The following is a 57,671-nucleotide window of genomic DNA, read 5'->3' on the forward strand; positions in this document are numbered from 1 at the left end:
CCGGCAACGCCGGTATCGCAGAGGTGGCCGAACTGCACCCGGTCGACGCACTCGACGGCGACGCCGTCGCGCGCCTCGCCACCGAGCTGGGTGCCGAGCTGGTGGTCGTCGGCCCGGAGGCACCGCTTGTCGCCGGTGTCGCCGACGCCGTCCGCGCCGTCGGCATCCCCTGCTTCGGCCCCTCGCGTGAGGCGGCTCAGCTGGAGGGCTCCAAGGCGTTCGCCAAGGACGTCATGGCAGGTGCCAACGTCCCGACCGCCCGCAGCTACGTCTGCACGACGCCCGCCGAGATCGACGCGGCGCTGGACGCCTTCGGAGCCCCGTACGTCGTGAAGGACGACGGTCTCGCGGCCGGAAAGGGCGTCGTCGTCACCGACGACGTCGAGGCCGCGCGTGCCCATGCCCTGGCCTGCGACCGGGTGGTCATCGAGGAGTTCCTCGACGGCCCCGAGGTGAGCCTCTTCGCGATCACCGACGGCACCACGGTGCTGCCCCTCCAGCCCGCCCAGGACTTCAAACGCGCCCTGGACGGCGACGAAGGCCCCAACACCGGTGGCATGGGCGCCTACTCCCCGCTCCCGTGGGCGGATCCGAAGCTGGTCGAGGAGGTCATGCAGACCGTCCTGCAGCCGACCGTCGACGAGCTGCGCCGCCGCGGCACCCCGTTCTCCGGGCTGCTGTACGCGGGCCTCGCGATCACCTCGCGCGGTGTACGGGTCATCGAGTTCAACGCCCGCTTCGGCGACCCCGAGACGCAGGTGGTCCTGGCCCGGCTGAAGACGCCGCTCGCCGGCATCCTGCTCGGTTCCGCCAACGGCACCCTGGACCTCGTACCAGCGCTGAACTGGCGCGACGACGCGGCCGTCACCGTGGTCGTCGCCTCGCACAACTACCCGGGCACGCCCCGCACGGGCGACCCGATCGAGGGCCTCGCCGATGTCGTGGAGCAGGATGCGCCGGAGGCGTTCGTCCTGCACGCCGGCACCCGGCAGGACGGCGACAAGGTCGTCAGCGCGGGAGGCCGCGTCCTCTCCGTCACCGCGACGGGCAAGGACCTCACGCAGGCCCGTGAGCGCGCCTACGCCGCTGTCGGCCGGATCCGGCTCGACGGCTCCCAGCACCGTACGGACATCGCCCGCAAGGCCGCCGCGGAGGCCTGAGGCCCGCCCGCCGCCGCAGCCCCTGCGGTCCTGCCGCGTCACCTGTGCCCGGCCCTCCACGGAGGCGCCGGGCACAGGCGTGTACGGGGCCACGGCGGCGCCGGACCCAGACGTGTGCGGGGCGCGGCGGCGCCGGACCCAGACGTGTGCGGGGCGCCTCGGCGCCTCGTCGGCCCACGAGCGCGTCCGGACCCCGGCCCGTGTCCGGACCCCGGCCCGTGTCCGAACCCGCGGCCCGAACCCGCACCCGGCCTGAACCCGCACCCGCACCCGGACCGCACCCGGCCAAGAGGCCCGCACCCGCCTTGAACCCGCGCCCGGACCGCCCCGCACGTGCCTTGAACCCGCGCCCGGACCGCCCTGGGCCCCCGACCCCGGGCCCCCGCTCGGGGCCCGGAAGCCCGGCCCGGACCCAGCCCCCGTGCCCGCGCCTGCCCCGGCCCCAGGCGAAACCAGCCCCACCCCCGCCCGAAACCAGCCCCAGCCCCGCCCAGCCCCGCCCGGCCCCCTCCCGGACCCACTCCCGCCCCCGCCCGGACCCGCCCGGACCTGCTCCGCCCCACCTCCACCACCCCCCGCCCCGCGCATCCCGGACCAGGGGCGCCGTATCGCCGAACGGCCGGGCACCGGCCCGTCAGCAGCTTTACCCAAAGCCATTCCATCGGGTGACGACTCGGCCATCCGGATGACGCCTGCGGAGGCCCCAACTAGGGTGCGGCGCAGGCGTTCCGGCACTTGGCCCACCGGCATTGCGATGTCGGTGGCGGGTGCCACAGTGGGGGAGTGACCCAACCGTCGCGGGGGCAGAGGGGGTGAGGTACACCGTGACCGGTACCGGTTCGGTTGAGGAGCTGGGTGCGCACGCGGCACGGGCCAGGGCTCTGGCCCTGCTGCGCATCCGGAGCAGAGCCACGGGCCTGGCGATCCTGCCCGCGGCCGCGGCGGTCGTGCTGCTCGTCGCGGTCGCCCAGGGGCACATCGGCCCCGGGGTGTGGACCACGGTCAGCTGGGTGGTGGCGGCCTGCGCCGTCGTGGTGCTGCTGGTCGCCGCAGGGGTAGCCGCCGCCGTGGCGCGGGCCCGTCCGGCGGTCAGCCCGACCGTCCCCCTCACCGAGGCAGCGGCCCCCGATCTCTACCGGCTGGTCCGGGACCTCGCCGACCGCCTCGACGTACCGGCGCCGTCGGCCATAGCGCTGACCCCGGACTGCGACAGCTGGCTGGAGGACCGCACCCACCCCGCCGCCCAGCCCAGGGCGAAGGGCCTCGGGGAGCAGGCCGGGACGCGGCGGGGCCGACGGGTGCCGGCCGCGCCCGTGCTGGTGATCGGCTCCCCGTTCCTGTGGTGGATGAGGGTGGCCGAGCTGAGGGCGGTCCTCGCCCCGGTCGTGGCGGGCACCGGACCGGCCGCCCACCCCGACATAGCCGCCGCCCGCCGTTTCGTACGGGGCCTGGACGCCGCCGTCGCCGACGCCGCCGTACCGGGCCAGGGGTTCGTACGCAGGATCCCGACCGCTTTCGTCGGCTGGGTCGCCAGGATCCTGCTGCGCGGCTGCCGTCAGCACGCGGGCGAGATGGAGCGCTGCGTGGCCGCCGCCGCGTCCGGGCGCGCCCAGGAGGTGGACTACGGGCTGCGGATCGTCGCTCAGGAGCAGGTCGGCCTGGCCTACGCGGGCTGGGACCGGCTGCTGACCCGGGTGGCCCTGCCCGCCTGGCGCATGGGGCGCTGGCCGTCCCGGCTCGACGCCGGCGTCGTCTCGGCACTCACGGAGCTCTCCCGGCGCGACCGGCTGGCCGAGGGCTTCACCTCCCGGCTGGGGGAGCGCCCCGCCTGCGATCTGATCGAGGAGCCCGGCGCGGCCGACGAGGCGGCCTCACTGCTGGCCGCCCGGCTCTTCCACGGGGGCCCGGCGGAGACCGGGCCGGGCTGGTCCCCGGTGGACTGGCAGCAGTATCCGGACGAGGTCGTGGACCGGAAATGGCGTACGGAGGCCGCCCGTCTGCACCGGGTGCTCGACGCCATGGGAGTGGCCACCAGCGTCTCCGTGGGCGGCCCGGGCGCCTCGGGCGCCGACGGTTCCGCCGTGCCCACCCTGGCGCGGGTGATCGACCACCTCGCCACGCCGGGCACCGACAGCGAGGCCCTCGCGGCCGGGATCGGCGCCGCTGTCGCCCGCGACGAGGAGAAGGCGGCGCCGGGGCCCCGGGTCGGCGGCAGCACCCCTGCGGACGGTACGCCGTCCGGGGCGGGCACCGATCCCCTCGACCTCTGGGGGCCCGTCCCGCTCCCCCTCTTCCCCCTCCAGCCGCCGCGCACGGGCACCGAGCTGCTCGCCGACCACGTCGTGGCGATGGTCTGCTGCGCTGCCGTGGACACGGCGGGCGCCGCACCCGGGCTCGACTGGCTCGACGGCCCCGCGCTGCTGGTCGACGGCGGCCGAAGGTCGGACCTCGGCGCCCCCGTGCTCAGCCTCGTCGAGGACGGCGACGCGGAGCCGCTGCGCTCCTGGCTCACCTCGGTGGGAGTGCGCACGGACAAACCCGTACGCCTGGGCTGAGAGGGACGCCTGGGTCGGGATTCCTCCCCAGTTGCACGGTCGTCCGTCTATATAGATGCCGAAATGTTCCGAATGTGACGCCAATACCCGGAAGATCGGGCTTCGTTCACATCAATTCGCGACGAACGGTGACGGAGTGCGTGCGTAATGTGATGTGCTGTGGCGGACGTCGCGGTGCGCGGCGCACCGGAGGTTTCGGGGGGACGAGGGAGGGGAGCGGGATGGGGGCCGAGCAGATCCGGCGCTGGGAATCGGGCGCCCTCGCGCACGCCGTGAGTGACCCTTTCGGCCAGGGCCCGCTGCCTTGGCTGCGCGGCAGCGAGAACTACTTCGACGACACCGGCCACGTGGTCCCCTGGTACGCCGACCCCGACGCCGGCCGCGGCGGATCCGGCGGTGGCACGCGTACGGCCGACGACGTGCACCAGCAGATCAAGGGCTTCGTGTCCCCCGGGGCCGCGGCTCCCGGCGAGGCGATCGACTTCCACATCACCGTGGACCCGCCCCAGCAGTTCTCCGTCGACGTCTACCGCATCGGGCACTACGCGGGGGACGGCGCGGCCAAGATCACGACCAGCCCGCGCCTCTCCGGCATCGTCCAGCCGCCACCGCTGACCGCCGACCGGACGGTCTCCTGCCACCACTGGTGGCTCTCCTGGCGGCTTCAGATCCCCAGCTACTGGTCGGTGGGCGCCTACGTCGCCGTGCTCACCACCGCGGACGGCCACCGCTCGCACGTCCCCTTCACGGTCCGCGACGACCACCCGGCGGACCTGCTGCTCCTGCTTCCCGACGTCACCTGGCAGGCCTACAACCTCTATCCGGAGGACGGACGCACGGGCGCGAGTCTCTACCACGCCTGGGACGAGCAGGGCCGGCTGCTGGGCGAGGAGGACGCCGCCGTCACCCTCTCCTTCGACCGGCCCTACGCGGGCGCGGGGCTGCCGCTCCACGTCGGCCACGCCTACGACTTCATCCGCTGGGCCGAGCGCTACGGCTACGACCTCGCGTACGCCGACGCCCGCGACCTGCACGCGGGACGCGTCGACCCCAGCCGCTACCGGGGCCTCGTCTTCCCGGGCCACGACGAGTACTGGTCGGGGCCGATGCGCCGCACCACGGAGCTCGCGCGGGACACCGGGACCTCGCTCGTCTTCCTCTCGGCCAACACCATGTACTGGCAGGTCGGCCTCGGCCCGTCGGCCTCCGGCGCGCCCGACCGGCTGCTCACCTGCCGCAAGCGCCGCGGTCCGGGGAAGTCGGCGCTGTGGCGGGAGGTCGACCGCCCCGAGCAGCAGCTCCTCGGTATCCAGTACGCGGGCCGGGTCCCCGACCCGCACCCCCTGGTCGTCCGGAACGCGAACCACTGGCTGTGGGAGGCCACCGGCGCGGCCGAGGGCGACGAGATCGACGGACTGGTCGCGGGCGAGGCCGACCGCTACTTCCCGCGTACGGCGTTGCCCGAGCACGAGAGCCGCATGCTCCTCGCGCATTCCCCGTACACCGACGGTGAAGGGGCCACCCGGCACCAGGAGTCCTCGCTCTACCGCGCCCCCTCGGGCGCGCTCGTCTTCGCTTCGGGCACCTTCGCCTGGTCACCGGCCCTGGACCGCCCGGGCCACATCGACCCGCGCGTCCAGCGGGCCACGGCCAACCTCCTCGACCGGATCTGCAAGCGGGACTGAACGCGACCAGCACCAGGGAGGCGGGCACCGCCGGGCGTTGGGCGTCGGTCCAGGCGGGCGGCCGAGACGATGGGATCCGTACACGCGGGCGCGGCGGGGGAGACGGGCCCTGCCGTACGGGCGGACGCGGCCGAGCGGCGTGAGCGCCGGACCGGGCGGGCGCGCCCGGCAGGGACGTGGCCGGCTCGGTACGGGTCGGCACCGGGCCGACGAGCCGTACAGCGTCGGCCATGCGGTCCGGGGCAGCGCCGGTCACGCCGGTCCGGATCGGCGAGCGGGACGTCGCCGACCGCCTGTTCCGGACGCCGGATCCGTACGAGGGGCCGGTAAGCGGAACCCGAGCCCCGGCGACAGGGCGCCCGTTCACAGACAGGCCCCCGTTGATCGTCCCGGCCACGGGGCGGCCCCCTGCGGGTCTGCCCCGTCCACGGACAGGCCCCCGGGCGACGGGGCCGGGCGCCCGTCCACGGACAGGCCCCCGCCGGACTGTCCGTCCACAGGTCGTCCCGGCAGGACGCCCCCGTCCGCGGGCCGACCCCTGGCGCCGCGGCCCCTTCGCATGCGGGACAATCGGAACGACTCCTGGATCAACCTACGCGGAGGCAGCGTGTCCGGTTTCGTAGAAAAGCCCGAGCCCGTGCAGGTGCCGGGGCTCACCCACCTGCACACCGGCAAGGTGCGCGACCTGTACCGGAACGAGGCGGGCGACCTCGTCATGGTCGCCAGCGACCGTATCTCCGCGTACGACTGGGTCCTGCCCACCGAGATCCCGGACAAGGGCCGCGTGCTCACCCAGCTGTCGCTGTGGTGGTTCGACCAGCTCTCCGATCTCGTCCCGCACCACGTGCTGTCCACGGAGCTCCCCGCCGGAGCGCCCGCGAACTGGGCGGGCCGGACCCTGGTCTGCCGTTCGCTGCGGATGGTCCAGGTCGAGTGCGTGGCGCGCGGCTACCTCACCGGTTCCGGCCTGACCGAGTACGACGCGACCCGCACGGTCTGCGGCATCGGTCTGCCCGAGGGCCTCGTCGACGGATCGGAACTCCCGGGGCCGATCTTCACCCCGGCGACGAAGGCCGCGGTCGGCGATCACGACGAGAACGTCTCGTACGAGGTGGTCGCCCGTGAGGTCGGCCCCGAGACGGCCGCCCTGTTGCGCCGGACGACGCTGGACGTCTACGGCCGCGCCCGTGACATCGCCCGTGAGCGCGGGATCATCCTCGCCGACACCAAGTTCGAGTTCGGTTTCGCGCCCACCGCGGACGGAGGCGAGGAGCTGATCCTCGCGGACGAGGTGCTGACCCCCGACTCCTCCCGCTTCTGGCCGGCCGAGACCTGGAAGCCGGGCAAGGCGCAGCCGTCGTACGACAAGCAGTTCGTGCGGGACTGGCTGACCTCGCCGGCCTCCGGCTGGGACCGCCACAGCGAGCAGCCGCCCCCGCCGCTGCCGCAGGAGATCGTCGACGCGACCCGGGCCAAGTACCTGGAGGCGTACGAGCTCCTGACGGGCACGAACTGGCCGGCCCAGGGGATGTGACGGCAGAAGGCCCCGGTCCTGAGGACCGGGGCCTTCTCCTGTGGAGCGAACGACGAGGTTCGAACTCGCGACCTCAACCTTGGCAAGGTTGCGCTCTACCAGCTGAGCTACGTTCGCATGCGCCGCAGCGCGCTGCCTACTATACCCAACCTCTCTCCCGTGCGAGACGCACCGCCTTACGACGGCTCCGCGCACCGAATGTGGAGGCGGCCGCCGACAGGTGGTCGCGCGCCGTGCCCCGCGACAGGGACAACCGCTCGGCGAGCACCGACACCGGCGCCCGTCCGCCGCCGGCTCCAGCACCTCGGCCGCCGGGGCGGTCGGCGGGGGGTCCCCGGCGGAGGTCGCGCCGGCCACCAACTCCGTTTCCACGGAGCGTTTTCCCGCAGGCGCGGCAGGGACGATCCCGGCCGGCCGGCGGGCGCTGTCCGTCCCGGGGCGAAGGCCCGGGCGTCCGACTCCGGCGCCCGCCCCGGCTTCGGGGACGGCCGTTCCCCGTCACGGTCATGGTCCGGCGGGCGGCCGTCCGGGCCGTGGCGATGTGGCGACCTTCACACCGTCCGCGCCCGGCATTTCCAGGTGCGGGACGGCCGCATCGGGCCGGGGCGCCAGGGCCACGGCGAGCGCCTCCGGGGCCGGTGGCCACCTCGGCCGTGACGTCGGCCCGGCCGCCTCGGCCGTGACCTCGACCTGGCCGCCTCGGCCGTGACCTCGACCTGGCCGCCTCGGCCGTGACGTCGGCCCGGCAGCCTCGGCGACCAGGACCAGGCGGTGGCATGTACGCCCTCCGGTGTGAGGAGCGCGGCGGGTGCGCTCCGGATGAGGTGGTCGTCGTCGGCGGGCAGGATCCGGAAGGGGCCCGGTGCGGGCGTCATCTCTCCGGTGAGGAGGGCCCGGCGTTCCTCGGCATGGGCAGCGGTACCGCCGCCGTCAGGTGGAACAGGCCGTCGCCCGACGGCCCCGCCTCCAGCGAACCGCCGACGGCCGCCAGCCGTTCCCGGAGCCCGTGGAGCCCTGAGCCCCCCGAGGCGGCCACGGCGTCACCCGGTGCCGCGCCGTCGTTCTCCACGGTCAGCCGGACGCCGTCCGGTGAGGCCTCCAGCCGGATGGCGCACCGCTGGGGATCGCCGTGCCGCAGCACGTTGGTGGCCGCCTCCCGTACGGCCCAGCCGAGCGCCGAGCGCACCGGGGCGGGAAGCCCGCCGCCGTCGCCCTGTACGGCGCACTCGATGCCGGCCGCCCGCAGGACGCCCTGGGCCCCCAGGAGTTCCGTAGCGAGGTCGGCCTCCCGGTAGCCCCGCACGACCTCGCGGATCTCCTGCTGGGAGGCACGGGCGAGGTGCTGCACCTCGGTCATCTGGTCCAGGGCCGTGGGCTTCCCCCGCTGCGCCAGCTCCACCGCGAGCTCGCTCTTCAGCGCGATCACCGCCAGATTCCGGCCCAGGACGTCGTGCATGTCCCGGCCGAACCGCAGTCGCTCCTCCGCGACGGCCAGCCGGGTCTTCACGCCCTGGGCGTCGCGGAGTTTCGCCGTCACGTCCAGGCACCAGGCGGACAGCCGTACGGAGATGGCGACGAAACAGCAGGTGACGCACATCCCGAGAGCGGTCCCGAGCGCGAAACCCCCGCTTCCGCCGGCCAGCGCGACACCGCCCCCCGCACCGGCCGCCACGACCGTCACGACCGTCGAGGAGGCCCACCAGGGCGCGACCAGGACGAGGAAGGTCGTGCACGGCGCCGCCGCCGCGGTCAGCGCGAGCGGCAGCTCGGGGAACACCCCGGGGCCGGCGTACGCGCCGAGTCCCAGCAGACCGGCCGTGTTCGCGAGCAGGAGGACCGCCGCGAGCGCCGGCAGTCGCCGGCCGACGGGGCCGTGCCCCATGTAGCTCTTCAGGGCGCGGGGGACCAGGGGGACCGAACAGACTCCCTGGGCGACCGCGAGCAGGACCGTCCCGGCGATCAGCGCGGCGGGTGCGCCGGACTCCCGCACGGGACGGGTCACCGAGAGCGCCGCCTGGCACACGGACGACAGCCACACCATGGAGTGCAGGGTGCCGCGCGTGTAGAGATCCATCTTGTCGTAGCCGCTGCGGCCCCGCCATGTCCGTATCCGTGCCCCTGCCCACACAGCGCGCGTTCCCCCTCGGCCCCGTCCGGGGCTCGGCTACGCGGATCCCACCGGAACCCGCGCCGCCCAGCAAAACACCGCGCGTACGGTCCGGGCCAGCGGCCTTCACGCGGATCACCGGGGCGAGCACCGCACGTCACCGCTCCGGGCTGTGACACACGTCATGCCTCGAAATGCCGGGAACGCCGAAGGCCCCGGTCGATATCAACCGGGGCCTTCGGAAACAAGAGCGGACGACCAGGTTCGAACTGGCGACCTCAACCTTGGCAAGGTTGCGCTCTACCAACTGAGCTACGTCCGCATGTGCTACCACTCGGCTTTCACCGGTGGAGCGATCACTACTCTACCTGATCCACCTGAGTGGTCCGGTAAGGCAGTGCAGAGCGGGTGACAGGAATTGCACACTGCGCCTTCCCCCTGGAAGGGGGATGTTCTACTACTGAACTACACCCGCACGCTGCGTCGGACTCGGCTTTTCGGCCTTGCCCTTCGGCGTGCTCCAGACTCTAGCCGACCTGCGGGGGTGTTGTGCAACTCGGCTCCCCGGGGAGTCCCTCCGGCGGTCGGCGGGCCATGAAACGGAACTGAACATTCCGGGCCGCGCCCTCAACTGGCGGCGTTGAACGCCTCGTAGACCTTCTTGGGGATCCGGCCGCGGGCCGGCACCTCCATCCGGTGCGAGCGGGCCCACGCGCGCACGGCCGCGGGGTCCGGCGCGAGGGACGTGTGGTGGTACGACACCGGAACCCTGCCGCGCTTGCCGGTATTTGTCTGCTTTCGGCCGGCGGCGACGTACGGCTCCAGGGCCTTACGCAGTTTCTTTGCATTGGCGGGATTGAGGTCGATCTCGTACGACTTCCCGTCCAGGGCGAAGGAGACCGTTTCCGCCGCTTCTCCCCCGTCGATGTCGTCGGAGAGCGTAACCACTACGCGCTGAGCCACGGATATCGGTCCTTTCCTGCGGCACCGTCGCGCCTGACATGCGCTGATGCCGGCCTTCCGGCGGCTGGGCGGATACGGATCGACTGCTGTCGACTGTTCCGGGGCAATCGTGCTTTCCCGGTATTCATTTGTACAGCGGGAGGAGCCGCATTGTGAAGCCCGGCCAATTATGTCCGCGTGTTGCCTCCGTGTGCCCGCGTGCAATCCGGGTGAAGATTTTTTCCAGGACTTTTCCTGGGAGTCGTTGCCTCCGAAATCTCGCCGTGATCGGGACCCGATCATATCTACCCGCGTAGAATTTCTGGCCAGGTAGGCTGAGTGGACCCGCGGGGATCTGGGGAACCCCTCGGAGACACAGCCGCACCACACCACCGGGAGTGCCAGTGGCACGCGTCGTAGTCGACGTCATGCTCAAGCCGGAGATCCTCGACCCGCAGGGACAGGCTGTGCAGCGCGCACTGCCCCGTCTCGGCTTCGACGGAATCGCGGACGTTCGTCAGGGAAAGCGTTTCGAGCTCGAGGTCGAGGGGCCGGTCGACGATGCCGCCCTGGCCCGCATTAACGAGATCGCCGAGACCTTCCTCGCCAACACCGTCATCGAGGACTTCACCGTCAAGGTGGAGGAGGAGAAGTGACCACCCGTATCGGCGTCGTCACTTTTCCCGGCACGCTCGACGACCAGGACAGCCTGCGGGCCGTGCGGATCGCGGGTGCCGAACCCGTATCCCTCTGGCACCGCGACAAGGACCTCCACCAGGTCGACGCGGTCATCCTGGCGGGCGGATTCAGTTACGGCGACTATCTGCGCGCCGGCGCCATCTCGCGTTTCTCGCCGGTGATGGAGACCGTCATCGGGCAGGCGAAGGCCGGCATGCCGGTCCTCGGCATCTGCAACGGCTTCCAGATCCTCACCGAGGCACACCTGCTGCCCGGCGCGATGCTGCGCAACAACCACCTCCACTTCATCTGCCGCGACCAGAAGCTGCGGGTGGAGAACGCGGAGACCGCCTGGACCTCGGACTACGAGGCGGGCCAGGAGATCTCCGTACCGCTGAAGAACGTGGACGGCCGCTACACCGCCGACGAGCGCACGCTCGACGAGCTGGAGGCCGAGGGCCGCGTCGCCTTCCGCTACGCCGACGTCAACCCCAACGGCTCGCTGCGCGACATCGCCGGCATCACCAACGCCGCGGGCAACATCGTCGGTCTGATGCCGCACCCGGAGCACGCCGTCGAGCCGCTGATCGGTACCGGTCGCACCGACGGCCTGGGCTTCTTCACCTCGATCATCAAGAAGCTGGTCAACGCATGAGCCTGGACACGGTCAAGCACGCGGCCGAGACCCCGGACGACGGGCAGCCCTGGAAGGAACTCGGCCTCAAGGAGGACGAGTACGCCCGGATCCGCGAGATCCTGGGCCGCCGTCCCACCGGCGCCGAGCTCGCCATGTACTCCGTGATGTGGTCCGAGCACTGCTCCTACAAGAGCAGCAAGGTGCACCTCAAGCAGTTCGGCGAGAAGGTCCCCGAGAACGACGCGATGCTCGTCGGCATCGGCGAGAACGCCGGTGTGGTCGACGTCGGCCAGGGGTACGCGGTCACCTTCAAGGTCGAGTCGCACAACCACCCCTCGTACATCGAGCCCTACCAGGGCGCGGCCACCGGCGTCGGCGGCATCGTCCGCGATATCCTGGCCATGGGGGCCCGCCCGATCGCGGTCGTCGACCCGCTCCGCTTCGGCGCGGCGGACCACCCCGACACCCGGCGCGTGCTGCCCGGCGTGGTCGCGGGCATCGGCGGCTACGGCAACTGCCTGGGCCTGCCGAACATCGGCGGCGAGGTCGTCTTCGACTCCTGCTACCAGGGCAACCCGCTCGTCAACGCCGGCTGCATCGGCGTGATGAAGCACGAGGACATCCACCTCGCCCAGGCCTCCGGCCCCGGCAACAAGGTGATCCTCTACGGCGCCCGCACCGGCGGCGACGGCATCGGCGGCGTCTCGGTGCTGGCCTCGGAGACCTTCGAGTCGACCGGGCCCGCCAAGCGTCCGGCCGTCCAGGTCGGCGACCCGTTCCAGGAGAAGCTCCTCATCGAGTGCACCCTGGAGATCTTCAAGGAGAAGCTCGTCGCGGGCATCCAGGACCTCGGCGGTGCCGGGCTCTCCTGCGCCACGAGCGAGCTGGCCTCCGCGGGATCCGGCGGCATGCGCGTCGAGCTGGACACCGTGCCGCTGCGCGACTCCTCGCTCTCGCCCGAGGAGATCCTCATGAGCGAGTCGCAGGAGCGCATGTGCGCGATCGTCGAGCCGCAGCACGTGGACCGCTTCCTGGAGATCTGCGAGAAGTGGGACGTCATCGCCACCGTCATCGGTGAGGTGACCGAGGGCTCGCAGCTGGAGATCTTCTGGCACGGCGAGCAGATCGTGGACGTACCGCCGCGGTCCGTCGCCCACGAGGGCCCGACGTACCACCGCCCGTTCGCGCGGCCCTCCTGGCAGGACGCGCTTCAGGCCGACGACGCCGGCAGGCTGGCCCGTCCGGCGAACGGCGCGGAGTTGCGCGAGCAGGTCCTCAAGCTGGTCGGCTCCCCGAACCAGGCCTCCAAGTCCTGGATCACCGACCAGTACGACCGCTTCGTGCAGGGCAACACCGTGCTCGCGATGCCCGAGGACGCCGGCATGGTCCGGATCGACGAGGAGTCGAACCTGGGCGTGGCCATGGCGACCGACGGCAACGGCCGGTACGCCAAGCTCGACCCGTACACCGGCGCCCAGCTCGCGCTGGCGGAGTCGTACCGCAACGTCGCCGCCTCCGGGGCCAAGCCGCTCGCCATCTCGGACTGCCTGAACTTCGGTTCGCCCGAGGACCCGGACGTCATGTGGCAGTTCGCCGAGGCCACCCGCGGTCTCGCGGACGGCTGCCTGGAGCTGGGCACCCCGGTCACCGGCGGCAACGTCTCGCTGTACAACCAGACCGGCGAGACGGCGATCCACCCGACGCCGGTCGTGGCCGTCCTCGGTGTGATCGACGACGTCACCCGGCGCACGCCGGTCGCGTTCGCCGAGGCGGGCCAGCTGCTCTACCTCCTGGGCGACACCCGCGAGGAGTTCGGCGGCTCGGCCTGGTCCGAGGTCATCCACCAGCACCTCGGCGGCATGCCGCCCCGGGTCGACCTGGGGCGCGAGAAGCTGCTCGGCGAGATCCTGATCTCGGCCTCCCGCGACGGCATGATCGACGCGGCGCACGACCTCTCCGACGGCGGTCTGGTCCAGGCGGTCACCGAGTCCTGCCTGCGCGGCGGGAAGGGCGCCCGGCTGGTCGTCCCGGACGGGCTGGACGCGTTCACCTTCCTCTTCTCGGAGTCGGCGGGCCGCGCGGTCGTCTCGGTTCCGCGCAGCGAGGAGCTCCGCTTCACCGACATGTGCGGCGCGCGGGGCCTGCCCGTCACCCGCATCGGTGTCGTGGACGGCGACGAGATCGAGGTCCAGGGCGAGTTCAGCGTTCCGCTGAGCGAGCTGCGTACGGCGCACGAAGGGACCCTGAAGGGTCTGTTCGCCTGAGTTCCGCCTGAGCTCGAAGCCCCCGTCCGGGTCGACCGGACGGGGGCTTCGCGTTCTCCCGGACACGTATTGATGAATGTTACGTAATTACGTAAGGTTGTGTTCCGTGGACCTCGAGGAACGTGTCGCAGAGCTGGAACGCCGTCTGGCGGTGCTGGAGCGGGCTGCGGGCGGTGCGCCGCCGAGCCTGGGGACCGGGGACTTCTGGGCGCTGGACGGGCTGAAGGAACAGCTCGCACAGGTCGGGCACCCCGCGGCCGACGGCGGGGTGCTGTTCACCGGCGCGGTGAAGCTGCCGGCCGGCGAGCGCTACGAATGGCAGTACGGCGCGCTCACCGTGGGTCTCCTCGGCACGGACGAGGAGCGCCCCGACTGGGCGGAGGCCGCCGAGCCGCTGGCCGCGCTCGGCCACCCGGTCCGGCTGCGGCTGCTCCGCGAGATCCTCGGCGGCCGCCGCACGGCCGCCGAACTGGCCGGGCTGGACGACACCGGCACGACCGGTCAGATCTACCACCACCTGCGCATGCTGACCGGCGCCGGCTGGCTGCACACGACGGGCCGCGGGCGCTACGAGGTGCCCGGGCCCCGGGTCGTACCACTGCTGGTGGTGCTCACCGCCGCCCGGCCCTGAGACCCGCACGCCGAGACCGAGGGGGACCCATGTCCGTACGCAAGGCCGCGATGATCCTCTACCGGTGCTGCTGGCTCGCCTTCCTCGTCCTGGTGTCGGCCGACGTCCTCGCCGACTCCGCGGTCCCCTTCGGGCTGGTCTTCCTGCCCGCGGCCGCCGCGGTCGTCATCGGCCTCCTGGTGGGCCGCCGCAGCCGCGGGGACCTGGCGGGGGACCGGCCGGCGGTCGAGGTGGGGCCGCCGGTGACCGGACGCTGGGTGGCGCTCAACAGCCCGGCCGACAAGGTCCCCAGCCACGGCACGCACGGCTACGGGCAGACCTACGCGATCGACATCGTCGCCGAGCCGGAGGAGGGGAGCCGCCCTCCCTTCCGCCCGCTGTGGCCGGTGGCCCGGCCCAACAGCGACTTCCCGGCCTTCGGCGCGCCGCTGGTCGCGGTGGCGGACGGCACGGTCGTGCGCGCGGGTGACGGCCGGCGTGACCACCTCAGCCGCACCTCCGGCCCGGCGCTGGCGTATCTGATGCTGGTGGAGGCCTCCGCACGCGACATGGCGGGAGCCCGCTGGATCGTCGGCAACCACGTCGTGCTCGACCTCGGCGACGGGGTGTTCGCCGCGTACGCGCACCTGCGGCGCGGCTCCCTCCTGGTGAAGGAGGGGGACACGGTCCGCGCGGGGCAGGTCCTCGCCCGCTGCGGGAACTCCGGCAACTCCACCGAGCCGCACCTGCACTTCCAGCTGATGGACGATCCGGACCTCGACGTGGCGCGGGGGATCCCGTTCACCTGGCGGGGCATCGGCGTACCCGCCGGAGGCTCGGCGTTCACGGCCGGGGAGCCGCCGGAACCGGGCGCCCCGGCGGGCGCGGACGCCGAGCGGCCCGCCGGTTAGTCTCACCCCTATGCCACCGGCCAGGAAGCGCCCCCGCGCCTACGACGTCTCCCGGACCAGGACCGCGGTCCTGGCCCAGTTCGCCCACGTACGGGACGCCGTCCGCACCCTGACGCCGGAGCAGCTCGGTCTGCCGGCCCTGGGGGAGTGGACCGTGCGGGAGCTCGTGGCGCACATGACGACGGCGCTGGAGCGGGTCAGCCGGGCCATGGAGCTGCCGGCGCCGGGCGGCGGGCCCCGACCGGAGACCACCCTGCTGGAGTGGCCCTTCTCCACCGCCCGGAACGCGGAGACGATCGCGGGGGACAGCCGGGACCTGGCCGCCGCCCGGCCCGGTCTCGACGCGCTGTACGGGGAGACGGCGGCCCGGTTCGCGGAGCTGGTGCCCTCCGACGCGGGCGACCGGCTGGTGGCGACCCGGGCGGGGACGATGCGGCTGGGCGACTTCCTGGTGACCCGCACCGTCGAGCTCGTCGTCCACACCGACGACCTCCACCGGGCGACCGGCCTCGTCATCCCCTACGACCGCCAGGCGCTCGCCGCCTGCACCCGGCTGCTCGCCGACGCGCTCGCGGACAGGGCGCCCGGCGGCTCGGTGGAGGTGCGCGTCCCGCCGTTCGCCGTCGTCCAGTGCATCGGCGGCCCCAAGCACACCAGGGGCACACCGCCCAACGTCGTGGAGACGGACCCGCTCACCTGGATCCGGCTGGCCACCGGACGTACGCGGTGGACGGAGGCGCTCGACGCGGCGCTGGTCAGCGCCAGCGGCGAGCGGGCCGACCTCGCCCCGCTGCTGCCGCTGATGGGCTGAAGGGAACCGGATCGGCGGGTCGTCCCGTCCCAGGGCCATGCGCACTCAACGTATGGCTGTCAGCGTCCTGGCCCTTCTCGCTCTCACCGCCTGCGGTACGGAGTCCGGCTCCGGTGCGGGATCCGGGGAGTCGGGCGGCTCCGGCGACGTACGGGCCGAGCCACCCGTGACCGGCGTCCACTGGAGCGTGTCCTCCCTGACCGTGGGCGGGGAGCGGACCACGCCCCCCGCCGGCGCCCACGTCGAGATCGACCCGGAGGGGAAGGCCACGGGCAGCCTCGGCTGCAACCGGTTCACCGCCGACGTCCGTCTCGACGGCGACAAGGTCACCGTCGGGCGGAGCACGACCACCGGCATGGCGTGCGCGGAGGACGTCCAGCGGTTCGAGGACGCGATGGGCAAGGCCTTCCACGGGGAGCTCGAGGCCGCCGTGGCCGGGCAGGGCGACGGGCGGACCCTGACCCTGACCACCGCGGACGGCGACTCCATCGCCCTCGTCCCGGAGCCGCCCGCCCCGCTCACCGGCACCGCCTGGAAGGTCACCGGACTCGTCTCCGGCACCGGCACCGCCTCCCTGCCCGCCGGTACGCGCGACAAGGCGCACCTCACCTTCGGCAAGGACGGCTCGGTGGAGGGGAACCTCGGCTGCAACTCCTTCCACGGCAAGGCGGCGGTCTCCGGCTCCACCCTCACCTTCGGCCCGCTCGCCTCCACCCGGAAGATGTGCCCCGGCCCCGAGATGGAGCTGGAGCGGGCGCTGCTCGGCGTGCTGACGGGGAAGGCGACGTACGCGATCGACCACCGCTCGCTGTCGGTCGAGGCGGAGAGCGGCAAGGGCCTCCGGGCATCCGCACCGGCGGCCGGGAGCTGACCGGCCGGGGCCGGTGCTCCCGGCCGCACGGCGGCCCCGGACCGGCGACGGCCGGGAGCCTCAGGAACCCGTCGGGTACGGGAGCGGGCCGGCGTCCGTCCTCTCCCCTGACGCCCGCAGCTCGGCCGGCGGCGCCGGTCCGGCCGCCGAGCGGTCCGCCTGCCCGCGCCGGTCGTCCGCCAGGTTGGACAACTGGCCCTTCTCGCCCCTGCCCCGGTAGTACGTCCGGTCCCCGCACCGCAGCGCCCGCTCTCCGCGCACCCGCCAGAACAGGTCGCGCTCCTTCGGCGCCTCGTCCCTCAGCAGGTATCCGGCGAGGCTGACGCCGTCCAGCGGGTGCGCGGGGTCGGGGCGCGCCCCGCCGAGCTCCAGCAGGGTCGCCGTCCAGCCGGGCGAGAACACCGGCAGGCCGCTGACCTGGTGACCGTCGACGCGGGCGGGCCGGCGCAGCACCGAGGGGACGCGGATGCCGCCCTCCTGGAGCGAGTTCCTGGCGCCGGAGAGCGGCCAGTTGCAGGAGAACCGCTCGCCGCCGCTGTCGCTGGCGAAGAGGACCGGGGTAGGGCCCCGCGGGTGGATCCGGGGGTGCGGCGGAGTCAGACGCGGCGACAGAGGGCGCTCGCGACCCGTCCCAGATCGGCGTGGCGGCGCTCCACGAGCGTGACCGAACGATCACCGAGGGGCCGCATGGGCCGGGAGCCTGCCAATGCGCCATGAGCGTGTCAACGGCGGTCCCGTACTGCGGACAGGGCGTGCCGCGCCCTCCCGGGCCGGCCGTCCCGCACCGGACGGGAGGCACCGCCGGGCTTCGGCCGGGGGTGCGCGGTGTGAGGCTCGCCACGAAACGAGCGTTCGGCCACCACCCGTCCCGCCGCCCGCCGTGCCCCACCCGGCGGCGCGGGCGGGCCGGTCGAGGGGCGGGGCGCCCGACGCGCCGGACCCGCCGGTAACCGGCCCCCATCCCGGGCGTCGGCGGCCCTGCGGCCCCTCGGGGCCGGTCCGGCGGGACCACCGTGATCACCCGGAGTGATCGTGCGACCCCGGCCCGGACGCCCGTGGAGAGCGCTCCACCGTCGCGCCCCCGGCCCGTACCGTGCGCTCACCCAATTCGGACCGGTGGTCGATCTCCCCTACACTCGGTGGCGTGCCTCGTGGTGATGGACGACTCAACCACGACCTGCTCCCCGGAGAGAAAGGCCCCCAGGACGCTTGCGGCGTCTTCGGTGTCTGGGCTCCGGGTGAAGAGGTCGCCAAGCTCACCTATTTCGGACTGTATGCCCTGCAGCACCGTGGACAGGAGTCCGCGGGCATCGCAGTGAGCAACGGGTCCCAGATCCTGGTCTTCAAGGACATGGGACTGGTCTCGCAGGTCTTCGACGAAACGTCTCTGGGATCGCTCCAGGGCCATATCGCGGTCGGTCATGCCCGCTACTCCACCACCGGCGCCTCGGTGTGGGAGAACGCGCAGCCGACGTTCCGTGCCACCGCGCACGGCTCGATCGCCCTGGGACACAACGGCAACCTGGTCAACACGGCCCAGCTCGCCGAGATGGTCGCCGACCTTCCCCGTAAGGACGGCCGCGCCACCCAGGTCGCGGCGACCAACGACACCGATCTGGTGACCGCGCTGCTCGCCGGCCAGCGGGACGGCGACGACAAGCCGCTCACCATCGAGGAGGCCGCCGCGAAGGTGCTCCCCGAGGTCAAGGGCGCCTTCTCGCTCGTCTTCATGGACGAGCACACGCTCTACGCCGCCCGTGACCCGCAGGGCATCCGCCCCCTGGTCCTCGGCCGCCTGGAGCGGGGCTGGGTGGTCGCCTCCGAGTCCGCCGCCCTCGACATCTGCGGTGCCAGCTTCGTCCGCGAGATCGAGCCGGGTGAGCTCGTCGCCATCGACGAGAACGGCCTGCGCACGTCTCGCTTCGCAGAAGCGAAGCCCAAGGGCTGTGTCTTCGAGTACGTCTACCTGGCCCGCCCCGACACCGACATCGCCGGGCGCAACGTCTACCTCTCCCGGGTGGAGATGGGCCGGAAGCTGGCGGCCGAGGCCCCCGTCGAGGCCGATCTGGTCATAGCGACGCCGGAATCGGGAACCCCCGCCGCCATCGGTTACGCCGAGGCCAGCGGAATTCCGTTCGGGGCCGGACTCGTCAAGAACGCCTACGTCGGCCGGACCTTCATCCAGCCCTCGCAGACCATCCGGCAGCTGGGTATCCGGCTCAAGCTCAACCCCCTCAAGGAAGTCATCAAGGGCAAGCGCCTGGTGGTCGTCGACGACTCGATCGTCCGCGGCAACACCCAGCGCGCCCTGGTGAGGATGCTCCGCGAGGCGGGTGCCGCCGAGATCCACATCCGGATCTCCTCCCCGCCCGTGAAGTGGCCCTGCTTCTTCGGCATCGACTTCGCGACGCGCGCCGAGCTGATCGCCAACGGCATGTCCGTCGACGAGATCGCCACCTCCATGGGGGCCGACTCGCTCGCGTACATCTCGCTCGACGCGATGGTCGAGGCGACGACGATCGCCAAGCCGAACCTGTGCCGTGCCTGCTTCGACGGTGAATACCCGATGGAGCTCCCGGACCCGGAGCTGCTCGGCAAGCAGCTGCTGGAGACCGAGCTGGCGGCAGGCCCCGCCGCGACCGCGGCGGCCGACGCACTGCGTCGTCCGTGACCCGGACCGGCCGGCCGCTTCCCCACCAGCCCCGTATTCCCACACGAAAGATCCCGGGCCATGTCTGAGACAACAGGTGCTTCCTACGCTGCGGCGGGCGTCGACATCGAAGCCGGTGACCGTGCCGTCGAGCTGATGAAGGAGTGGGTGAAGAAGACGCAGCGCCCCGAGGTCGCGGGCCTCGGCGGCCTCGGCGGATTCGCCGGCCTCTTCGACGCCTCGGCGCTCAAGCGTTACGAGCGCCCGCTGCTCGCCTCCGCCACCGACGGTGTCGGTACGAAGGTCGATCTGGCCCGGCAGATGGGCGTGTACGACACCATCGGCCACGACCTCGTCGGCATGGTCGTCGACGACCTGGTCGTCTGCGGCGCCGAACCGCTGTTCATGACCGACTACATCTGCGTCGGCAAGGTCCACCCCGAGCGTGTCGCGGCCATCGTGAAGGGCATCGCCGAGGGCTGCGTCCTGGCGGGCTGCGCCCTCGTCGGCGGCGAGACCGCCGAGCACCCGGGTCTGCTGGGCGCCGACGACTTCGACGTCGCGGGTGCCGGCACCGGAGTGGTCGAGGCCGACCGCCTGCTCGGTCCGGACCGTATCCGTAAGGGTGACGCCGTGATCGCCATGGCGTCGTCCGGTCTTCACTCCAACGGGTACTCGCTCGTGCGGCACGTGGTCTTCGACCGGGCCGGCTGGACCCTGGACCGCCAGGTCGAGGAGTTCGGCAGGACGCTCGGCGAGGAACTGCTGGAGCCCACCAGGATCTACTCCCTGGACTGCCTGGCGCTGACCCGCACGACCGAGGTGCACGGCTTCAGCCACGTCACCGGCGGTGGCCTGGCGAACAACCTGGCCCGGGTGATCCCGGACGGGCTGCACGCCACCGTCGACCGCGGCACCTGGACCCCCGGTGCCGTCTTCGACCTGGTCGGCAAGGCCGGACAGGTCGAGCAGCTGGAGCTGGAGAAGACGCTCAACATGGGCGTCGGCATGATCGCGATCGTTCCGGCCGACTCCGTGGACGCGGCTCTGACGACGCTGGCCGACCGGGGCGTCGACTCCTGGGTCGCCGGTGAGATCACCGAGCGCGGCGACAGGGCGACGGGCGCCGAGCTGACCGGCGGCTACGCACGGTAGGACCTCATGACCGCCGGTCCGGCACACCACCGGACCGGCGACGGCCGCCGGGGCGCTTCACCACCCGGCACCTGGACAGCACAGAACCCGGTCCAGGCAGGCCCGGACCGGGTTGATGTGTCAGCGCGAGGTCAAGCGCCGCGGCGCTGTGACGACGGACCGGACCGGCCGTCCTCGTCCGCGTCCTCGTCGTCGTTGTACTGATCCGCGTACTGTGCGTACGGGTCATCCTCCTCGTCGTCGTCCTCGAACGGCTCGGCGTTCGGTGGTTGACTCGAAGGTGATGCGCCCAGCTCATTGGCCAGACGCGACAGGTCAGTCCCGCCGCTGCTGTACTTCAGCTGACGGGCGACCTTGGTCTGCTTGGCCTTTGCCCGGCCGCGCCCCATGGCTCGACCCCCTCGGTGACGGGGCTCGACGGCCCCAGAGTCTTGACACGCGTTCATGTTTCAGGACGGACTCTCAGCAGAGAGACCGCGCCCGTGGCTTTAACGGTACCTGCTTCCTCGGCCATACGGTACGCCGCCCGCGTCACGTGCCTGCCCGCAGGACCGTGGAGGAGCCCGTCCTCGCTGGTCAACCCCGATTTTAACCTCTTGTGGACGGCCGACCCGCCGACCGGAGTGAGTCTTCTCTCCCCGGCGGACGCCGGCCCTCCCGCGACAGGACAGGGCCTCCGTCACGGGGGCTGCGCGCACAGCCCGGTGACGGAGGCCCGACCTGCGGTGACCTCTCAGTGACGGCGGGCGTCCGCCATCCGCTGCTCGGCGATCCGGTCGGCCGCCGCAGCCGGCGGAATCCCGTCCGCCTTCGCACGTGCGAATATGGCCAGCGTGGTATCGAAGATCTTCGCGGCCTTCGCCCTGCACCGGTCGAAGTCGAATCCGTGGAGCTCGTCGGCGACCTGGATCACGCCACCGGCGTTCACCACGTAGTCCGGTGCGTACAGAACCGATCGGTCGGCAAGGTCCTTCTCGACGCCCGGGTGCGCGAGCTGGTTGTTGGCCGCGCCGCACACCACCTTGGCGGTGAGCACCGGCACGCTCGCGTCGTTCAGCGCGCCGCCGAGCGCGCAGGGGGCGTAGATGTCCAGTCCCTCGGTGCGGATGAGCGCCTCCGTGTCCGCGGCCACCAGGACCTCGGGGTGCTCGTCGGTGATCCGGCGCACCGACTCCTCGCGCACATCGGTCACGACGACCTCGGCGCCGTCGCTGAGCAGGTGTCCGACCAGGTGGCGGCCGACCTTGCCGACGCCCGCGACGCCGACCTTGCGGCCGCGCAGGGTGGGGTCGCCCCACAGGTGCTGCGCGGAGGCGCGCATGCCCTGGAAGACACCGAACGCGGTGAGCACGGAGGAGTCGCCCGCGCCGCCGTTCTCGGGTGAGCGGCCGGTGGTCCAGCGGCACTCGCGGGCGACGACGTCCATGTCGGCGACGTACGTGCCGACGTCGCAGGCCGTCACGTAGCGCCCGCCGAGCGAGGCCACGAACCGTCCGTAGGCCAGGAGGAGTTCCTCGGACTTGATCCGGTCCGGGTCGCCGATGATGACGGCCTTGCCGCCACCGTGGTCGAGGCCGGCCATGGCGTTCTTGTACGACATGCCGCGCGACAGGTTCAGCGCGTCCGCGACGGCCTCCTCCTCGGAGGCGTACGGATAGAAGCGGGTGCCGCCGAGGGCCGGGCCCAGGGCGGTGGAGTGGAGGGCGATGACGGCCTTGAGGCCGCTGGCGCGGTCCTGGCAGATCACGACCTGCTCGTGGCCCCCCTGGTCCGAGTGGAACAGGGTGCGCAGCACGTCGACGGGTACGCCGGTCACATCGGTCACTGTGGTGACTCCCAAGTACGAAGCGGCGGAAGACCCTCCTGAAGGTGGGGAGGGTCCCGGACGGACCGGCTCCGGCCGGTCCGACTGGGCAAGAGCGTAAGTCCTCGTGACGCGTAGATCTGTTCCCCTCCCCGGGATCACCCTCCTGTGGAGTACGGGCGTGACACGATTTACTGCATGTCGGTGGTGTCTTCGGTGCTCGTCCCTTACGCGTCCTACCTGCGGGTGTACGAGCCGCTCGCCGCCTTCCGCGAGCCGGAACGGGAGCACTGGACGCGCTACGCCGCGCGCCCGGACCTCCCCACGGCCCAGGACGAGTTGCGCCGCTCGCTGGCGGACCTGGTGCCCACCCCTCCCGTGGCGGTGCCGGTGCACGAGAGCGGGGACGCCTTCGTCGCGGTGCTCGACGGGGTGCTCTGCGTCTGTCCGTGGAGGACCCGGATGCGCGGCTGGCTCGCCATGAGCGAACTGGGGGGTCTGTTTCCGGCCACTGTGCTGGACGCGGTGCTGCCCCCGGTGGTGCGGGGGCAGGCGACGGCCGACCACGAGCGGTGGGCCGAGCGGAACCCGGACGCCCGTCCCTGGATCCGCACCACGGTGTGGCACGTCCCGGTGCGCTGGTTCGTCCTGTTCGACGACGAGGAACGCGAGTACGTGGCCGGCGGCGCGGCGGGCGACGGCAGGCTGCTGCGCTACCGGACCCCGATGGTGCAGGCGCGGCGCAGGCTGGCGCGGGCGCTGCGGACCCTGCGGGAGACCGTCGACGAAGGTCCGCTGACCGAGGGGCTGGTGGAGGTGGGCCGCTGGCTGGAGGAGTTCCATCCACGGGCCCTGGTCGAGCTGGACTACGGCGGCCTGGTCCACGCCCTCAGCGGCGAGCGGCTCGCGGCCGACCGGTCCGCCGCGGATGTGGCCGAGGGCATCGCGGCGCTGCGCTCCGGGGACAGCGACGCCGCGGGAGTGGCCTACGGGCGCCTGGCCGAGCGCTGGCGAGCGGTGCGCGACCTACAATCCTCCAACTAGCCCGAACCGGTGCGAACGTGAACGCACCGCCGCATAGAGCCGCTATCCGCAGGGAAGAGACATCGTGTGAGGTGTCCGGCATCCGCGGGCACCGAGGGAGCCCGGCGGAGGTGAGCGGAGGATGCTCTGACAGGAACCGGCAGGAACGGGCGGCAGCCGACGGGAACTGACGGGAACTGACGGGCCGTGAACCGGCGTCCAATGTGACGCGTGTGACACGTGGGGCCCGGTGCAGCCAGGGAGGTCCGGGACCTACGTCCCGAACCGGGCCTTTGCCTCAAGCGTGACGGATAGCACTAACGGGGCCCTTGCGCCGTTCCCTACTCCTCATGCCAAAATAGGACAAGGAGTCCGGGGAGGGCTCTGTCCGCCCAACTATGGGTGGAATGCTCAGCATTGCACGCTATGGGGGGTCTGACGACTTCTGACGACTCCTGGTTGTCCTGTGACTGATCGTTACTGGGGTGTGACTGTCCGCTATGGCATGGTCCATCGGCTTCCGTCGCTGATGAACACCTGGGAGGGCAATTCCATCGGTTTGGCCGACGTGGCTGGACGGATGGTGTAGTTGTAGTGCCGAGGACAAGCCGTTCGTCCTATAACCGACTCGGCCCGCGTCCGCCATTTCGGGCAACGCGGGTCAAGGTGCAGAATTTAGAGGAAAGAACCGAGATGGTTCGGTTCTCCCGAGGAGGCCGCTCATGACCGCTCGCACCCCTGATGCCGAGCCGCTGCTGACCCCGGCTGAGGTCGCCACGATGTTCCGCGTGGACCCGAAGACGGTCACCCGTTGGGCAAAGGCTGGCAAGCTCACGTCCATCCGCACGCTCGGTGGACACCGCCGGTACCGCGAGGCAGAGGTCCGCGCACTGCTTGCGGGTATTCCGCAGCAGCGCAGCGAGGCCTGACACACCCCTGTCGCCGCACCCAGAGACAGGGCACTGAAGGGTCCCCCAACCCCCGGTGACCCACTCATAGCTCCATGCGACGGGCGCCCGCCCCAACGGGCGCCATACCTGTGACGTGCGGGTACGTCGTTCGATCGCGCTGGACTCCGCCGGGTCCAGCGCGATCTTTTTGTGTCCGGGGGGCCCCGGAACGGCCGCCGCCGGCGGGCGGACGGATGCCCGGGGGTGTCCGGGCGGTCCGCGCGCCCGCCCGAACCTGCCGACGGGTCGGTTTGCGGGGAGTCCGTGTGGGACTGTGGGCGGGCCTGTTCGGGGCTGTTCGCCCGGGTCCCTGGCGTCGTGGGACGGCTCGGGCGGAACGGTCCGGGATGTGCTTCCGGGGCAGTGCAATTGCACATATTAAATTCGCCAGTTGTAGGAAGTGCGTAAAGTCCCCCCTGCGCAAAACTGATGGGGTGACTCCCGTCACACCGGCACGGTCCTGCCACGTACGAGCCTGCCACCGCGTGGGGGCGTCCGGCAGCGGCAGATGGTCATGTCGCGGCAGGACTTTCGTCCCCGCCGCCGTCCCGGTGGAGGCCGTCGGGGCGGCCCGGGCGCCGGCCGGTGCCGGGTCCGTCACCGACGGTCGGCGACCGGGTCGCGAGGGGCGTGTCCCGGGTCTGGCCGGAAGGGGCCCCGGAGGCGTTCTGCGGCGCTGTCGGCGGCTCGGCCGCATCGCCGGACTCCCGCGCCGCGTACGGCGCCTGTGGGACCGTCAGGGGCTCCATGGCGAGTCGCAGCAGACGATGACAGATCGGGCACTGCCGGGTGAGGTGGCGGTACCCGCCGGAGGCGGCCGCCAGGTGGGCGCGCAGCAGCGCGCGGGTCTCGTGCCTTTCCGTGGGCGCAGGCATGGGTGCGGCCTCCCGGTGGAACGGGCCGCCCCGCGTCGAGGGAAACAGGGGCGGACTCCGTCCTACGGAGTTACTCGCGGCGGAGCGGGGCGTCAAGACGCGCGAAAGCCCGGATCCAGAGGATCCGGGCTTTCGTCTACTGCGGTCCTGACGGGATTTGAACCCGCGGCCTCCACCTTGACAGGGTGGCGAGCACTCCAAACTGCTCCACAGGACCAGGTTTTCGCTGCCTGCCTTGCGGCCTGCTGCGAAGACAGACTGTACAGGAGGTCGGAGGGCCAGGTCGAACTCACTCACCGTGGGGGAGCGGTCACGACCTGGCGGGGGGCCGGCTCACGGTGCGGCGGCGTCGATCGCCTTCACGATCCGCTTGTCCGAGACGGGTTGGGCGGTGCCCAGCGCGTGCGCGAAGTAGCTCACCCGCAGCTCCTCGATCATCCAGCGGATGTCCAGGACCTCCTGCGGCACGGGACGCCCCTGGGGCAACTGCTCCAGCAGCCAGGCGTACTCGTCCTGCATCTCGTGGACCTTCTCCATGCGCGTGGTGTCGCGCTGGACGTTCGTCGGCATCTGCTGGAGCCTGCGGTCCTCGGCGACCAGGTAGCGCATCAGGTCCGGCAGCCTGCGCAGCCCGGTCGCGGTGACGAACCCGGCCGGTACGAGGCGGGCCAGGTGCTCCCGTACGTCCGTCACGTTGTTGATCAGGACCAGGCTGTTCGTCGACTTCAGCCGGCGCTCGCAGGCCTGCCAGGCGGCCAGGATCTGCTGGACCTGGCCGATCGTGCGGACGGTGAGGTCCACGAGGTCGGCGCGCACCTTGTCGTACAGCTTCCTGAACGAGGCCTCGTCCCAGGCGGGGCCGCCGTGCGCGGCGATCAGCCGGTCGGCCGCCGCCGTCGCGCAGTCGTCGAACAGCGCCTGGACGGAGCCGTGCGGATTGCGGGACAGCGCCAGCTTCTGCTGGTTGGTGAGCGTGTCCGAGGCGAACTTGGCCGGGTTCACCGGGATGTTCAGCAGGATCAGCCGCCGGGTGCCGCGCCACATCGCCTGCTGCTGCTCGGCCTCCGTGTCGAAGAGCCGTACGGCGACGGTCGCGCCCTGGTCGACGAGCGCCGGGTACGCCTTCACGGGCTGGCCGGCGCGACGGGTCTCGAAGACGCGGTCCAGGGTGCCGATCGTCCAGTCCGTGAGGCCCGAACGCTCGACGGACTCCCCCGAGGGCCCCGCGGTGGCCGCCGCGGCCTGGGAGAGCGCCTGGCGGGCCTTGGGGCGCAGCTGGATCTTCAGCGCCTCCAGGTCCTTGGCCTCGGCCACCTTGCGGCGCCGCTCGTCGGTGATCCGGAAGGTGATCTTCAGGTGGTCCGGGATCCGGGTCAGGTCGAAGTCGCCGGCCGTGACCGGCACGCCGACCATCCGCTGGAGCTCGCGGGCGAGCGTGAGCGGCAGCGGCTCCTGGAGCGGGACCGCGCGGTCCAGGAACTTCGTCGCGTAGTTCGGGGCCGGGACGTAGTGGCGGCGGATCGGCTTGGGCAGCGAGCGGATCAGTTCGGTGACCACGTCCTCGCGCAGGCCCGGGATCTGCCAGTCGAACCCCTCGGGGGTGACCTGGTTGAGCACCTGGAGCGGGATGTGGACGGTCACACCGTCCGCGTCCGCGCCCGGCTCGAACTGGTAGGTCACCCGGAACTTGAGCTTCCCCTGCCGCCAGGAGTCCGGGTAGTCGTCCTTGGTGACGGCCCCGGCCTTCTCGTTGATGAGCATCGAGCGCTCGAAATCGAGGGCCTCCGGCTCGTCGCGGCGCTTGTGCTTCCACCAGGAGTCGAAGTGCGCTCCCGAGACGACGTGGTCCGGGATCCGCCGGTCGTAGAAGTCGAACAGCGTCTCGTCGTCCACGAGGATGTCGCGGCGCCGGGCACGGTGCTCCAACTCCTCGACCTCGCCGAGGAGCTTGCGGTTGTCGTGGAAGAACTGGTGGTGGGTGCGCCAGTCCCCCTCGACCAGGGCGTTGCGGATGAACAGGTCCCGTGACGCCTCCTGGTCGATACGGCCGAAATTGATCTTGCGCTGGGCGACGATCGGCACCCCGTAGAGCGTGACCCGCTCGTACGCCATGACCGCCGCCTGGTCCTTCTCCCAGTGCGGCTCGCTGTAGGTGCGCTTCAGCAGGTGCTGGGCGAGCGGCTCGATCCACTCCGGCTCGACCTTGGCGTTGACCCGTGCCCACAGCCGGGACGTCTCGACCAGCTCGGCCGACATCACGAAGCGGGGCTGCTTCTTGAACAGCGCGGAGCCCGGGAAGATCGCGAACTTGGCGCTGCGGGCGCCCACGTACTCGTTCTTCTCGGTGTCCTTGAGCCCGATGTGCGACAGCAGCCCCGCCAGCAGCGAGGTGTGCACCGCCTGCTCGGGCGCGTCCTGCTCGTTGAGCTCGATGCCCATCTGCTTGGCGACCGTGCGCAGCTGCGTGTAGATGTCCTGCCACTCGCGGATGCGCAGGAAGTTCAGGTACTCCTGCTTGCACATCCGGCGGAAGCTGGAGGATCCGCGCTCCTTCTGCTGCTCCCGGATGTAGCGCCACAGGTTCAGGAAGGCGAGGAAGTCGGACGTCTCGTCCTTGAAGCGGGCGTGGTTCTGATCGGCCTGGGTCTGCTTCTCCGAGGGCCGTTCGCGCGGGTCCTGGATGGAGAGCGCCGCCGCGATGACCATGACCTCACGGGCGCAGCCGTTGCGTTCGGCCTCGATGACCATGCGCGCCAGGCGCGGGTCCACGGGCAGCTGCGAGAGCTTGCGGCCCAGCGGGGTGAGGCGCTTCTTCGCGTCCTTCTCCTGCGGGTCCAGCGCGCCGAGCTCCTGGAGGAGCTGGACGCCGTCGCGGATGTTGCGGTGGTCCGGCGCGTCGATGAAGGGGAACTTCTCGATGTCGCCGAGGCCGGCGGCGGTCATCTGGAGGATGACGGAGGCGAGGTTGGTCCGCAGGATCTCCGGGTCGGTGAACTCCGGGCGGGTGACGAAGTCGTCCTCGGAGTACAGCCGGATGCAGACGCCGTCCGACGTACGGCCGCAGCGGCCCTTGCGCTGGTTGGCGCTGGCCTGCGAGATCCGCTCGATGGGCAGCCGCTGGACCTTGGTGCGGTGGCTGTAGCGGGAGATGCGGGCGTTGCCCGGGTCGATGACGTACTTGATGCCGGGGACGGTCAGCGAGGTCTCCGCGACGTTCGTCGCCAGGACGATCCTGCGGACGATCCCGTTGGGGGGCCGCTGGAACACGCGGTGCTGCTCGGCGTGCGACAGGCGCGCGTAGAGGGGGAGCACCTCGGTGTGTCTGAGGTTGCGCTTGTTCAGCGCGTCCGCGGTGTCGCGGATCTCCCGTTCGCCGGAGAGGAAGACCAGGACGTCGCCCGGGGCCTCGTGGCCCAGCTCGTCCACGGCGTCGCAGATCGCGGTGATCTGGTCGCGGTCGGAGTCCTCGCCCTCCTCCTCGAGCAGGGGGCGGTAGCGCACCTCGACCGGGTACGTCCGGCCGCTGACCTCCACGATCGGCGCCTCGCCGAAGTGCCGGGCGAAGCGCTCGGGGTCGATGGTCGCCGAGGTGATGACGACCTTCAGATCGGGGCGCTTGGGCAGCAGCCGGGCCAGGTAGCCGAGAAGGAAGTCGATGTTCAGCGACCGCTCGTGGGCCTCGTCGATGATGATCGTGTCGTAGGCGAGGAGTTCGCGGTCCGTCTGGATCTCGGCCAGCAGGATGCCGTCCGTCATCAGCTTCACGAAGGTCGCGTCCGGATTCACCTGGTCGGTGAAGCGCACCTTCCATCCGACCGCCTCGCCCAGCGGGGTCTTCAGCTCGTCCGCGACGCGCTCGGCGACCGTGCGGGCCGCGATCCGGCGGGGCTGCGTGTGCCCGATCATGCCCCGGACGCCGCGCCCCAGCTCCATGCAGATCTTGGGGATCTGCGTGGTCTTGCCCGAGCCGGTCTCACCGGCGACGATCACGACCTGGTGGTCACGTATCGCCTCCAGGATCTCGTCCTTCTTCTGGCTGACGGGCAGCTGTTCCGGGTACGACAGGGCCGGCATCCGCGAGGCGCGCCCCGCGAGCCGCTCGGAGGCCTTCCCGGCCTCCGCGGAGATCTCGTCCAGAACGGACTGGCGGGCCTCCGGTTTGCGGATGCGGCGGGCACCCTCGAGGCGGCGGCCGAGCCTGTGCGCGTCGCGGAGCGAGAGCTGCCCGAGCTGGGACTGGAGATCGGCGAAGGAAGTAGACATACGGGTCCCAGGATCTCACCCGCGCGCGAGGAGTGGCGAACGTATTTCGTCCGGGCCGCGTCACACCCGCGTCCGGGGCCACCCCGCCGCGGCTCCGGTGACCGCTTCGGGGCGGCCCGGCGGCAGGTGCGGTCACCCTGAGCGTCCGCACGGTCACAGCACGTACCATTCCGGACGACCGGTCACCCGTCCCCGCACCACGCGGCTCCATGTCCCGGGACATCACCGCACCGCCGGGCGGCCCCGCAGATCCCGTTCGCCCCCCACCCGCACGGAGCGCCGCATGCCCACGCCCCCTCGCCCCTCGCCCTCCGCGGAGAAGCCGTCCTCCTGGAGGAAGCCGGTGTTCTTCGGCCTCACCGTCGCTCTCGCCGCCGGGCTGCTCGGCTTCGTCTCCTACCGGGCGACCGCCCCGGACCGGCCCGCCTCCGACACCCCGGCCGCCACGGCCACGGGACCGGACTCCGGCACCCACCGCGAACTGGCGGAACTCGCCCGGCGCGACGCCGCGGACAAGCTGGCGCAGGGCCGCGCCGACGCCCCCGTCGTCCTCGTCGAGTACGCCGACTTCCAGTGCGGTTACTGCGGGAAGTTCGCCCGGGACACCGAGCCCGAACTGATCAGGAAGTACGTGAAGGACGGCACCCTGCGCATCGAGTGGCGCAACTTCCCGATCTTCGGCGACGCGTCCGAGGCGGCCGCCCGCGCCTCCTGGGCGGCGGGACGGCAGGACCGCTTCTGGGCCTTCCACCGGGCCGCCTACGCCGAGGGCGCCAAGGAGAAGGGCTTCGGCGAGGAGCGCCTCAGGGAACTCGCCCGGCAGGCCGGGGTGAAGGACCTCGACCGCTTCACCCGCGACGCCGGCAGCGCCGCCGCCACCGAAGCGGTCGGCAGCGACCGGCAGGAGGCCTACGGGATCGGCGCCACGTCCACCCCGTCCTTCCTCGTCAACGGCCGCCCCCTGGCAGGGGCTCAGCCCACGGCCGTCTTCACCCAGGCCATCGAGGCCGCGGCGGCGGAGGAAGCGAACGTGGGGAACGCCGGGGAGCCCGCGAAGTGACCCCGGACATCGGCTACTTCGCCGCCCTGCTCGGCGGGCTGCTCGCCCTCGTCAGCCCGTGCAGCGCCCTGCTGCTCCCGGCCTTCTTCGCGTACTCCGTCGACTCCGCCTCACGGCTGCTCGCGCGGACGGGCGTCTTCTACGCCGGCCTCGCCACGACCCTCGTCCCGCTGGGCGCCGCGGGCTCGTACGCCGGACGGCTCTTCTACGGGCACCGTGAGGCACTCGTCCTCGGCGCGGGATGGCTGATCATCGGGCTCGGTCTGGCCCAGATCGCCGGGCTCGGCTTCGCGTCCCGGAGGATCGCCGCCCTCAGTGGCCGGATCCGGCCCACGACGGTCCTGTCCGTCTACGCCCTGGGCGGGGTCTACGGGCTGGCCGGCTTCTGCGCGGGCCCGATCCTCGGCAGCGTCCTCACGGTGGCGGCCGTCAGCGGCAGCCCCGTCTACGGCGGACTCCTGCTCGCGGTCTACGCGCTGGGCATGGCCGTTCCGCTGTTCGCCCTGGCCCTCCTCTGGGACCGCTTCGACCTCGGCCGCAGGGCCTGGCTGCGCGGCAGGCCGCTGCGGGCCGGCCGCTTCGAGGTGCACAGCACCTCGCTGCTCTCCGGCTTCTTCTTCATCGGTCTGGGGACGCTCTTCCTCGTGTACGACGGGACGACCGCGCTGCCCGGACTCCTGGACGTGGACGACTCGTTCGCCGTCGAGCAGTGGGCCCAGCGGCTCGGCGGGCGGGTGCCGGACGGGGCGGCCCTGACCGCCGTGGTGGCCGTGGTGCTGCTCGGGGTGATCGTGCAGGCGGTGCGCCGGCGCCGTGACGGGCGGGAGGGAACCGGCTGAGCGGGGCCGGAGAACGGCGAAGGCCCCGTCCATCGGACGGGGCCTTCGGGTGGTGGCTGGGGCCGGGATCGAACCGGCGACCTATCGCTTTTCAGGCGATCGCTCGTACCAACTGAGCTACCCAGCCACGCAGCTCATACGGGCTGCAGCGGTCCTGACGGGATTTGAACCCGCGGCCTCCACCTTGACAGGGTGGCGAGCACTCCAAACTGCTCCACAGGACCAAGCTAATGTGCGAGACAAGTCTCGCACACGGTAAAGCGTGCCCCCAACGGGATTCGAACCCGTGCTACCGCCTTGAAAGGGCGGCGTCCTGGGCCACTAGACGATGAGGGCTAAGGGCCCACCTGCGCGCTTTCCAGCGCGTCGGGGACGTGAGAAGCATATGGGATGCGGGGAGCTATCGCCAAAACGGTTTACGGGGAGGGCGTCGGGGCGCCCGAGGAGCCGGTGGGGGTGCCCGGGGAGGGGGACGGGGACGCCGGGGTCCTCGGGGCCTTCAGGTTCTCCTCGGGGAGGTGGCGGCTCACCTCGGCCGTGGTGAGCCCGAGGCCGCCGAGGGTGATCTCGTCCCAGGCCTGGAGGTGCCGGGTGGGGCGGTCCAGGTAGAGCACCGAGGCCCGTACCTTCTCGGGCTTCTGGTTCTGCACGGCGCGCAGCCCGCCGCCGCCCGTGGAGCCCTCGACCTTCAGCCGGGTCCCCAGGGGCAGCAGCTCGTTCACCCGGTGGTGGACGTGCCCGGACAGGACCAGCGGAACCGTTCCGTCCGTCTCGCGCGCCGCGGTCGGGTCGTGCGCCACCGCGATGTCCACCGGGGTTCCCGCGCGCTTCTGGTCGCGCAGGGCCGAGGCGAGGCGCATGCCCGCGAGCTCCTCGGAGGCCTGGCCGCCGGTGGGGCGCGAGCGGTCCGGGGTGAACTGCGGGTCCCCGGTGCCGGCGATCCGGAGCCCGGCCACGCTCACCGCGTCGCCCTCGTCCAGCACGCGCACGTTCTTCGTCCTGGCCAGATGGGCCTGGGTCTCCTTCGAGTCGTGGTTCCCCCTGACCCAGACATAGGGGGCGCCGAGGTCGGAGACCGGATCCAGGAAGCCGTTCTCGGCCGCCGTGCCGTGGTCCATCGTGTCGCCGGAGTCGATGATCACGTCGATGTCGTACTGCTCGACCAGCGAGGCGATGATGTGCCAGGCGGCGGGGTTGAGATGGATGTCCGACACGTGCAGGACGCGGATGGTGGCCGGGTCCGGCTGGTACACGGGGAGCGTGGACGTGGCGTCGTACAGCTTGGTCACGTTGGTGACGAGCCGCGCCAGTTCCTGCTGGTAGACGTCGAATTCGGTGACGATCGAACGGGCGTCGCCGACGACCGACGGTGCGCTGGAGAGCAGCCCGGAGAACTTCGGCTCCAGGACGGACTTCGGGTTCCAGGTGGCGTACGCGCTGACCCCCGAGGCGGCGAGCAGCACCAGGGCGAGGCCGCCGGCGGCCAGGGCGCGGCGGGGGCGCCGGTAGACGACGAGGCCGAGAGCGGTGGCGCCGGAGACGACGGCCACACAGGAGCGGACGGCCAGTTCGCGGGTGCCGGAGGCGACGTCCTGACCGACCTGGTCCTGGAGACCGGAGAGGCGCTCGGGGTGCTTCACCAGGGCCTGCGAGCGCTCCGGGTCGAGCTGGTCGATGTCCACGTCCAGGCGGACCGGGGCGTGGTGGGAGTCCAGTTGCAGGGCGCCGAGCGGTGACACGTTGATCTTGGTGCCGCCGCTGACCGACGGCCTCAGCGTCATGGTCGTGTCCATCGGCCCGACCGGCGTACGCACGCTGCCGACCACCAGCAGCCCGAGCCAGGCGCCCAGCACGACCACGGCCAGCAGCCCGAGCGCGCGTTTCCAGGGGTGCGCGGCGGGGACGAGCCCGCCGGAGGCGGTGGCGGCGCGGGGGCCGGAGGGGAGGAGTCGGCGGACACGGGCGGCTGCGGCGTGGAACGGGCGTGCCATTGGGCGCGTATGCCCCGATCGGGCGGCGGGCATGCGGGCGGGGCGGGAGGTGTGGGCCGGGCGGGTGGCCGGGGGCGCGGGTGCGGCCCGCCCCGTCCGGGCCCGCGTACGTGACAATGGCGGGGTGCTGGAGATGACGCGCGAGGAGTTCGAAGAGCTGGTGAGCCTGGCTCTTGACCGTGTTCCGCCGGAGCTGATGCGGCTGATGGACAACGTCGCGGTGTTCGTGGAGGAGGAGCCGGAGGACCCGGAGGAACGCGAGCTCCTGGGCCTCTACGAGGGCACACCGCTCACGGAGCGCGGCGAGTGGTACGCCGGGGTGCTGCCGGACCGGATCACCATCTACCGGGGGCCGACGCTGCGGATGTGCGAGACGCGCGAGGACGTGGTCGCCGAGACGGAGATCACCGTGGTGCACGAGATCGCCCACCACTTCGGCATCGACGACGAGCGGCTGCACGAGCTGGGGTACGGGTGAGCGCGGCCCCGACGGGCCGGGGGTGACCAGGCCGGGCGGCGCCGGGCGGCCGGGGGTGGTCCGGTGCGTGAACCCGGTGCCGTGCCGGGTCTGTTCCGGCCGGGGGCCGGGGGGAGTCCGGTGTGGCTCCCGGTCTGTTCCGGCCGGGGGCCGGGGGTGGTCCGGTGTGGCTCGGGGGCGTGAACCCGGTGCCGAGCCGGGTCTGTTCCGGCCGGGAGGCCGAGGGAGGTCCGGTGTGGCTCCCGGTCTGATCCGGCCGGGCTCCGGGGGTGGTCCGGTGCGGTTCCGGGGCGTGAACCCGGTGCCGCGCCCGGTCTGTTCCGGCCGGGTGGCCGAAGGCGATCCGGTGCGGCTCCCGGGGCCGGCCCGGCCGGGCCTCGGTGTGCGGGTGTTGTGTCCGGGCGTGTCCCCCGTGGGGGCCGGGGAGTTGGACACATCGCTCTCCCCTCCCGCCGTATCTCTCCTCCCCGGAGGTGCCACCCCGTGCGCCAGTTGTCCGCCCGCGTCCACTGGGCAGCCGTCACCGCGCTGACGATCGCCGCGTCCACAGGCTGTATGAGCGTCGGTGACGACGCAGGGAAGCCCACCCCCTCGCGTTCCGCCGAGGAGAAGGGCGCGTCCGCCGGTCCGGACGGCGCCACCATGTCCGGTACCGGCCGCTCCGGCGCCGGTGGCGCCCGCGCGGAGGCCCAGTCCGACCGCGAGCGCCCGCGTGAGCCGGAGGCCGAGGCCTCGGGGCGCGCCCCGTCGGCCGGTCCCGAGGCCGTCCACCCGGCGCCCGGCCACCCCGCCCCGCCGGAGCCGACCCGGGCGGGGCCGCTGCCCACCGCGCAGCCCAGTGCGCCGGGCCCGGAGGAGCCGCCGCCCCCGCCGGTCACCCCCGAGGAGCCCCCGCCGCCGCCCTCGCCCGAGCCGGAGCCCTCGCAGCCGCCGGAGGAGCCCTCGGCCTCTCCGGCGGCGCAGTCCCGCACGGACGCGATGGGGATGTCGGAGCGGGCCGGGGCGTGGCCGACTCCACGGGTATCACCGCAGGTCGCGCCCGTGTGAGGGGGGCCGGTTTGCGCGAAGTGGGGGAGGGTGCGTATGGTAGTAGATCGTTTGATCCCATTGCCCGGCGCCGACACAGAAGAGCGCCGTGTGGCGCGTACTCTCCCTTGCCGTGGCTGGACCGCATTGAGGCGGTCGAAATTGCGATAACACGGAGTTACGGGCGCGTGCCGAGACTCCGGAAGGTTTCGCATTTCGCATGTCAATTTCCAGTTCTGACCGCACCGTCATGTCCGAGAACGACGTAGAGGGCATCGAGGTCGTGGAAGCGGCCGAGGCCATGGTCGCCGAGGCTCCCGAAGCCGTCGCCGACGAGAACCCCGTCGCGGACGCTTCCGAGGAGGCCGCCGAGGCCCCCGAGGACGCCGAGCCGAGCATCACCTTCGCCTCGCTCGGACTGCCCGAGGGCATCGTCCGCAAGCTCGCGCAGAACGGTGTGACGGCTCCGTTCCCGATCCAGGCCGCGACCATCCCGGACGCCCTGGCCGGCAAGGACATCCTGGGCCGTGGCCGTACCGGCTCCGGCAAGACGCTCTCCTTCGGTCTGCCGACCCTGGCCGCGCTGGCCGGCGGTCACACCGAGAAGAAGAAGCCCCGCGCGATCATCCTCACGCCGACCCGTGAGCTCGCGATGCAGGTCGCGGACGCGCTCCAGCCCTACGGCGACGTGCTCGGGCTGAAGATGAAGGTCGTCTGCGGCGGTACGTCGATGGGCAACCAGATCTACGCGCTGGAGCGCGGTGTCGACGTCCTCGTCGCCACCCCGGGCCGTCTGCGCGACATCATCAACCGCGGTGCCTGCTCCCTGGAGAACGTCCAGGTCGCGGTCCTCGACGAGGCCGACCAGATGTCGGACCTGGGCTTCCTGCCCGAGGTCACCGAGCTGCTCGACCAGATCCCCGGTGGCGGCCAGCGCATGCTCTTCTCCGCCACGATGGAGAACGAGATCGGCACGCTCGTCAAGCGTTACCTGAGCAACCCGGTCACCCACGAGGTCGACAGCGCCCAGGGCAACGTCTCGACCATGTCCCACCACGTCCTCGTCGTGAAGCCGAAGGACAAGGCGCCGGTCACGGCCGCCATCGCCGCCCGCAAGGGCCGCACGATCATCTTCGTCCGCACCCAGCTGGGCGCCGACCGCATCGCCGAGCAGCTCATCGAGTCCGGCGTGAAGGCGGACGCGCTGCACGGCGGCATGACTCAGGGCGCGCGTACCCGCGTCCTGGAGGACTTCAAGAAGGGCTACGTCAACGCCCTGGTCGCCACCGACGTCGCCGCCCGCGGCATCCACGTCGACGGCATCGACCTGGTCCTGAACGTGGACCCGGCCGGCGACCACAAGGACTACCTGCACCGCTCGGGCCGTACCGCCCGTGCCGGCAAGTCCGGTGTCGTCGTGTCGCTGGCGCTCCCGCACCAGCGCCGCCAGATCTTCCGCCTCATGGAGGACGCGGGCGTCGACGCCTCGCGCCACATCGTGCAGGGCGCGGGCGTCTTCGAGCCCGAGGTCGCCGAGATCACCGGTGCCCGTTCGCTGACCGAGGTCCAGGCCGACTCCGCGAACAACGCGGCCAAGCAGGCCGAGCGCGAGGCCGCCGACCTCACCAAGCAGCTGGAGCGCGTCCAGCGCCGTGCCGTCGAGCTGCGCGAGGAGGCCGACCGCCTGGTCGCCCGTGCCGCCCGCGAGCGGGGCGACGACCCGGAGGCGGCGGTGGCCGAGGTGGCCGCCGAGGCCGAGGCGGCGCTCGTCGCGGCCGTGTCCGTCCCCGAGCAGTCGGCCGGGCGCGACGACCGTCGTGACGACCGGGGCAACTTCGGCCGCCGCGACGACCGCGGTGGCGACCGTCGTGACGACCGCGGCGGTTACCGTGGCGGCAACGACCGCGTCGGTGAGCGCAGTGGCCGTCCCTCCGGCGGCTCCGGCTACCGGGGCAGCAACGACCGCCCGTCGTTCCGGGGCAGCAGCGACCGTCCGTCCGGCGGTTTCCGCTCCGGTGGCGGCGACCGTCGTGACGACCGGGGTGGCCGTTCGTTCGAGCGTCGTGACAACGACCGCCCGGCGTTCAACCGTGACCGTCGTGACGACCGCCCCTCCGGTGGCTTCCGCTCCGGTGGCAGCGACCGTCCGTTCAACCGTGACCGTCGCGACGACCGCCCCTCGGGCGGGTTCCGCTCCGGTGGCAGCGACCGCCCGAACGGCCGTCGTGACGACCACCGCGGTGGCACCGGCACGGGTACCGGCACCGGCACCTTCGGCCGCCGCGACGACAAGCCGCGCTGGAAGCGCAACGGCTGAGTCCGGCTGACCCACCCGACAGGTCCCCGGGGCCCGTACAGCACTTCGGTGCCGTACGGGCCCCGGGGCGTTTCCGGGCCCCCTGCGAGGGCATCGCTGGGGACATGACAAATGATGATGCCGCAGTCGCGGTGCCTCCTCCGGATGCCCCGTCGGGCTCCGGACCCACGCAGGCTCCCGCTCCCGGGCCCGGGCCCGCTGTCGCGGCCGCCGCCCCGTCCCCGACGACGGACGAGGAACGGCTGGCAGAGCTCGGCTACACCCAGGTGCTCGCGCGCCGGATGTCCGCCTTCTCCAACTACGCCGTCTCGTTCACGATCATCTCGGTGCTCTCCGGCTGCCTGACGCTGTACCTGTTCGGCATGAACACCGGCGGTCCCGCCGTCATCACCTGGGGCTGGATCGGCGTCGGGCTGATGACGCTGTTCGTCGGCCTGGCGATGGCGGAGATCTGTTCGGCCTACCCGACGTCGGCGGGCCTGTACTTCTGGGCCCACCGCCTCGCCCCGCCGCGTTCGGCCGCGGCGTGGGCGTGGTTCGCCGGCTGGTTCAACGTGCTCGGCCAGGTCGCCGTCACCGCCGGCATCGACTTCGGGGCGGCGTCCTTCCTCGGGGCGTACCTGAACCTCCAGTTCGGTTTCGAGGTCACCCCCGGCCGGACGATCCTGCTCTTCGCGGCGATCCTCGTCCTGCACGGGCTGCTGAACACCTTCGGCGTCGGCATCGTCGCCGTCCTCAACAACGTCAGCGTGTGGTGGCACGTGGTCGGCGTCGCGGTCATCGTGGGCGCGCTCACCTTCGTGCCGGACTCGCACCGGTCGGCGTCGTACGTCTTCACCGAGTTCGTCAACAACACCGGCTGGGGCAGCGGCTTCTACGTCGTGATGATCGGCCTGCTGATGGCGCAGTACACCTTCACCGGCTACGACGCCTCCGCCCATATGACGGAGGAGACCCACGACGCGGCCGTGGCGGGCCCGCGCGGCATCGTGCGGTCCATCTGGACGTCCTGGATCGCCGGGTTCGTGCTCCTGCTCGGCTTCACCTTCGCCATCCAGTCCTACGACGGCGCCCTGAACTCCCCGACCGGCGCCCCGCCCGCCCAGATCCTGCTGGACGCGCTCGGCGCCACCACGGGCAAGCTCCTGCTGCTCGTGGTGATCGGGGCGCAGCTCTTCTGCGGGATGGCCTCCGTCACCGCCAACAGCCGCATGATCTACGCCTTCTCGCGCGACGGAGCGCTGCCCTTCTCCCGCGTCTGGCACACGGTCAGCCCGCGCACCCGGACGCCCGTCGCGGCGGTCTGGCTGGCCGCGCTCGGCGCGCTGGCCCTGGGGCTGCCGTACCTGATCAACGTCACGGCGTACGCCGCCGTGACGTCCATCGCGGTCATCGGCCTCTACATCGCCTACGTCATCCCCACGTTGCTCAGGCTGCTGCGGGGCGACGACTTCGTCCGGGGACCCTGGCACCTGGGCCGCTGGTCCCGGCCCGTCGGAATCGTCGCGGTGAGCTGGGTCGGGGTGATCACGGTGCTCTTCATGCTGCCCCAGGTCTCCCCGGTCACCTGGGAGAGCTTCAACTACGCACCGCTGGCCGTGCTCGTGGTCCTGGGCTTCGCCGCCGTCTGGTGGCTGGTCTCGGCCCGCCACTGGTTCCTCAAGCCGGCCGCCCCTGATCACAAGCGCACGATCGCGGACGAATCCACGGACTGACCGGCCCTGCCCCGGGCACGACAGGGCCGGGCACCCGATACCCGATCGGCTGCCGGGCCCGGGGCAGCTATGCTCGGGGGTGATCCATCCCGGGCCGTTAGCTCAATTGGTCAGAGCAGCGGACTTTTAATCCGTTGGTTGTGGGTTCGAGTCCCACACGGCCTACCTGAGGCAGGGCGAGGAGAGATCCTCCGACCTGCTGCTCAGCGCCTCGATCGGCTTCGGCCGGTCGAGGCGCTCCGCCTTTCCCGGCCTCTCGCGTGAGCGGGCGGTCCGACACGGCCGTCAGCGCTCCAGCTCTGCCCGGTCACCGGCCCGCACGAGCAAGTCGTCCCGAATCCCCTCGTCGTGTTCCTGGCTCTCGCGGATGACCGAGACCAGGAGCATGACGGCGATGACGGGCGGAGCCCCGGGTCAGCGGGCGAACTTCTCCACGGCTTCCGGAGTGACGGGGGTGAAGAAGTTGACGAGGTTGCCGTCCGGGTCGCGGAACAGGAGCGACCGGTTGCCCCAGGGCATCGTGGTGGGCCCCGCCACGAAGTCGGTGACGTAGGCGCTCAGATTCCGGTGCACGCGGTCCACGTCGTCGACGAGGAATTCGGTGATCACGCTGTGGTTCTCCGCCGGACGGGCCGAGCCCGGGGCGAAGAGCGGGACCGTGCGGGTGCTCGCGATGGCGAGGGTGGCGCCGGGCGTCGTGAGTTCGGCGAAGTCCTCGGTGGCCCACACCGCCCGCACCCCCGTGACCTGCTCGTAGAACGTGACGAGGCGTGCGACATCACCCGTGATGATGCGGATCGAGACGAAGTCCATGGTGTTCTCCCTGCTTGCTCCGGGGGCGTACGTCTCGGAGGCTAGGGAAAATAGTGGACAGAATCCGCCCTGTATCCGTGGGAGGCTCTGAAAATGCCCCGACCAGCCGCCCGCGTACTGACCCTCCTGGAGCTGCTGCAGTCGGGCGGCACCCGGACGGTGGCCGAGCTCGCCGAGCGGCTCGGCGTGGACGGGCGCACCGTGCGGCGGTACGTGGACCAGCTGATCGATCTCGACGTGCCCGTGGAGTCGGTGCGCGGCCGGTACGGCGGGTACCGGCTCGGCGCCGGGTACCGTCTGCCGCCCCTCATGCTCAGCGACGACGAGGCGTTGGCCGTCCTCCTCGGCCTGGTCGCCGGCCGTCGGGCGGGGCTGATGACGGCGGGGCGCACGGCGGGTGAGACGGCGTCGGCGAAGATCCGCAGGGTGCTGCCCCGGCACCTCGCCGGCCGGCTCGACACGCTCCTGGAGTCGGTCGCCTTCACGGACCGGCCGGGTGAGTTCGCCTCCCCGGACGCCGGGGTCCTGCTCACCCTGGCCGATGCCGTACGTCACGGCAGGCCCGTCTCGATGAGGTACACGGGCGGTGACGGCCGGCGCAGTGAGCGCACCGTGCACCCGTACGGGATCGTCGCCCACGCGGGGCGGTGGTACGTCACCGGCAGGGACCCGCTGATCGGGGAGGACCGGACCTTCCGGCTCGACCGCATCACGGACGCCCGGGCCCTCCCCGGATCGTTCGAGGTGCCCGCGGACGGTGATCCGGCCCGGCGCCTGCTGTCGGGGTTCGCCACGGCCGCGTACCGGTACGACGTGGTCGTGCGGATCCACGGAACGGCCGGGCAGATCCGCGCCCGCCTGCCCGCCGCCGTCGCGCGGTTGGAGGAGTACGAGCCCGCCGAGGGAGAGGAGTTCGGGGAGGGCGGTCCCGGGGAGGGCGGCAGTGGTGCTGACGCGCGCTGGTGGCGTGTGCTCGTCAGGGCGGAGCGGCTCGACTGGCTGCCTCCCGCGCTGGCCGCGCTCGACCGGCCGTTCGTCGTCGAGCGTCCCGATGAACTCCGCGACCTCGTGGCCGCGTTCGCCGACCGCCTCGCGTCCTTCGCCCGCCGCGCCTGACCGCGGCCCACCCGCCGGCGACGCCCGCGACCAGCCCGCGGTGCGCCCGCGATCGGCCCACCCCGACCCGGTCCCTGAGCGGGTCCTGAGCCGCCCCGGGGGCGGGTCCGGGCGCCGTCACGGGGTCGGGCCCAGGGGCCGGGCTCGGGCTCTGGGGCCGGGGTCAGGCGGGCCCGGCTGGTGGGGGGCAGGGGCAGGGCCGGGCGCGGGCCCGGCGGCCGGGGCCGTGCTCCGTCACGGGGGACGGCTCAGTGGCTGGCTCGGCGGCCGGCCGGCCTGGCCCAGGGGCCGGCTCAGGGGCGGGGCCAAGGCCGGCCGCCGATGCGTTCGATGTCCGAGTTGAAGCGGCGCAGGTAGCCGGCGAAGGCGGAGATGTCCTCGTCGCGCCAGTCGGCCATGACGCGTTCCAGCGAGCTGACCATGCCCTCACGTTCCGCGTCGAGCGTCCTCGCGCCCTCCTCCGTGATCCGGAACTTGCGGGCCATGCCGCCGTCCGGGTCGGGGATGCGCTCCACGAAGCCCGCGCGCATGACCGCGGCGGTCTGCCGGTTGAGGGTCGAGACGTCGAGGTCGAAGGCCTCACTGAGCTCGCCGACGGACATCGGGCCCTGGACGCGGATGCGGCTGAGCAGGACGTACGCGCTGCGCTCCAGGAGGCCGTCCTTGCGGCGCCCCTTTCTGTGGGTCAGCAGGCCGTGACGGCTGAGCAGCATCTGCTCGTACTCGACCTCGTGCGTTGCCCTGTTCATGCGCGGGCACCTCCTGCTTCCTGCCGGGCGGGTCCGGTGTGTCGTCGTGCCGTCGTGCGTAATGACTTCATCGTATGTTTACGGGGAAGTGCATAGACCACACAATGTGCATGATGCAATGGACGTGTACGATGCCATAGTCTTTCTACCGAACAGATAGCCGAGGATCCGCGATATGGATGCCCCCCAGCCCACAGCCCGCGCCGGCGGCGTGATCACGACGCTGGCACTCGCCGGCACCGTCGCCGCGGTGATGCAGACGCTGGTGACCCCGCTCATCGCGGAGCTGCCGCGGATTCTGGACACCTCGTCCTCGAACGCGGCCTGGGTGGTCACCGTCACCCTCCTGGTCGCCGGTGTGTGCGTGCCGGTGACCGGCCGACTCGGTGACCTCCTGGGCAAGCGCCGCATGCTCCTCGCCTGCGCGGTCCCGCTGATCATCGGCTCGATCGTGTGTGCGCTGGCCTCCTCCGTCGTTCCGATGATCGTCGGGCGTGGGCTCCAGGGCATGGGCATGGGCATGGTGCCGCTCGGCATCGCACTGCTGCGCGACGTGGTGCCCGCCGAGAAGCTCAGCGGGTCGATCGCCCTCGTCAGTGCCTCCATGGGCATCGGCGGCGCCCTCGGCCTGCCGATCTCCGCCGCCGTCGCCGAGTACACCAGCTGGCGCGTGCTCTTCTGGGGTTCCGCCGTCCTCGCGGTGATGATCGCCGTACTCATCTGGGCGTTCGTCCCGGACGTCCCGGCCGGTGCCAAGGGCCAGCGGTTCGACGCGCCCGGCGCCATCGGGCTGGCCATCGGCCTGGTGTCCCTGCTGCTGGCGATCTCCAAGGGTGCCGACTGGGGCTGGGGCTCGGGCACCACGCTGGGCCTGTTCGCCGTGGCGGTCGTGGCCCTCGGCGCCTGGGGGTTCTACGAGCTGCGTACCCGTGACCCGCTGGTCGACCTGCGCACCACCGCCCGTCCGCGCGTGCTGCTGACCAACATCTCGTCGATCCTGGTCGGCGTCGGCATGTACTCCTTCATGCTGATCGCGCCGCAGATGCTGCAGTTCCCGGAGGCCACCGGGTACGGCCTCGGGCAGTCGATGCTGGCCGCCGGCCTCTGGATGGCACCCGGTGGCGTGATGATGATGATCGTCTCCCCGCTCGGCGGAAAGCTGATCAACGCACGAGGCCCCAAGATCGCCCTGGTCCTCGGCGCCCTCGTGATCTCCGCGGGCTACGGCATCTCCCTGTTCCTCATGGGTTCCGCCTGGGGCCTGATGATCGTCGGAATCGTCATCAACAGCGGCGTCGGCCTGGCCTACGGTGCGATGCCCGCCCTGATCATGAGCTCGGTCCCGCTCTCGGAGACCGCCGCCGCCAACGGCTTCAACACCCTGATGCGTTCGCTGGGTACCACCATCGGATCGGCTGTCATCGGTGTGGTGCTGGCGCAGATGACCATGAACCTCGGCGGCTACTCCCTGGCGTCCGAGGACGGGTTCCGCGTCGGCCTGATGATCGGCTGCGGTGTCGCCCTCGTGGCGGCGGCGGTCGCCTCGTTCATCCCGGGTCTCGTCCGGCCCGCCGCCGACGGCGACAAGGCCGGCACGGCCGCGGCCGGCAAGGTCACCGTCGAGGCCTGACCGGTCCACCGCGCAGCGCCCCGCCGGCCCCGTACGGCCGGACGGGGCCCCGCGCGACCCACCACCAGCGGCCCGTACGGCCACGAGTGGCCCCGCGCGGCGACGGAAAGCGCCCGCGTGGCCAAGGAACTGCCTGTGCGGCCACGGAGACCGTCCCCGCGCGGCGACGGAACCGCCCCCACGGCCACGACGGCCGTCCCCGCGCGATGACGGAACCGCCCGTGCGGCCACTGCGGGTTCCGCCGCCCCGCGACCACGGAAACGCCCGTACGCGGCGAAGGCCGCCTCCGCGCGACCGCGGAAACTCTCGTACGACCACAGAAGCGCCCCGACCGGGTTCACCGGCCGGGGCGCTTCGGCGTTCCCGGGCCCAGGAACTTTCTCGTGCACGGGCATTGACCGGGGGAGTGGGCCGACTTACGTTCTTCGCGTTGCCCTTCGTATGTCATATATGAGACGCGATATGAGAGCCGAGCGCCGTATGCAGCCAGCCCCGAGCACGCTCCCCCGCCGCCTCCGGCGTTCCGGGAGACGCTGAGCCCCCGTCAGCCCGGACGCGGGTCGGCACCACCCCCGCCGGCCCGACGGGCTCCGGCCCGGGGCACCAGGCGGCACACGGGCGTTCGGACGCGCCCCGGTCCACCGGTTCCCTCCGGCTCCGCGGTACCGACACGGTCCCGCGCTTCCCCGAAGCACCTTCATCCCGCACGGCCTCACGTCGCGGCGCGCTGTCGCCGTGCGCCCGCCGTGAGCACCCAGAGAAGAGAGCCGACCATGATCAAGCCCCGCAACAGCCGTATCGCCGCCGCCATATCCCTCGTATCAGCCCTGGCCCTCACCGCCACCGCCTGCGGTGACGACGGCAGCGGCATCACCGGCGCGAAGGGCGCCGAAGGCCCGGGGACGGGGAAGATCGTGTTCTGGGACGAGAACGGGGGCGTCCGCACGGCGATCTGGAAGGAGATCATCGCCGACTTCGAGAAGGCGAACCCGGACATCGACGTGCAGTACGTGGGCATCGCCTCCACCGAGGCCCAGTCCAAGTACGACACCGCCATCCAGGGCGGCGGTCTGCCGGACGTCGGCGGGGTGGGTGCCGCGATGGTCGCCGGGATCACCGCGCAGGACGCGCTGGAGCCGCTGGACGACCGGATCGGGTCGAGCTCCCTCAAGGGCAAGCTCAACGAGGCCATGGTCGAGAACGTGAGGAGCTCCGGCGGCCGGGACGAGATGTACACCGTGCCGATCTCCGCCACGAACGGTGTCCTCTACTACCGCACCGACCTGTTCGAGAAGGTCGGGCTGGGCGAGCCGGACACGTGGGACGCGTTCTACGAGGCCGCGGCGAAGCTGACGGACAAGCGGAAGAACCAGTTCGGCTACACCATCCGCGGCGGCCCGGGGTCCATCGCCCAGGCACTCGACGCGATGTACGGGCAGTCGGGCATCGAGTCCTTCTGGGACGAGGCCGGGACGAGGACGACGGTCAACGACCCCAAGAACGTGGCGGCGTTGGAGAAGTACGTCGCCCTGTACAAGAAGGACACCCCGGAGGCGGACCTCAACAACGACTTCACCAAGATGGTCGCCCAGTTCGACTCCGGCAGCATCGCCATGCTCAACCACAACCTGGGCTCCTACCAGGACCACGTCGGCTCGCTCGGCGTCGAGAAGTTCCGGGGCATCCCGCAGCCCGAACTGGCCGACGGCACCCGGGTGATGGTCTCCAACCCGGTCTCCGGCCTCGGCCTGATCAAGTCGTCCGAGAACAAGGCGGCGGCCTGGAAGTTCATCGAGTTCGCCGCCTCCCACGCCTCGAACTCGAAGTTCAGCGAGTCCGCGGGCCTGATCCCGGCCAACAAGGAAGCGGCCGAGGACCCCTGGCTCGACAAGGCCGAGACCACCAAGCTCGGCGCGGAGGCGCTGTTCTCCGGCAACACCAAGATCGTCCAGCTGCCGTACTACCTGCCGGACTGGAACACCCTGTCCAAGGCCGACAGCGAGCCCGGTTTCCAGAAGGTGCTGCTCGGCAAGACCAGCGCCAAGGACTTCCTGGACACGTTCGCCAAGAACCTCGACGAGGCCCAGGCGGAGTGGAAGGAACAGCAGGGCTGACCGTCCGGAGCCCGTGCTCCCTGAGCCGCGCTGCGGGAGGAGGGCCCGGACCGTGCCGCGCCAGCAGCGCCCCGCCCCGCCCGGTCCGTGCCGCGCCAGCAGCGCCCCGCACGGTCCGGGACGCAGGGCCCGGGAGGCGTCCGGTGCCGGGATCGCGCGTACGGCCCACGCGGCCGGGGCCGTACGGCCGCTCCGCGCGGGCCGTGCGGACATGCCCGTGCAGGCCGCGCCGGGTACCGGGGGCGGCCCCGGGCACTAGTCCAGGCCCTCCTCCCGCAGCTGGTACATCAGGAGGAACGTCCGGTAGGTCTCCGCGGACACGTCCACGCAGACGTCCGGCCGGTTCGTCCACGTCGACAGGTTGTCGAGGGCCCGCCGGCAGGCCACCTCGGTCTCGGCCTCGGACGGGATGTTCGAGATGAACGCGGCGATCAGCAGGACCACTGCGAGGACGACCACACCGATACGGATGCGCATGGTCTCCCAACGACCGTGCCGCCGGGCCGGTCACTCGGGGCCGGTGCCGGGCAGGCCGTCACTCGGGTTCGTCGGTGACCGGGGGCAGGTCCGGCTCGATGAACAGACCCGCGTACTGCGGTGTCGGCAGCGGGGCCGCGGAGCCCGCGTCGGTGGTCGTGGCGGTGCCCTCGGGGCGCCGCTGGGTCGTGCGGGCAGGCATGTCGGTCATCTCAGGTGTCCTGTACGTAGGTGTGTGTCGAGAGCCCCGTGACCGAGCCGCCGCCGTAACTGCCGGACTGGTCCCGACCGGTACGGCTACGAGGTGCCGCTACCGGTGCCGCGCCGCTCCGGGGGCGTCCGGATCATCGTGCGGTGCATGCAGACTGTAACCCTCCCAGCACGGCTTTCCCCCGGTATTGCGAGCTCGGCGTGACGCTCAGTGCGGCGGGGCGGGCTCGATGTTCTGGTTTGCGTGGAAGAGGTTGTGCGGGTCGTAGGTCCGCTTGGCCTCGGCGAGCCGGTCGTAGTGGCCCCGGTAGGTGGCCCGGACCCGGTCCTGCGACTCGCCGGTGCCGAGGAAGTTCACGTAGCCGCCGCCCATCGAGTACGGGTGCAGCGCCTCCCAGTAGTCCACGGCCCACTCGCGCAGCGCCGCCGCGTTGGCGGGGTCGGGGTCGATGCCGGCGATGACGCCGGACCAGCGGGCGTCACGGTAGGCCCAGGCGGTCTCGTCGGGGCCGACGCGGCCCGCGGCGCCGTCGACCGGGTACAGGTGCATGGTCGACAGGTCCGTGGGGAGCTTCTCCGCGAAGGAGGCGTGCACGTCGGCCGCGTCGTCGGTGATCCGGTCGAAGAAGTCGCCGCGCCAGTACCACTGGAGACCGGTCGGCATCAGCGCGTCGAACATGGTCTGGAGGGCCGGGTAGGGCATCGGCGTCGTGAAGTGGAAGGCGGGCGGCCCCGGTTCGCCGACCACGGCGAGGGTCTCGCCCAGCTCGTCCGGGTCGGCGGTCGAGGACCAGACCACCCCGCACATCTTCCGCCCGTGGATCTCCTCGGGGAAGGGCGGGCCCGGCGGTACGGTCAGCGCGGCGAAGAACCCGGACAGGTCGTCCGGTGCCTGCGGCAGGAAGTCGCGGTACCAGCGGATGACGTCGTGGAACAGCTCCAGCGGCCACAGGGTGATGGCGACCCCCACCGTGTCCACGGGGTGCAGGTCGAAGTCGAACGAGGTGACCACGCCGAAGTTCCCGCCGCCGCCCCGCAGCGCCCAGAACAGGTCGGAGTGCTCGCCGGGGTTCGCGGCGACGAAGGTCCCGTCGGCGAGGACCACGTCGGCGGAGACCAGGTTGTCCACCGTCAGGCCGTACCTGCGGGTGAGGTAGCCGTGGCCGCCGCCCAGGGTGAGTCCGCCGATCCCGGTCGTGGACATGATCCCCGCCGGGGTGGCGAGGCCGAAGGCGTGCGTGGCGTGGTCGAAATCGCCCAGCGTCGCGCCCCCGTCGGCCTGCGCGGTCCGGGTGGCCGGATCGACCCGCACACCACGCATGGGGGAGAGGTCGATCGTGACCGCGCCGTCGGACAGGGCGAGCCCGGGACCGCTGTGGCCGCCGCCCCGGACGGCCATCTCCAGGCCGTTGTCGTGGACGAAGCGGACCGCCGCCATCACGTCCGCCGTGTCGTGGCACTCGACCACCGCGGCGGGCCTCTTGTCGATCATGCCGTTGTAGACCGTACGGGCCCGCCCGTACTCCGGGTCCTCCGGGCCGACGACCGGGCCGCGCAGGGTGGTCCTCATCGTCTCGAGAAGGGTGCCGTCCATGATGATCGTCGTCTCCTCGCGCGTACGCGCCCGGCCTCCCCTGGCACTCGCATCCGGGTGAGGCTGCCGGGCCGGCGCCGGCACCCGGGGATGCCGCGCAGACGGGACCGAACACCGAAAGGCTTCCCCTTCAGCGTCCCGCCGCCGCGGGGGCGGCGCAATCGCGCGCCGTGCACCGGACCAGGCCGGGCCACGGCGCGGGGCCGGCCCGCCGCGCGGCTGCGGGGTACGTCCCGGACCGCGCACCGGTGCGTCCCCGCGGCCGTTCTACGCGTACGGGCCCACGAGCCCGGTGGACCAGGCACCGGACGCGGCGCCGAGCGGTCCGCCGAGACGCCGGGATCCCGCCGGGGCGACGGCACGGCCGGGGGCAGGTCTGTGCGGTGTGGGACAGGGGGGGCGGACTCACCGGGCGGGCGAAATTCGGGATCGCGGGACGGGGCAATGCCTTCGGATACATCGCGTGCGTCAGCAACTGCCGCTCTGCCGGAGGAAGTTGCTGACGCAGCGGCGGATCGGGCGGATGCGCTCGCGGCGCTGCGTGGAGGGGAAGGCCGTCGTGTGTGGTCGGAGCACCGTCCCGGATGGCGTAGAGTTCTACTCACAACGACGCGGGGTGGAGCAGCTCGGTAGCTCGCTGGGCTCATAACCCAGAGGTCGCAGGTTCAAATCCTGTCCCCGCTACTGAAGACAGAGGCCCGGATCCTTCCAAGGATCCGGGCCTCTGTCGTGTGCCGTCCTCCGGTCGCCGGTGGCGGGCTTGACCTTGACGCCGCGTAAAGGTCCAGCGTCTTCGGCATGGAGTGGTCCGTCCAGGAGATCCTCGGGCGGGCCGGCACCACGAGCCGCACGCTCCGGCACTGCGGAGGCGTCGGTCTCCTCGCGCGGAGCCGCACGGGCGCCAACGGCCACCGCTATGACGACCAGGAGGCCCTGGTCCGGCTCCAGCGCATCCCGCTGCCCGCGATCAGGGACGTACGGGAGGGCCGGCGGGGCACCGCCGCGGCGCTCCGGTCCCATCTGCGCCTGCTGGAGCAGGAGCGGGAGCGGGAGCGCATCGGGCGGCAGATCGCCTCGGTGCGGACCGCTCTCCGCCGGACGGAGGAAGGGGAGGAACTCATGATCGAAGAAGTGTTCGACTGATTCGACCATGCGGAGTACGAGCAGGAGGTCACCGAGCGCTGGGGGCGGGAGGCGTACGAGCGGGGTGACCGGTGGTGGCGTGGCCTGACGAGGCCGGGCGGGCCCGCTTCCAGGGCGTGCGCGAGGCCGTCGCCCGGGACCACGGGCGGGCCGGGGCGGCCGGCCTGGAGCCCGGCGGCGAGGAGGCCCAGGACATCGCGCGGCGCCACTGCGACTGGCTGTCGGCGACCACCGGGATCACCCGCGCGTACGTGACCGGACTCGGGGAGACGTATGCCGCCGACGCCCGCATCGGGAGGAACTACGATCGCCACGGAGACGGGACCGCCGTCTTCGTACGGGACGCGCTGACGACCTACGCGCGGCGCCGTCTCTCCGGCCGACCCCCGGAGGGCAGGGCCGGCGGGCTCCCCCCTTTGGCCGATGACGAGTCGCCGCTCGGCGCGGCTCCGGCCAGCCTGGGTGGGGCGCGGTACCGTCCGCAGCCGTGGGTGGACCGGGCAGGAGCGCACAGGTGCGGAAGCGGCACGGACGGCGAGGCGGAGTCGCCGGGAACTCCCGTTCCCGGCGATTCGTGCGCGCGCTGCCCGCCCTGCTGATCTGTATCGGGGTGGTCCTCGACTTCGGTACGCCGACGGCGGTCACCGCCGTACCGCTCTTCGCCGCCGCCCCGCTGATCGCCGCCCCGTTCTTCTCCCTGGCCAGCACCATGCGGGTCGCGGGGGCCGCGATCCTCGTGGTGCTCGTCATCCGCTTCTCCCAGGGTGTGCTGGGCGAGGTCGCGCCGATCACGGATCTGCTGACGCTGGTCACCGTCGCCGTGCTCTCCCTCGTCATCAACCGCGTCGTGCGCCGGGGCAACGAGCAGCTGGCCTCGGCCAGGTTCATCGCGGAGACCGCCATGCGCGCCGTGCTGCCGACGCCCGACGACCGGATCGGCGGCATGCTGGTCGCGGCGCGGTACGAGGCGGCGCAGGCGGACGAGTTCGTCGGCGGAGACCTGTTCGCCGTCGCGGACACCCCGTACGGGGTGCGCCTGGTCGTCGGGGACGTACGGGGCAAGGGGCTGGACGCCGTGGCGGCGGTGGCCGTCGTGATCGGGGCATTCCGGGAGGCGGCCGAGCAGGAGAGGTCGCTGGAGGGGGTGGTCCAGCGGCTGGAGCGGGCACTGGCACGGGAGGGCACGCGCCGGGGCGGGCTCGACTCCATGGAGGGGTTCGTCACCGTGGTGGTGGCGGAGATCCCGGTCGGCGCCGACACCCTGCGGGTCATCAACCGCGGCCACCCCGAGCCGATCGTGCTGTACCCGGACGGGGATCTCGACGTGCTGGCGCCGACCACCCCCGCCCTGCCCCTCGGGATGGGGCTGGGCGCGTGGCCGGACCGGTCGGACGAGTGGACGCTGCCGGCCGGGGCGATGTTCCTGGCGTTCACCGACGGCCTCTCCGAGGCGCGGGACGCGCAGGGCGTCTTCTACGACCCCGCGGCCCGGCTGCGCGGCCGGCTCTTCCCTGGGCCCGAGGAACTGCTGTCCGCCCTCACCGACGACGTACGGCTGCACACCCGCGGACGGTCGACGGACGACATGGCCCTCCTCGCGGTCGCCCGCCCCGCGCGGGGTCAGCGGGGGCGGCGGACGACGGTGAAGATCGTGCGACGGGACAGTGAATGACCGGTCGCGACGGTCGGTAGTCGAAGGACCCCGCTCCGCATAACATTTGACGCACCGTCAGAAACTGCTGGCCGGATGAAGGGCTCTCAAGTCGCCCGTTTGAGACCGTTTGACCCCTGAAAGTCCAGGCCGAAGCCGTGAACGATCTATCGGAACGGCTTGGAATCGGGCCCGGGTGTCTATTAACGTTCGATAACGCAGCGCGGTTGTACCTGCCGTCGCAAGAGGCGGCACCGTGCGCAGCGCCGAATTCCGCAAGGGAACCGGGGAACCACCTACATGGGGTGAATCGGACACCTGTGTCTCGTGAGAGACGAAGGGGCCCGTAGGAGACCTTCCTGCTCCGAACCCGTCAGCTAACCCGGTAGGCGAGAAGGAAGGAAAGGAGTGCGCCCACGTGGCGTCCAACCAGCCTGCCCCCGGGGCCCCGTCACCCTTCAGGTCCGACAGCTTCGGTGATGAGGACAGGACGTGGGAGGAATGGAACCCCACCGAGGAGTCCGTCCGTCCCGTCCGCGGCCGGCATCGCGTGGCCAAGCAGCGCGGCCTCGCCCGTAGCTCCACCGTCCTCGGCGTCGGCGTCATCGCGGCCGTCGGAGCGGGCGGCATGGCCACCGCGCAGAGCAAGCCGCCGGTCTCCATATCCCTTCCCGATTCCATCGCGGACAGTCTTCCCGATGCCAAGTCCCTGCCCGGCGTAGGCGCGTTCATGTCCGGCGGCTCCGACTCGGGCCACGAGACGGTCGCCGCGTCCTCCCCGCTCACCACCGCCGGTATCACCGCCGCCGAGGCCGAGCAGGGCGCCACCGACGCGGGCGAGGCGCTGCGCGCCCGCATCCTCCAGCAGGCCGAGCAGCAGCAGGCCGGGGCCGACGCCGACGCCCGGGCCGCCGAGGAGCAGGCGGCCGTCGAGGCTGCCGCGGCCCAGGCGGCGAAGAAGCAGAGCGCCGCCGAGGCCGAGGCCGCGGCGGAGAAGAAGGCGGCCGAAGAGGCGGCCGCGAAGAAGGCCGAGGCCGAGCGGCTGGCCAAGCTCGCCGCCAGTTACGCCGTCCCGACCTCCTCGTACTACATCAGCTCGACGTTCGGTCAGTCCGGTTCGATGTGGTCCTCCGGCTATCACACCGGGCTGGACTTCGCGGCCCCGACCGGCACCCCGGTCAAGGCCGTCCACAGCGGCACGATCAAGTCGGCCGGCTACTCCGGTTCCTACGGCTACCGCACGGTCCTGGTGCTCGATGACGGCACCGAGATCTGGTACTGCCACCAGTCCTCGATGGACGTGACGGCGGGACAGAAGGTCAGCACCGGCGACACCATCGGCCGCGTCGGCGCGACCGGCAACGTGACCGGCGCCCACCTGCACCTGGAGGTCCACACCGCGGACGGCTCGGGCATCGACCCGATGAGCTGGCTCCGCGGCAAGGGCCTCACCATCTGAGCCCGCGGGTCCTTCCGTGACGGGCCGGGCCCGGCCGGGGAGACCTGACCGTGGCCGGCCCGCGCGGGCCGGCCACGCCCGCGCAGGCCGGGCGCACCGGTAAGCGCTCGGGATGCGGGAGTCCGGTCCCGGTGGATCCGTGCGCGAGTCCCGGCCCGATCCGTACGAAGGACCCTTGGCGCCCGCGGTCGGCGCACCAGAACCCCGGCGGCCCTGACGCACGACCCCCCGACGTCAGGGCCGTCGGTTCTCTCCGTGGTCAAGAGCGCTCCACCGGGGCGAACGGTCCGGCCGGGCGGTCGTGCGCGGGGCAGGGGCCGGGCGGAGGCGTCCGGCCGGACCGGCCCGTGGGGCCCTCGACCGGGCGGGATGCGTCGCGGCCCTCCGGGGCGTCGTCCCTCCCGGCTCCGCCCGGCGCGACGGCCGTATCCACCGGTGGCCGTCTCCTGCGGCGAGCGTCAGAAGCGCGCCTGGCGGGGCAGGCGGCCCACTACGGCGCGCAGCCTCTCCCGCCCCGCCGAGACGCTCGCGTCCCACAGACCCGCTCCGTCACCGCTCAGCGAGAGGGACTGGAGCCGTCGCTCCTCGGCGAGGAAACCGGCGCCCGCCACGTTCTGGTCCAGCATCCCCGTCGCGGTGAGCGCCACATGGCCGCAGGACACGGCGTCGTCAGCGTGTCCCGAGCCATGGGCCAGCAGGGCGTACCGCAAGGTGAGGACGGCGAAGAACGCGTAGGTGCCGACGACATCGGTGATCCCCTCCTCCTTCGGCTGAAGCTCCGGGAACCGCTCCAGCAGCCGTAGGCGCTCGGCGGCGTCGGCGAGCGGCCGGTCGCACTGCCAGAGGCCGTGTACGGACTCCGCGTAGAGGTCCAGGTCGGATTCCCGGCCCGGTGCGGCCGCCCGCAAGCCCATGAACAGCGGCGTCATGCGTTCGGTGCCGGCGGCGACGAACAGGCGGACCGCGTCGCCGCCCCCGTCACCCAGCGCCTCCGCGACGGCGCGCTCCACCAGCGTCTCCACGTCCCGCCCTCCCGTTGGAACGGCCCTCCCGCTGGACCGGAGCGACAGGTTACCCAGCGGCCGGGCACCGGGGCTCGTCGGGCCGGAGCCCCGTGGGCGCCCGTCCGGGCGGGTGACTCCATCGGGGCGCGGCCGCGGACCGGCGGGAGAGGGCGGGGTCCCCGGGCGTGCGGTGCGGCGGTCCGCTTCCCGGGTGTGGTCCCGGCGGGTGCGCGGCGGAATATCTTCCTCTATGTCCTCGTTGTGCCGAGGCATGACATCTCTGCGCCCGCTCGGTTCCTCGAGCCTTCAGGTCTTCCCCCTCGCTCTCGGCGGCAACGTGTTCGGCTGGACGGCCGACCAGGAGCGGACGTTCGCCGTCCTCGACGCCTACGCGGCGGCCGGCGGCAACTTCATCGACACCGCCGACGCCTACACCGCGTGGATCCCCGGCAACGAGGGCGGTGAGTCGGAGACCCTCATCGGCGCGTGGCTGGCGTCCCGCTCCCGCCGCGACGATGTCGTCATCGCCACCAAGGTCGGCGCACACCCCTCGTACAAGGGGCTCGCGCCCTCCACGATCAAGGCGGCGGCCGAGGCGTCGCTCCGCCGGCTCGGCACCGACCACATCGACCTCTACTACACGCACTTCGACGACGAGAGCGTCCCCGTCGAGGAGATCGTCGCCGCGCTCGACGAGCTGGTGAAGGCGGGCACGGTGCGGGAGATCGCCGCCTCCAACATCAGCCCCGAACGGCTCCAGGCCTCCCTGGACTTCTCCGAGCGAGAGGGCCTGGCCCGCTACGTCGCCCTGCAACCGCACTACAACCTCGTCTCGCGCGACACCTACGAGGGCGCGCTCCAGGACACGGCGGCCCGCGCCGGTCTCGCCGCGGTCCCGTACTACGCGCTCGCCTCGGGCTTCCTCACCGGCAAGTACCGGCCGGGCGCGACGGTCGAGAGCGCGCGGGCCGAGGGCGCGGGCAAGCACCTGGACACCGAGCGCGGCCGCAAGGTGCTGGCGGCACTCGACCGGATCGCCCAGGAGCACGACGCGGAGATCGCCACCGTCGCGCTCGCCTGGCTGGCGTCGCAGCCGACCGTCGCCGCCCCGATCGCCTCCGCGCGTACGGTCGAGCAGCTTCCCGCCCTGGTGGCGGTGGCCGGCCTCCGGCTGACCGGGCAGGAGCTCGCGGAGCTGACCGAGGCCTCCGCCTGACGTTCCCGAGGTGCCCGAAGGCCCGTGTCGGACGGACCGTCCGCTCACGGGCCTTCGGGTATCCCAGGGGCCGGGGCCTTTCCGCCGGATCGATTCTCCGGACCGGGCACGCGCGTGCCCGGCCTGGTGCCACCCGCGCCGCACCCGAGGCCTCAGGCGGGCGGTCCGCTCCGCCTGCCGTCGTCCAGGTACGGGTTGTAGCCCCCGTAGTGCCGGTGCGGCGCGGGGAGCCGCTGCGGCGGGGGGCCGCCGTGGGGGAACTGACGGGGGAACGGGGGCCGCACCGGCGGCCGGTGGACGCGCAGCCGGCCCGTCGCGTGGGCGGCGTACGTCAGTGCCGGGCCCGCGATGTCCCTGCGCTGCCACAGGTGGTGCAGCAACTCCTGCTCGCGCACCGCGAAGTCGGGGCCCGCGCCGTCGTGGCGGGCCCGCCGTCGCAGCATGGCCAGGGACGTCGCGAACGACTCGTACTCGGCGACGGCGCGGGCCGCCGCCCTGCCCCGGGCGCGGTCGGGGTGGCCGTTCCAGTGCCGGGCCATGTCGCGGGCCATGCCGCGCGCCCGCATCGACGTCAGTGCGAGCGGTTCGGCGGGGGCCAGCCAGCCGGCCGCCGCGTACACCGGCAGTTCGACGGAGAGCGTGCGCAGTTCACGCTGGCGCGCCCAGATCGCCAGCCAGGTGACCAGGCCGAAGCTCGGCATCATGACGACGCCGTACACCAGGTAGAAGCCGTACGGTCCGATGGCCGACGAGCCGTTCCACAGGGCGTGCATGCCCATGGCGAGGACCAGCCCGAGCAGCGGCAGGACCACCCGGCGCACCCGGTGGCGTGCGCCGCCGAGCGCCGCGATGCCGAAGCCGATGCCGGAGAGCACCGTGAACAGGGGGTGCGCGAACGGTGACATCACCACGCGCACGAAGAACGTCCCCGCCGTCACGGAGGCGAAGCCCGTCGTACCGAGCTGCTGGTCCTCGCCGAAGGCGTTGCCCAGGTAGAGGATGTTCTCGGTGAACGCGAAGCCGGTCGCGGTGAAGCCCGCGACCACGATCCCGTCGACGATCCCGCCGAACTGCCGTCTGCGGAAGAGGAAGATCAGCAGGACCGCCACGGCCTTCGCGCTCTCCTCGACGACCGGGGCGACGAGGGTGGCACCGAGGGTGTCGGCGTTCGCCGGGTCCGCGGTGGCCGTCGCTATCCACCGGGTCGCGAAGGAGTTGGCGATGATCGCCACGAGCGCGGCGGCGCACGCGCCCCAGGCGAAGGCGAACAGCAGATTCCGCCACGGACCTGGTTCGACCCGGTCGAGCCAGCGGAACGCCGCCATCAGCAGCGGTACGGGCAGCACCGCCAGACCCAGCCCCACCAGGAAGCCCTCGGTGCCCGTCTGCTCGCGGACCAGGGCCAGGATCACCAGACCGCAGAGCGCGAGCACCGTGATCACCGCGCCGGCGCGGAACGCCTTGCTGCGCCAGACCAGGCCGACGCGGCGGGGCCGGTAACGCCACTGGCCTCGCTCCGGGACGGCGGCCAGGAACTCGTCGAGCTGCTGCTCCTCGAGAACCGGGACGGCCGGCTGCTGGTGCTGCACGGACCCCTCGGACATCCGACGACCCTAACGAGGGCGACTGACACCTGGCCACGCCACGGGGCGCGGGGGGCCGGGTGATGGCTGATCAGCTACGGGTGAAGAGCACGTCGTGCACGACGTGGCCCTTGTCCAGGCCCTGGCCCTCGAAGCGGGTCAGCGGCCGGAACGCGGGCCGGGGAGCGTAGCCGCCGTCGTCCCGGGTGTTCTCGAACAGGGGGTGCGCCGTGAGGACGTCCAGCATCTGTTCTGCGTACGGCTCCCAGTCGGTCGCGCAGTGGACGACCGCGCCCGGCTTCAGCCGCTGTGCGACCAGGTCGAGGAACTCCGGCTGGATGAGCCGGCGCTTGTGGTGCCGCTTCTTGGGCCACGGGTCGGGGAAGTACACCCGGAGCCCGTCCAGAGCGGCGGGCGCCAGCATCTCGCGGAGCAGGATGATCGCGTCACCGTTGGCGACCCGGACGTTGGACAGTCCGGCCCGGTCCGCGAGGCCCAGCAGGTTGCCCTGGCCGGGGGTGTGCACGTCGACGGCCAGGATTCCGGTGCCCGGGTCGTCGGCCGCCATGCGGGCCGTCGCCTCGCCCATGCCGAAACCGATCTCCAGGACCACCGGGAGGCCGTCGAACAGCGTGGGGAGGTCGAGGACACCGAGGCCGTCGATGTCCAGGCCCCACTTGGGCCACAGCCGCTGGAGGGCGTCCTCCTGGCCGGCGGTCACCCGGCTGCGGCGCGGCTGGAAGCTGCGGATCCGGCGCTCGTGGTGCGAGCCGGCCGGGTCGGCGGCCGGGCCGCCGGGGAAGCGGGGCTCCTGGCGCAGCCTGCGCATGCGCTCGAAGGAGGCCGCGCGGCGCGCCGCCTCGTCCGCGTCGGTGGAGGCCGCGTCGGTGGAGGCCGGGGCGGAGGCGGCCGACGAGACGCCGGGGCCGGCGCCGGACGCGGATTCCGGCGCGGTGCCGGGCGTCTCCGGGGCGGTGCCGGGCGTCTCCGGGGCGGTGCCGGGCGTCTCCGGGGCGGTGCCGGGCGTCTCCGGGGCGGTGCCGGGCGTCTCTGGGGTGGGGTTCACAGGCTCAGACACAATGACCCGATTCTACGGCGGGAGGCGTCCACCCCGACGCGTGAGCCCGCAGCAGGGCCCGCCGGGCCACCTCCCTCCCGATCGGCAGCGACGCGGTGGCCGCGGGCGACGGGGCGTTCAGCACGTGCACGGTGTGCGGGGCGTCCCGGATCAGGAAGTCGTCCACCAGGGTGCCGTCCCGCAGGACGGCCTGGGCCCGTACCCCGGCCGGGGCGGGCCGCAGATCGGCCTCCGTCACCTCCGGCAGCAGCCGCTGGACGGCCCGGGTGAACGCGCTCCTCGACAGGGAGCGGTACAGCTCCCCCGCGCCGTACCGCCAGTGCCGCCGGGCGACACGCCAGGAGCCGGGCCAGGCCAGGGTGGCGGCCAGCTCGCCCGGGTTGACGTCCGCCCGGCCGTACCCCTCGCGGGCCAGCGCCGGCACGGCGTTCGGCCCGACGTGGACCGTGCCGTCCACGCCCCGGGTCAGATGCACCCCGAGGAAGGGGAACGCCGGGTCCGGCACCGGGTAGACGAGTCCGCGCACCAGCTCGGGCCGTGCCAGCTCGTAGTACTCCCCGCGGAACGGCACGATGCGGACCCCGGGGTCGTCGCCCGCGAGCCGGGCCACCCGGTCGCTGTGCAGCCCCGCGCAGTTGACCAGCACCCGGGCCCTCACCACCCGGCCGTCCGCCGAGCGCACCGCGACACCCCACGGGCGCCGGTCGACGGCGACGACCTCCGCGCCGTAACGGATGCGCCCGCCCGCGGCGATCGTCTCGGCGGCGAGACGGACGGCCACCGCCGTGAAGTCGCACACCCCCGTGGTCCCGACCCGGATGGCGGCCAGACCGCGCACACTCGGCTCGTGCTCCGCGATCTGGGCGGGGCCGAGCTCCCGGACGGGCAGCCCGTGCGCCCGGCCGCGCTGCACCAGGGCGTG

44 protein-coding genes, 9 tRNA genes, 2 pseudogenes and 1 riboswitch (2 of these 56 cut by a window edge) are annotated in these 57,671 nt (G+C 72.2%); of the genes and pseudogenes, 30 read left to right on the forward strand and 25 right to left on the reverse strand.

What is annotated here, in order from left to right:
• From purD to ACFVS9_RS03305, 4 genes are all read left to right on the forward strand, one after another.
• Positions 1–1,160 carry the 3' portion of a phosphoribosylamine--glycine ligase gene (gene purD / locus ACFVS9_RS03290; RefSeq protein WP_389929730.1) on the forward strand. Its footprint begins 94 nt before the window's first position, so only the last 1,160 of its 1,254 coding nucleotides appear in the window; the start codon falls outside the window, past its left edge; its stop codon occupies positions 1,158–1,160.
• Between the two features lie 824 nt (positions 1,161–1,984).
• Entirely contained in the window at positions 1,985–3,715 is a 1,731-nt protein-coding gene (locus tag ACFVS9_RS03295) for a hypothetical protein (RefSeq protein ID WP_389929732.1), read from the forward strand.
• A 221-nt stretch (positions 3,716–3,936) separates the two neighbouring features.
• Positions 3,937–5,400, forward strand: coding sequence for a N,N-dimethylformamidase beta subunit family domain-containing protein (locus tag ACFVS9_RS03300; protein ID WP_383114170.1), 1,464 nt, complete (start codon positions 3,937–3,939; stop codon positions 5,398–5,400).
• Positions 5,401–6,007: 607 nt separating this feature from the next.
• Positions 6,008–6,934, forward strand: a complete 927-nt coding sequence (locus ACFVS9_RS03305) for a phosphoribosylaminoimidazolesuccinocarboxamide synthase (protein WP_389929733.1) — start codon at positions 6,008–6,010, stop codon at positions 6,932–6,934.
• A gap of 41 nt (positions 6,935–6,975) precedes the next feature.
• Here ACFVS9_RS03305 and ACFVS9_RS03310 read toward each other — a convergent pair.
• The 5 genes from ACFVS9_RS03310 to ACFVS9_RS03330 form a co-directional block, all read right to left on the reverse strand.
• Positions 6,976–7,051, reverse strand: a tRNA-Gly gene (locus ACFVS9_RS03310).
• A 754-nt stretch (positions 7,052–7,805) separates the two neighbouring features.
• Positions 7,806–9,062 carry a sensor histidine kinase gene (locus ACFVS9_RS03315; protein ID WP_389929735.1) on the reverse strand — a complete coding sequence of 419 codons (1,257 nt, stop codon included), beginning with the start codon at positions 9,060–9,062 and terminating at the stop codon, positions 7,806–7,808.
• Positions 9,063–9,290: 228 nt separating this feature from the next.
• Positions 9,291–9,363: transfer RNA gene (locus ACFVS9_RS03320), tRNA-Gly, on the reverse strand.
• Between the two features lie 81 nt (positions 9,364–9,444).
• A tRNA-Gly gene (locus ACFVS9_RS03325) sits at positions 9,445–9,516 on the reverse strand.
• Between the two features lie 152 nt (positions 9,517–9,668).
• Complete coding sequence (locus ACFVS9_RS03330) at positions 9,669–10,004, reverse strand: Lsr2 family protein (protein WP_383114167.1); 336 nt, start codon at positions 10,002–10,004, stop codon at positions 9,669–9,671.
• A 383-nt stretch (positions 10,005–10,387) separates the two neighbouring features.
• Between ACFVS9_RS03330 and purS the strand changes: the two genes are divergently transcribed.
• The 7 genes from purS (at position 10,388) to ACFVS9_RS03365 (ending at position 16,765) form a co-directional block, all read left to right on the forward strand.
• Positions 10,388–10,639 carry a phosphoribosylformylglycinamidine synthase subunit PurS gene (gene purS, locus ACFVS9_RS03335; protein ID WP_099173088.1) on the forward strand — a complete coding sequence of 84 codons (252 nt, stop codon included), beginning with the start codon at positions 10,388–10,390 and terminating at the stop codon, positions 10,637–10,639.
• Positions 10,636–11,316, forward strand: coding sequence for a phosphoribosylformylglycinamidine synthase subunit PurQ (purQ, locus tag ACFVS9_RS03340; RefSeq protein WP_383114166.1), 681 nt, complete (start codon positions 10,636–10,638; stop codon positions 11,314–11,316). The genes purS and purQ overlap by 4 nt, the downstream gene beginning before the upstream one ends.
• Positions 11,313–13,562, forward strand: coding sequence for a phosphoribosylformylglycinamidine synthase subunit PurL (purL, locus tag ACFVS9_RS03345; protein WP_389929738.1), 2,250 nt, complete (start codon positions 11,313–11,315; stop codon positions 13,560–13,562). Before purQ ends, purL begins: the two co-directional genes overlap by 4 nt.
• 106 nt (positions 13,563–13,668) lie before the next feature.
• The gene (locus tag ACFVS9_RS03350; RefSeq protein ID WP_383114164.1) at positions 13,669–14,193 is read left to right on the forward strand and encodes an ArsR/SmtB family transcription factor; all 525 of its coding nucleotides are present in this window, start codon (positions 13,669–13,671) and stop codon (positions 14,191–14,193) included.
• Between the two features lie 29 nt (positions 14,194–14,222).
• Positions 14,223–15,083, forward strand: coding sequence for a M23 family metallopeptidase (locus ACFVS9_RS03355; RefSeq protein WP_389929739.1), 861 nt, complete (start codon positions 14,223–14,225; stop codon positions 15,081–15,083).
• A 10-nt stretch (positions 15,084–15,093) separates the two neighbouring features.
• Positions 15,094–15,894: a sterol carrier family protein gene (locus tag ACFVS9_RS03360; protein ID WP_389929741.1), complete on the forward strand. Its 801-nt coding sequence runs from the start codon at positions 15,094–15,096 to the stop codon at positions 15,892–15,894.
• A gap of 37 nt (positions 15,895–15,931) precedes the next feature.
• A complete protein-coding gene (locus ACFVS9_RS03365) occupies positions 15,932–16,765 on the forward strand; it encodes an META domain-containing protein (RefSeq protein ID WP_389929743.1) in 834 nt (277 codons plus the stop codon).
• A gap of 60 nt (positions 16,766–16,825) precedes the next feature.
• On the opposite strand, the pseudogene ACFVS9_RS03370 reads toward ACFVS9_RS03365, so the two are convergent.
• Positions 16,826–17,326: pseudogene (locus ACFVS9_RS03370) on the reverse strand (twin-arginine translocation pathway signal protein); the annotation flags it as partial.
• A gap of 35 nt (positions 17,327–17,361) precedes the next feature.
• A complete protein-coding gene (locus ACFVS9_RS03375) occupies positions 17,362–17,454 on the reverse strand; it encodes a putative leader peptide (protein ID WP_389929745.1) in 93 nt (30 codons plus the stop codon).
• A gap of 455 nt (positions 17,455–17,909) precedes the next feature.
• Here ACFVS9_RS03375 and purF point away from each other — a divergent pair, with 455 nt between their 5' ends.
• Positions 17,910–19,436 (forward strand): amidophosphoribosyltransferase, encoded by a 1,527-nt coding sequence (purF, locus tag ACFVS9_RS03380; RefSeq protein WP_383114159.1) that lies wholly within the window; start codon positions 17,910–17,912, stop codon positions 19,434–19,436.
• Positions 19,437–19,496: 60 nt separating this feature from the next.
• Positions 19,497–20,570, forward strand: a complete 1,074-nt coding sequence (gene purM, locus ACFVS9_RS03385) for a phosphoribosylformylglycinamidine cyclo-ligase (RefSeq protein WP_383114158.1) — start codon at positions 19,497–19,499, stop codon at positions 20,568–20,570.
• 131 nt (positions 20,571–20,701) lie between these two features.
• On the opposite strand, the gene ACFVS9_RS03390 is transcribed toward purM, so the two are convergent.
• Together ACFVS9_RS03390 and ACFVS9_RS03395 are read right to left on the reverse strand one after the other, a co-directional pair.
• Entirely contained in the window at positions 20,702–20,959 is a 258-nt protein-coding gene (locus ACFVS9_RS03390; RefSeq protein ID WP_383114157.1) for a DUF3073 domain-containing protein, read from the reverse strand.
• A gap of 344 nt (positions 20,960–21,303) precedes the next feature.
• Positions 21,304–22,395 carry a Leu/Phe/Val dehydrogenase gene (locus tag ACFVS9_RS03395; protein WP_383114156.1) on the reverse strand — a complete coding sequence of 364 codons (1,092 nt, stop codon included), beginning with the start codon at positions 22,393–22,395 and terminating at the stop codon, positions 21,304–21,306.
• A 177-nt stretch (positions 22,396–22,572) separates the two neighbouring features.
• Here ACFVS9_RS03395 and ACFVS9_RS03400 point away from each other — a divergent pair, with 177 nt between their 5' ends.
• Both ACFVS9_RS03400 and bldC read left to right on the forward strand, forming a co-directional pair.
• Complete coding sequence (locus ACFVS9_RS03400) at positions 22,573–23,418, forward strand: hypothetical protein (protein WP_383114155.1); 846 nt, start codon at positions 22,573–22,575, stop codon at positions 23,416–23,418.
• Between the two features lie 701 nt (positions 23,419–24,119).
• Positions 24,120–24,326 (forward strand): developmental transcriptional regulator BldC, encoded by a 207-nt coding sequence (bldC, locus tag ACFVS9_RS03405; RefSeq protein WP_003949541.1) that lies wholly within the window; start codon positions 24,120–24,122, stop codon positions 24,324–24,326.
• 533 nt (positions 24,327–24,859) lie between these two features.
• Here bldC and ACFVS9_RS03410 read toward each other — a convergent pair.
• The 3 genes from ACFVS9_RS03410 to hrpA form a co-directional block, all read right to left on the reverse strand.
• On the reverse strand, positions 24,860–25,222 hold the full coding sequence (locus ACFVS9_RS03410) for a DUF6274 family protein (protein ID WP_389929749.1): 363 nt from the start codon (positions 25,220–25,222) through the stop codon (positions 24,860–24,862).
• A gap of 142 nt (positions 25,223–25,364) precedes the next feature.
• Positions 25,365–25,439: transfer RNA gene (locus ACFVS9_RS03415), tRNA-Asp, on the reverse strand.
• A gap of 116 nt (positions 25,440–25,555) precedes the next feature.
• A complete protein-coding gene (gene hrpA / locus ACFVS9_RS03420) occupies positions 25,556–29,485 on the reverse strand; it encodes an ATP-dependent RNA helicase HrpA (protein WP_389929751.1) in 3,930 nt (1,309 codons plus the stop codon).
• A 283-nt stretch (positions 29,486–29,768) separates the two neighbouring features.
• On the opposite strand from hrpA, the gene ACFVS9_RS03425 reads away from it, so the two are divergent.
• Positions 29,769–30,545, forward strand: a complete 777-nt coding sequence (locus tag ACFVS9_RS03425; RefSeq protein ID WP_389929753.1) for a DsbA family protein — start codon at positions 29,769–29,771, stop codon at positions 30,543–30,545.
• Positions 30,542–31,384: a cytochrome c biogenesis CcdA family protein gene (locus tag ACFVS9_RS03430; RefSeq protein WP_389929755.1), complete on the forward strand. Its 843-nt coding sequence runs from the start codon at positions 30,542–30,544 to the stop codon at positions 31,382–31,384. Before ACFVS9_RS03425 ends, ACFVS9_RS03430 begins: the two co-directional genes overlap by 4 nt.
• 50 nt (positions 31,385–31,434) lie before the next feature.
• Here ACFVS9_RS03430 and ACFVS9_RS03435 read toward each other — a convergent pair.
• The 4 genes from ACFVS9_RS03435 to ACFVS9_RS03450 all read right to left on the reverse strand — a co-directional run bounded on the left by ACFVS9_RS03435 (position 31,435) and on the right by ACFVS9_RS03450 (position 33,375).
• Positions 31,435–31,511 (reverse strand) — tRNA-Phe (locus ACFVS9_RS03435).
• 22 nt (positions 31,512–31,533) lie between these two features.
• Positions 31,534–31,608, reverse strand: a tRNA-Asp gene (locus ACFVS9_RS03440).
• A 39-nt stretch (positions 31,609–31,647) separates the two neighbouring features.
• Positions 31,648–31,720: transfer RNA gene (locus tag ACFVS9_RS03445), tRNA-Glu, on the reverse strand.
• 80 nt (positions 31,721–31,800) lie between these two features.
• On the reverse strand, positions 31,801–33,375 hold the full coding sequence (locus ACFVS9_RS03450; RefSeq protein WP_383114150.1) for a metallophosphoesterase: 1,575 nt from the start codon (positions 33,373–33,375) through the stop codon (positions 31,801–31,803).
• A gap of 124 nt (positions 33,376–33,499) precedes the next feature.
• Here ACFVS9_RS03450 and ACFVS9_RS03455 point away from each other — a divergent pair, with 124 nt between their 5' ends.
• The 5 genes from ACFVS9_RS03455 to ACFVS9_RS03475 all read left to right on the forward strand — a co-directional run bounded on the left by ACFVS9_RS03455 (position 33,500) and on the right by ACFVS9_RS03475 (position 39,076).
• Entirely contained in the window at positions 33,500–33,853 is a 354-nt protein-coding gene (locus tag ACFVS9_RS03455; protein WP_383114149.1) for a metallopeptidase family protein, read from the forward strand.
• Between the two features lie 483 nt (positions 33,854–34,336).
• Positions 34,337–34,900: a hypothetical protein gene (locus tag ACFVS9_RS03460; RefSeq protein ID WP_383114148.1), complete on the forward strand. Its 564-nt coding sequence runs from the start codon at positions 34,337–34,339 to the stop codon at positions 34,898–34,900.
• Between the two features lie 199 nt (positions 34,901–35,099).
• Positions 35,100–37,196, forward strand: coding sequence for a DEAD/DEAH box helicase (locus ACFVS9_RS03465; protein ID WP_389929757.1), 2,097 nt, complete (start codon positions 35,100–35,102; stop codon positions 37,194–37,196).
• Positions 37,197–37,300: 104 nt separating this feature from the next.
• A complete protein-coding gene (locus tag ACFVS9_RS03470; RefSeq protein WP_389929759.1) occupies positions 37,301–38,911 on the forward strand; it encodes an amino acid permease in 1,611 nt (536 codons plus the stop codon).
• 91 nt (positions 38,912–39,002) lie between these two features.
• Positions 39,003–39,076, forward strand: a tRNA-Lys gene (locus ACFVS9_RS03475).
• 249 nt (positions 39,077–39,325) lie between these two features.
• On the opposite strand, the gene ACFVS9_RS03480 is transcribed toward ACFVS9_RS03475, so the two are convergent.
• Positions 39,326–39,724, reverse strand: coding sequence for a VOC family protein (locus ACFVS9_RS03480; RefSeq protein ID WP_389929760.1), 399 nt, complete (start codon positions 39,722–39,724; stop codon positions 39,326–39,328).
• Between the two features lie 93 nt (positions 39,725–39,817).
• Here ACFVS9_RS03480 and ACFVS9_RS03485 point away from each other — a divergent pair, with 93 nt between their 5' ends.
• On the forward strand, positions 39,818–40,840 hold the full coding sequence (locus tag ACFVS9_RS03485) for a helix-turn-helix transcriptional regulator (protein ID WP_389929762.1): 1,023 nt from the start codon (positions 39,818–39,820) through the stop codon (positions 40,838–40,840).
• A gap of 293 nt (positions 40,841–41,133) precedes the next feature.
• Here ACFVS9_RS03485 and ACFVS9_RS03490 read toward each other — a convergent pair whose 3' ends face one another.
• Complete coding sequence (locus ACFVS9_RS03490) at positions 41,134–41,589, reverse strand: MarR family winged helix-turn-helix transcriptional regulator (protein WP_383114143.1); 456 nt, start codon at positions 41,587–41,589, stop codon at positions 41,134–41,136.
• Positions 41,590–41,764: 175 nt separating this feature from the next.
• Between ACFVS9_RS03490 and ACFVS9_RS03495 the strand changes: the two genes are divergently transcribed.
• Both ACFVS9_RS03495 and ACFVS9_RS03500 read left to right on the forward strand, forming a co-directional pair.
• Positions 41,765–43,219 carry an MFS transporter gene (locus ACFVS9_RS03495; RefSeq protein ID WP_383114142.1) on the forward strand — a complete coding sequence of 485 codons (1,455 nt, stop codon included), beginning with the start codon at positions 41,765–41,767 and terminating at the stop codon, positions 43,217–43,219.
• Positions 43,220–43,993: 774 nt separating this feature from the next.
• Positions 43,994–45,334 carry an ABC transporter substrate-binding protein gene (locus tag ACFVS9_RS03500; protein WP_389929765.1) on the forward strand — a complete coding sequence of 447 codons (1,341 nt, stop codon included), beginning with the start codon at positions 43,994–43,996 and terminating at the stop codon, positions 45,332–45,334.
• A gap of 255 nt (positions 45,335–45,589) precedes the next feature.
• Here the strand turns inward: ACFVS9_RS03500 and ACFVS9_RS03505 are convergent, their stop codons facing one another.
• The 3 genes from ACFVS9_RS03505 to ACFVS9_RS03515 all read right to left on the reverse strand — a co-directional run bounded on the left by ACFVS9_RS03505 (position 45,590) and on the right by ACFVS9_RS03515 (position 47,615).
• Complete coding sequence (locus ACFVS9_RS03505) at positions 45,590–45,811, reverse strand: hypothetical protein (protein WP_383114140.1); 222 nt, start codon at positions 45,809–45,811, stop codon at positions 45,590–45,592.
• 58 nt (positions 45,812–45,869) lie between these two features.
• On the reverse strand, positions 45,870–46,022 hold the full coding sequence (locus ACFVS9_RS03510; RefSeq protein WP_383114139.1) for a hypothetical protein: 153 nt from the start codon (positions 46,020–46,022) through the stop codon (positions 45,870–45,872).
• A gap of 207 nt (positions 46,023–46,229) precedes the next feature.
• Positions 46,230–47,615, reverse strand: a complete 1,386-nt coding sequence (locus tag ACFVS9_RS03515) for an FAD-binding oxidoreductase (RefSeq protein ID WP_389929768.1) — start codon at positions 47,613–47,615, stop codon at positions 46,230–46,232.
• Positions 47,616–48,225: 610 nt separating this feature from the next.
• On the opposite strand from ACFVS9_RS03515, the gene ACFVS9_RS03520 reads away from it, so the two are divergent.
• From ACFVS9_RS03520 to ACFVS9_RS03535, 4 genes and pseudogenes are all read left to right on the forward strand, one after another.
• A tRNA-Met gene (locus tag ACFVS9_RS03520) sits at positions 48,226–48,299 on the forward strand.
• A gap of 114 nt (positions 48,300–48,413) precedes the next feature.
• Positions 48,414–49,135 (forward strand): annotated as a pseudogene (locus tag ACFVS9_RS03525) (TipAS antibiotic-recognition domain-containing protein); the annotation flags it as partial.
• Between the two features lie 110 nt (positions 49,136–49,245).
• Complete coding sequence (locus ACFVS9_RS03530; protein WP_383114137.1) at positions 49,246–50,430, forward strand: PP2C family protein-serine/threonine phosphatase; 1,185 nt, start codon at positions 49,246–49,248, stop codon at positions 50,428–50,430.
• A 233-nt stretch (positions 50,431–50,663) separates the two neighbouring features.
• A riboswitch (cyclic di-AMP (ydaO/yuaA leader) is annotated at positions 50,664–50,816 on the forward strand.
• An 11-nt stretch (positions 50,817–50,827) separates the two neighbouring features.
• Complete coding sequence (locus tag ACFVS9_RS03535) at positions 50,828–51,868, forward strand: M23 family metallopeptidase (RefSeq protein WP_389929770.1); 1,041 nt, start codon at positions 50,828–50,830, stop codon at positions 51,866–51,868.
• Positions 51,869–52,326: 458 nt separating this feature from the next.
• On the opposite strand, the gene ACFVS9_RS03540 is transcribed toward ACFVS9_RS03535, so the two are convergent.
• Complete coding sequence (locus ACFVS9_RS03540) at positions 52,327–52,890, reverse strand: hypothetical protein (protein ID WP_389929772.1); 564 nt, start codon at positions 52,888–52,890, stop codon at positions 52,327–52,329.
• Between the two features lie 253 nt (positions 52,891–53,143).
• Between ACFVS9_RS03540 and ACFVS9_RS03545 the strand changes: the two genes are divergently transcribed.
• A complete protein-coding gene (locus ACFVS9_RS03545) occupies positions 53,144–54,088 on the forward strand; it encodes an aldo/keto reductase (protein WP_389929774.1) in 945 nt (314 codons plus the stop codon).
• A 152-nt stretch (positions 54,089–54,240) separates the two neighbouring features.
• Here ACFVS9_RS03545 and ACFVS9_RS03550 read toward each other — a convergent pair whose 3' ends face one another.
• From ACFVS9_RS03550 to lhgO, 3 genes are all read right to left on the reverse strand, one after another.
• Positions 54,241–55,692 (reverse strand): PrsW family intramembrane metalloprotease, encoded by a 1,452-nt coding sequence (locus ACFVS9_RS03550; RefSeq protein ID WP_389929776.1) that lies wholly within the window; start codon positions 55,690–55,692, stop codon positions 54,241–54,243.
• Between the two features lie 70 nt (positions 55,693–55,762).
• On the reverse strand, positions 55,763–56,737 hold the full coding sequence (trmB, locus tag ACFVS9_RS03555; RefSeq protein ID WP_389929778.1) for a tRNA (guanosine(46)-N7)-methyltransferase TrmB: 975 nt from the start codon (positions 56,735–56,737) through the stop codon (positions 55,763–55,765).
• 4 nt (positions 56,738–56,741) lie between these two features.
• Positions 56,742–57,671, reverse strand: partial view of an L-2-hydroxyglutarate oxidase gene (lhgO, locus tag ACFVS9_RS03560; RefSeq protein ID WP_389929780.1) — the 3' portion only. It continues 327 nt past the right edge of the window; the window shows 930 of its 1,257 coding nt (coding positions 328–1,257); the start codon falls outside the window, past its right edge; its stop codon occupies positions 56,742–56,744.

The sequence above is a fragment of the Streptomyces sp. NPDC058008 genome (assembly GCF_042886395.1).
Taxonomy (GTDB): Bacteria; Actinomycetota; Actinomycetes; order Streptomycetales; family Streptomycetaceae; genus Streptomyces.

Coding starts and splice junctions, on each gene's coding strand:
- ACFVS9_RS03300 (WP_383114170.1), top strand. CDS start 3,937: ATGGGGGCCGAGCAGATCCGGCGCTGGGAATCGGGCGCCCTCGCGCAC.
- purL (WP_389929738.1), top strand. CDS start 11,313: ATGAGCCTGGACACGGTCAAGCACGCGGCCGAGACCCCGGACGACGGG.
- ACFVS9_RS03355 (WP_389929739.1), top strand. CDS start 14,223: ATGTCCGTACGCAAGGCCGCGATGATCCTCTACCGGTGCTGCTGGCTC.
- ACFVS9_RS03360 (WP_389929741.1), top strand. CDS start 15,094: ATGCCACCGGCCAGGAAGCGCCCCCGCGCCTACGACGTCTCCCGGACC.
- ACFVS9_RS03365 (WP_389929743.1), top strand. CDS start 15,932: ATGCGCACTCAACGTATGGCTGTCAGCGTCCTGGCCCTTCTCGCTCTC.
- ACFVS9_RS03375 (WP_389929745.1), bottom strand. CDS start 17,454: ATGCGGCCCCTCGGTGATCGTTCGGTCACGCTCGTGGAGCGCCGCCAC.
- purM (WP_383114158.1), top strand. CDS start 19,497: ATGTCTGAGACAACAGGTGCTTCCTACGCTGCGGCGGGCGTCGACATC.
- ACFVS9_RS03390 (WP_383114157.1), bottom strand. CDS start 20,959: ATGGGGCGCGGCCGGGCAAAGGCCAAGCAGACCAAGGTCGCCCGTCAG.
- ACFVS9_RS03400 (WP_383114155.1), top strand. CDS start 22,573: ATGTCGGTGGTGTCTTCGGTGCTCGTCCCTTACGCGTCCTACCTGCGG.
- bldC (WP_003949541.1), top strand. CDS start 24,120: ATGACCGCTCGCACCCCTGATGCCGAGCCGCTGCTGACCCCGGCTGAG.
- ACFVS9_RS03410 (WP_389929749.1), bottom strand. CDS start 25,222: ATGCCTGCGCCCACGGAAAGGCACGAGACCCGCGCGCTGCTGCGCGCC.
- hrpA (WP_389929751.1), bottom strand. CDS start 29,485: ATGTCTACTTCCTTCGCCGATCTCCAGTCCCAGCTCGGGCAGCTCTCG.
- ACFVS9_RS03425 (WP_389929753.1), top strand. CDS start 29,769: ATGCCCACGCCCCCTCGCCCCTCGCCCTCCGCGGAGAAGCCGTCCTCC.
- ACFVS9_RS03450 (WP_383114150.1), bottom strand. CDS start 33,375: ATGGCACGCCCGTTCCACGCCGCAGCCGCCCGTGTCCGCCGACTCCTC.
- ACFVS9_RS03465 (WP_389929757.1), top strand. CDS start 35,100: ATGTCAATTTCCAGTTCTGACCGCACCGTCATGTCCGAGAACGACGTA.
- ACFVS9_RS03470 (WP_389929759.1), top strand. CDS start 37,301: ATGACAAATGATGATGCCGCAGTCGCGGTGCCTCCTCCGGATGCCCCG.
- ACFVS9_RS03480 (WP_389929760.1), bottom strand. CDS start 39,724: ATGGACTTCGTCTCGATCCGCATCATCACGGGTGATGTCGCACGCCTC.
- ACFVS9_RS03485 (WP_389929762.1), top strand. CDS start 39,818: ATGCCCCGACCAGCCGCCCGCGTACTGACCCTCCTGGAGCTGCTGCAG.
- ACFVS9_RS03490 (WP_383114143.1), bottom strand. CDS start 41,589: ATGAACAGGGCAACGCACGAGGTCGAGTACGAGCAGATGCTGCTCAGC.
- ACFVS9_RS03495 (WP_383114142.1), top strand. CDS start 41,765: ATGGATGCCCCCCAGCCCACAGCCCGCGCCGGCGGCGTGATCACGACG.
- ACFVS9_RS03500 (WP_389929765.1), top strand. CDS start 43,994: ATGATCAAGCCCCGCAACAGCCGTATCGCCGCCGCCATATCCCTCGTA.
- ACFVS9_RS03505 (WP_383114140.1), bottom strand. CDS start 45,811: ATGCGCATCCGTATCGGTGTGGTCGTCCTCGCAGTGGTCCTGCTGATC.
- ACFVS9_RS03510 (WP_383114139.1), bottom strand. CDS start 46,022: ATGACCGACATGCCTGCCCGCACGACCCAGCGGCGCCCCGAGGGCACC.
- ACFVS9_RS03515 (WP_389929768.1), bottom strand. CDS start 47,615: ATGGACGGCACCCTTCTCGAGACGATGAGGACCACCCTGCGCGGCCCG.
- ACFVS9_RS03545 (WP_389929774.1), top strand. CDS start 53,144: ATGACATCTCTGCGCCCGCTCGGTTCCTCGAGCCTTCAGGTCTTCCCC.
- ACFVS9_RS03550 (WP_389929776.1), bottom strand. CDS start 55,692: ATGTCCGAGGGGTCCGTGCAGCACCAGCAGCCGGCCGTCCCGGTTCTC.